Raw genomic sequence first — 57,671 nt, forward strand, 5'->3', positions numbered from 1 at the left:
ATAAAGTATGGTGGGATTATCGACTAAGATTTTTTTAATGGTTAGAGAGTCTTGCGCCCAACCAGCAAATCGATTAAGTGCATGTCCATCGTCAATCGGATGGAATGGCTCAACCAATTCTTTAACTCTAGGAATTCCAGGATGCGCGCCGGAGTGAGGCCAATCACTGCCCCATACGAGTCGGTCAGGGTTAATTTGGATTAATTTTCTAGCTAACTCAGTTACTGCCGGACCATTTGGATCATTTGAAATACGCTGGGGAGCTGATAATTTCATCCAGACCTTACCACTTTCGAGTAACTCAAAAATATCCTTTAAACCTTCTTGATCTAACCCTAAATCCGCCGGTATTCTAGCGAAATGATCTAGAACAACGTGAATATCACCCTTCAAGATCACTTCTTTCAATTGGACGATGAGCGCAATATTAGAATAAATTTGAATATGCCAACCCATAGCATCAATCAACTTGGCCGTCTTTAGAAACTTTTCTTTTGCGGCCGTTGGTTCATGCATTCCAGCTGTCTCTAAATTTAAACGCGCACCTCTAAAACCAGATTGATGCAGTCGCTCAATGTCAGGCAAGGATATCTGATCCTCATCAATAACGGCTACGCCCCGCGCATTTTGATTAAAAAAAGCGATGCCATCTTGAGAGCGCAGATTATCAACGCCGTAAGGGCTTGGGTGAACAATCACCAAACGTTCAATACCAATTTGCTGATGCAAACGTCCTAAATCTTCTTCGCTTGCATCGCTGGGGGTATAGGCTCTATCTTCAGAATATGGGTATTTATTCTCTGGGCCAAATACATGCACATGACAATCACAAGCTCCTTTTGGAACTGTAAATTGAATCTTTTCTTGGTCTACTTTTGGCAGCATATCTCTCCATATTTTTTGAATGATTAATTTATCGTAGTAATATTAAACCTAAAGCATTTTATTAAAAAATTACCAATGAGACCCATGAACTACTCAACAAATTTCCCCTCTCTCAAAGACCAAGTCAGTCCTGAAGAATGGCAGACAAGAGTTGAACTTGCCGCTTGCTATCGGTTAATTGATTTATACGGCATGTCAGATTTAATTTACAACCATATCACTTCGAAAATTCCTGGTACGGAGCATCTTTTAATTAATCTTTATGGCTTACTCTATAAAGAGATTACCGCCTCTAGTCTAGTGAAAATCGATATCAACGGCAATATCTTGTCAAGCCCTGAAACTGATTATGGTATTAACAAATCCGGTTATGTCATTCATGGTTGTATCCACGAAGCCAGAAAAGATGTGAACGCTGTGATTCACACCCACACTAGGGCTGGTATGGCAGTTTCCGTCATGGCCTGTGGTTTATTACCGATTACCCAAACATCGATTCGATTTGTTGGACACCATGGATATCATGAGTTTGAAGGACCAGCAATTGACCTCGAAGAACGTAAACGACTCATCGTTGACTTGGGCAATCATGACACGATGATTCTAAAAAATCATGGTTTATTGACCTGTGGTGCGACGATTCAACAAGCCTTCAATACCATGTATCAATTAGAGCTTTCTTGCCGCGCACAAGTCGATGCAATGGCTAGTGGACAAGCGCTAAATCTTCCGAGTAAAGAAGTATTAGAAAAGACTGCTCATCTTTACCAACCCGGAACAAGAAGACCCTATGGGGTTTTAGAGTGGCATGCCATGATCAGGTATCTTGAGGCTGAGTCGAAAAGCTCTGGCTACCCTCACTATGATGCTTGATGTAAATCTACGCCCCTAACTACAACCCGGAGTATTTTTCGAAAGCTTTCAAATGAAGAAAACGCTATTTACGATCCTACCAATTATCTGTTCAGTGTTCAGTTTGAACCAACCTTTGCATGCACAAACCAATGAGTACCCGAATAAACCGATTAGGATTATTGTGCCTGTTGCAGCGGGGGGAAATGTCGATATTATTGCCAGAACTCTAGGCGTTGAAATTGGCAAAATTCTGAATCAGTCTGTGATTGTTGAAAACAGACCCAGTGCGGGTTCAATTGTAGGGGCTCAAGCTGTAGCGAAGGCAGCTCCTGATGGTTATACCTTACTAGCTAATTCCAGTACATTTTTTTCATCACCCTTAATTTCTGTCAATGCAGGATACGACCCAGTAAAAGACTTTGCGCCTATTTCGCTGACAGGCAAAGTGCCGATGTTCATTTTAGTTAACCCGAATGTGAAGGCCAAGACGATTCAAGAGTTTATACAGTTAGCAAAAAATAATCCAGATATGGCCTCTGGTAGTAGCGGTAATGGATCAACGGGACATATTGCGACAGAGGTTTTTGCTCAAAAAACTGGTACGAAATATACCAATATTTTTTACAAAGGAAACACCCAATCAATGATCGATGTAATGAGTGGCGAAGTGCCAATGATGTTCGACCAAATTAGTACCGCGTTACCTAATATGAGAGCTGGCAAAGTTCGTGCTTTAGCAATTACCAGCGCTGAAAGATCACCCTTAGCTCCTGAAATTCCGACCATCGCTGAATCAGGCTTTCCAGGCTATGAAGATGTTACTTTAACCATTTTGCTCGCTCCAGCTGGGACACCAAAAGAAATCACTAATAAACTAAACCTTGCAGTTCAAAAAGCCTGGAGCCAGCCAGAACTTAAAACAAAATTTGCCGAAAGAGGAATTGAACTAGTGGCTAGTCCATCTACTGAACAATTCGGCAACTTGATTAAATCAGAAGTCAGTCGCTTATCTAAAGTCATCAAAGACGCAGGGATTAAAGCAGAATAAACCTTGAGTAATTTCCTGACATTAGCATGCAATGTCAGGAAAACACTAGAGTAATTCTTGAATCAAACTGCTGGAGGGCGAACAATCCAATCAGCGGGATCCAAAGGAATCCCCTTCTCAAAATTCGCAATATTATTCATACCGTGTTCTATCACGCTAATGACAGCTTCAATGACGCTAGCTCCCGCATGAGGTGTAGCGACTACACCGTCCAATTTCAATAATGGATTATCAGGATTCGGCGGTTCATTCGCAAACACATCTAAGCCAGCTCCGCGAAGATTTTTAGTTTGAATAGCCTTCACCAATGCATCTTCATCAATCAACTCCCCTCTCGCTGTATTGATAATAATTGCATCTTTTTTCATGAGCGCTAAATTTTCAGCATTGATGATATTTTTAGTTGCGTCAGTTAATGGCGCATGAAGACTTAAAATGTCGCTTTGTTGAAGTAGGGTTTTAAAATCCACATATTGAATATTTAATCGAGCTTCCTCGGCGGTACTTAACCTAGTTCGTGTGTAATAAATTACAGGCGTATCAAAACCACGTAACTGTTTAATCACATGTTTAGCAATGTTTCCCAAACCAAAAATACCAACCGTTTTACCTACTAATTGAGAACAGGAAACTCTTAATTCTGAATTAATCCACTGACCATCGATTAATGATTGGCGAGCATAGGGTAACTTACGGAGAGTCGCCAACATGAGCAGAATGGCATGCTCAGCAACTTGTGAAGCATTCGCACCATTAGTAATGGCAACTGGCACGCCCCTATCCTTGGCAGCAATTAAATCAATCTTATCAACCCCAATGCCCCATTTTTGGATTAACTTCAATTTAGGAGCACTTTGAATTAAATCAGCATCGAGGTGCGTACCACCAAGAAATGCATAATGTGCCTCTTTTAGCAACTCTCGATGCTCTTCTCGATCATTTTGATTGGCAATTTTCAGTTCAAAACCATTAGGTAGTAAACGATAAAGTTCATCGGCAGTCTTTTTCGCAACCGGTGTTAAAAATGCAATTTGTGGTGTATTCATCATTAAATTTTAACTGACACATGGTGTTAAGATGAGATTAAATCCACTCGAAAATGCGATAAAAACTCCCCTTGAATTCAAAAAATGCTAATTTTTAGCATAAATTATGGAAATTTTCAAAAAAAAGTGATTATTTTATCTATTTAACCAAAAAAATCAATAATATTCGTTGACTTATCACTAAACAAATAACAAAATGTTTATTCAATTCGTTATTTTTAGTAAGTTACTGGTAAATAGCGAATCGTGGTGAGATTGATTACATATTCATTCTCAGATTTATCAGTTTAATTTTTTTATTTGAAAGTTCTTTTTTATGGCAACAGGTATTGTAAAGTGGTTTAATGATGCAAAAGGTTTCGGTTTCGTAACTCCTGATGAAGGTGGTGAAGATTTATTCGCTCACTTCTCAGCGATTAATATGAATGGTTTTAAAACCCTTAAAGAAGGTCAAAAAGTTTCTTTTGAAGTGACTCAAGGACCTAAGGGCAAACAAGCTAGCAATATTCAAGCTGCCTAATTACCTTTCAAATTTTCTACCGTTCAACTCTATTACGTCAAAGTAACTCTTGTTCGGTAGAAATTATTTTGTTCTTTCTCCTATCTACATATCCCCTAAATTTTTTTTTACTCATTGATCCTTTTTTAAAGGAATAATCAATGGGGCTAACTAGAATCTATTTTTGGTGATATCAAATAGGAATTGATGTTTTTTTATTTAATTTGATTCATTTAACGAAAGTATTTATGGCAACAGGTATTGTAAAGTGGTTTAACGACGCTAAAGGTTTTGGTTTTGTAACTCCTGATGAAGGTGGCGAAGATTTATTTGCTCACTTCTCAGCAATTAACTCCAATGGTTTTAAATCCCTCAAAGAAGGTCAGAAAGTTTCTTTTGAAGTAACTACTGGTCCTAAGGGCAAGCAAGCTAGTAACATTCAGCCTATGTAATGAATTGACGAATACCATCATTTCAATTGAGATGTTTGGTACAAGTTAGTTACTTCACGTTGGTAAAATCTGTACTTGAAATTCATTGAATTTCATTACAGATTTTTTTTTGGTTGTGATTGCAATATTATTGCAAAATCTCTTCAATGACCCTTGCAGCTTCAACGCTGGCAACAATCACTGCCTTCAGCCTAGCGCGAGTTAAGGCCACGAATAATTTTCTTTTTATCTGAGGATTGAACTCATTAAAATCAACTTCTGTGATGATGACGGCATCTGCTGAGAGTCCCTTAAAACGATAAATCGTGTCAAATAATATCTCCCCACTCGACCATTGGGCTTGATTGTCAGATGTATATCCAAGTAATTTCTTAATCCCTTTGCCAGCTATTTGTGTCTGTTTAGAGTGAAGTAGTTTGCTACGATTGACCCCACCAAAAGTGATTACCGCAATACTTTCACAGCTATAACCTAGGCTCAACAGATTTTGCACTTCGATTTGTGTGGCTTTAAATAAGCTACTTTCGTCATTTTTTTGATAGGCTCTCAATCCAGTAACTTCACCAACGAATGGATTACCACTAATGATTTCTCTTTGGGTCAACTCAAGTTCATTGATCAACTCAATAATTAATTGAGGAGACCGATAATTAACTGGTGATTTAAATTGAACCCAACTTGACCAGTCACTCGTCGTTCTGTCTGGATAAATCGTTTGAGATGGATCCTCCATCCAAATAATCCTCCCATTTGGTTTTACCATGTTACAAATTAACTCCCTCCATTCGGGCTTAAAGTCTTGTCCCTCATCAACGATGAGGAAGTCGAATTGATTTGCTAGTTTTTCCGCTTGAGTAAAAAATATTTTTTCTAATTGAATAGATGCTTGGTCGGATGTTATGTCAACTGGGAAACTTAAAAGCTCAGCAATATTTTTAGCCAGTTCATGAAAAGTAGAACAAATTTGTGGATTAGGGGCAAGGCTTTTAATTGCATCTGCCAAAGGCCGATTAAAGCATAGATAAAGTCCATATAAATGGTTTTTATGTGCTTTTGTTAATTCGCTTAAAGCAAGTTGAGTCTTGCCAGAACCAGCCGTTCCTTGAATATATAAACGAAACGGGCTAAAGTCTAAGCGTTCCACCCAATCGGTTAGGCCACGTGATAAGTTAAAACTGACTTCTTTGGCCTGTTTACTGAGAATACCAATATTTGGTACAAGATTGAGGTGCCCCATTAAAAAGCGGTGAATCGAGGTAACATCAGCTAAATTCGTCGGTAAAGTAGTGCTGTAATCCTCTAAGATGCTTTGGACAATTTCTGGCAATGGTAGTTCAGAGGCACAGTCCACAATACGCCCAACATTGATGGGTACCTCATCAAGATACCTTGATGTTGGCAAATACAAAATATGATCAATTTGCAATGCTAAATGGGGGTGAATTTGTGAAAACTTTTTACGAAGGTTGGCAATGTTTCTGGTAATTTGCGAACTAACGTCTTTTACTTCTTCATTGACACCATAAGAGGTAATTAATTTACCTTGCTGAAATTCAAGCTCAATATTTTTTTGTTCGATTGCTAACAATCGTCCATTCGGATGTAAGACTAAAAAATCGATTTCCCCATAAATGGCTCTACCTGTAAGATTCGTCCAATGAACACCATGAAATATCTCAAATTGATCGGATAAGCCATCTCGAAGTTGTTCTAAGGTCTGATACTCACTACTAAATATTTGATTTGAGTAGTTATCAAGATCATCATTCGGATAAATTCGGGCCATGAATTAGATACGTATGCAAAGAAAAAATAGAAACATGATTTGTATAGGGTGCTCGAACAACCAGATTTTTAACTGATTGTTTTTATATAATTTATAACATTGAATGAATGAAGATTCAAACTTAATAGGCTAAACAATTTAAGGTGTTCAGCACATTCAGATTGCTATGAACTGTGAGATGTTCTTCCTAAAACAGAGTCAAACACTCAAAGACAGTCCAACGATTTAGCTGACAGAACTCATGAGTAATATAATTGAGTCAATTAAAATCCTACAATCAGGATTTCAAATACTGATGAAGAAGAATAAAATGAGACCTTACCTAGTTCAGCTTTGCTTTTTTTTGAGTTTATTGTGTTGTATCAAGGCCCCCTACTGCGCTGATTATCCAAACAAACCTATTAAATTAGTGGTCCCCTTTTCACCTGGAGGTGGAAATGATTCAGTTGCCCGTGTAGTTGCTGCAAAATTAACCGAAAAACTGGGTCAACAGGTTTTTATTGATAACAAACCTGGCGCTGGAGGCACTCTTGGCGCCGATTTTTCTGCTAAATCACCAGCTGATGGCTACACGATTTTTTTAGGCGGCATCGGCAGTTTAGCAATCAATCCCGTATTCAACAAAAGTCTCCCCTATCACCCGACTAAAGATTTTGAACCGATTATCTTACTAGCCGAGGCACCACTCATAGTGGTTGCAACACCTAAACTACCTGTGAACTCTATCCAACAGTTAACTGAGTATATGAAGACTCATCCAACGCAAATTAATTATGCTTCCAACGGCAATGGTAGTTCCGCACAACTTGCTGCCATGATGTATGAGTCCATGGCAAATGTAAAAATGGTCCATGTGCCTTACAAAGGACTAGCACCAGCTCTATCGGATCTGCTTTCTGGACAAGTGCAAATCATGTTTAGCAGTATGGTAGCAATTGCGCCCATCGTTACTAGCAATCGTCTAAAAGCGCTTGCTGTAACGAGTAAAAAGCGCAGCTCTGCGTTCCCACAGATTCCAACGATGGTGGAAGCTGGATTTCCAGAATACTCAACGGGATCATGGTACGGACTGTTAGCGCCAGCGGGCACCCCTTTAGATATCATCCTAAAAATAAATCGCGCTGCGAATAGCTGTTTACAAGATCCCTCGGTTAAAGAGCAACTGCTGAAAGAAGGTGCTGAACCGATTGGCGGCACCTCTCAACAATTCAAGAAATATATTCAGTCTGAACTAGACAAAACACTTTATTTGTTTAATCAACAAAAATTGGACGTAAGCAACTGATTGCAATGACAGAAGAGTTGGGATTCAAGTCAAATTATGTACTAAGTCTTGGAGAAGAAATTTCACATAAGCTGCTATCAATTCATCAAAAAATCACAAACGATTTAAATCAGATAATACCTGTGGTAACTGAGAAGACCATGTTGAAAAGATGAAGTCAACATATAAAAACCAATACCGAGAGTCTTCAAACTAGATTTTTCAAGAAAACCAATGGGAATTAGTCAAAGTATTTCATTCAAAGAAAATACTGGGGTGGCTGATGGGGCTCGAACCCACGACAACAGGAATCACAATCCTGGACTCTACCAACTGAGCTACAGCCACCGTAGAAAAGAATATTATTTTAACCTAAGAATGCTAGTAACTGAAGAGTTTCTTAAAAAAAGATTCAATCTTTTGAACATCAGCTCAGTAAAGTATTAATCGATAATCTTACAAACCCACTCACGCTTACCGAACTCACCAATAGACTCGTCGAAAATTAACCAAACTAAGAATGATTTAAAACCAGATGTCATGTATTTCATGTTTATTTCCTCAATTAATCACGTATGAAGAAATATTACTGTATAAATAAACAGTAGTAAATGATTTTTTGCGCTTATTTATAAAAAATGTTGCTTTTCATCTGTAAATAAGCACAGTGATGTATTAATGTACCTTATTTTTGTCTTTTTGGGGACTCCACAAGGTGATTGGCGACATATTCTTTGGATAAAAACCTAATTTTCCTTGATAAATGTCTCGAATTTTGGCAAAGTCAGCTTCTTCATTGCCTGTCATGGTCAGAAAATCTGCCAAACCAATCGTTTTATTTTGGTAATCAAGGTAAACAAATCCCACAGGGTAGTTGGTTTCTAAAGCTAAATGATAAAAACCACTTCGCCATCCGGGTGTTTTTTTTCTAGTTCCTTCTGGAGTAATTGCTAACCAAAAGAATTTAGCCTTGGCCATTTCTTGCGCTAAATCTTTAACATACCCCTGTGGACTATTGCGGATAACTGGACGCCCACCCAAATATCTCAACCACCATCCCACTACTGGAATCTTAAATAGGCTATCTTTTGCCAAGAAATTTACGGGAATACCACAAGCAGATTTCGCAATCATGCCTATAAAAAAATCTAAGTTGGAAGTATGGGGGTAAGCCACGATGATGCCACGAGGCCCTGGTAATCCAGGAATAATTAACTTCCAACCTAAAATTTTTAGTAAATTTTTAGCCCATTGACTACCGTTGGTGGTAATCACAACTGGCAATAACTCGTTCAAATTAATCTCTTTTTAAAAGGCACATCTATGTTTCATGAAAGTTATTTACATCATCCTCTTCAAACTCGTAGCCAATTGCATTCTAAACTCATCCCTTTTATGCAAATGAATAAACTTACCAATCTCGATAACCTCTCCCTTGTATTCGATACCAATAAGCTTTTTTACGGTAAGCTCGTTGGCTAATTTTACCCATAACAAGTTAGCACTGAATGTATTTACGCTATTTGCATCCGATCTGATAATCACTAACGTCTGGTTACTCAGCACAACTTCCTCATAATCCGTTGCATGTCTTGCATACATCAGTAAAGCAACGCCCAAGACAACTAATTCTAAAATAGTAAAGGGTAGGATTAACCAAATACCTTGGGTTAAAAAAAAACTGGCGACAATCAACGAAAATATTGACTGTGCAAGATAAAATAGACCTACTTGTTTAGGGGTAAATGAGCAATTTTTCTTAAATATCCACCGAACTAGATTGCCATTAGTATTCATATGAAAATTATTCACCAAATTCGTTTACTTTGCTTATTGAGTCTTATTTTAGTGATTACTGCGTGCGAACGTCAGGTCTACACCACCTGGGAATGTAATGGCGTATTTCCTGATAAGCAAAAATTTTCATTTATTCTTGATGGCTCCAACATGAAATTTCAAGAAAATCGTCAGTTAAAGTTTTGTGGAAGCCTGGGAAACTCTAGTTTTTTTGATGAAGTTTGCCCTGTACAAATCGAAACATCGAAAGTTGTTTTCATTCCCAAAAAAGGTGACTTCATCGAAGACTCGCATGCATTTCGCTGTTTCGCTCTCTAATAAAAAGGAAAATAGATGCTAAGTACCATGCTCATTCTTAGGATTTTTTTAGGTGTTTTATTCACCTATTGGTTACTAGCATCAATCCAATTTACGGTGATACCGCACCTCTTTCGCCCATTAAAAAAAGCGGAGTTTTACCTTGCCATTGCATTTGGGACCGTTATTTATATTTATATCCCACCGCTCTGGTTCATTCTGGTGCTCGGACTGTATCTTTATCACTTCAAAATCCGATCAAAAAAATAATTCCACCATCCAAATCTAAATACTATTGGTAAGATGGATACATGGATCAAATTATTTCAAAAATTCTGAGCAGTACAAAAAATATCGCCGTGGTAGGTCTTTCCGCTAATCCTGAAAAACCATCGCATGACGTTGCTCGCTTTATGCAAAATCGCGGATTTCGTATTATTCCGGTCAATCCAAATGAACAGATGATTTTAGGAGAGACATCCTACCCGACTCTATCAGCGATTCCTTTTGAAGTTGATTTAGTCAATATCTTCCGAAAACCTGAAGATTGTGGTGAATTAGTAGCTGAGGCAACCCAGTTAAAAGTGAAACATATTTGGTTACAGTTAGGCATTGTTAACGAGCAGGCACAAGCAATCGCTGAACAAGCAAAGATTGATTTTGTTATGAACCACTGTTTAAAAATTGAATATCTGCGACTGCACAATGCGTAAAGTATTCATACGTTATTGCATCATCCTATTGATATTTTCTATCAGTTGGGATCGACCTTTATTAGCCAACCCAATTGAGCCTACACACATTACAGAGTTACACTTACCGAATTTTTCTCATTCAGGGCATGGCACTTTTACGAAATTTGGGTTTGAGATTTATCAGGCTCACTTCTATGTTGATGAAGTGAAAGCAGTTAAAAAATATGCCATCATCCTCAACTACTCTCGGAAAATTGAAAAAGAAGCGCTACTGAAGGCCACTATAGAGCAACTGGAGAGACTAGGATATTCCAGCAAGAAAACGGATGAGTGGAAAAATCAGTTAGAGAAAATTTATCCTAATATTAATAAAGGGGACCATTTAACGGCAATCTTCAATCCCGCCAATGGTACGACCTTCGTCTATGGCGACAAAATAATTGGTAATATAAATAATCCAGAATTTGCAGAAGCTTTTTTTGGTATTTGGTTATCCCCGAAAACCTCAGCCCCCGAACTTCGCTCGAAGCTGTTAGTAAATAATTGCCCCCCATTAATTTTTCAAACACAAGCATGTCAATAACGGAAACCGTATGCAACCCTTAATAACGAATACTCAACGTGATCATTTATCCGTCGACTGCCCTGATTGGAAATTAATGTCTTCGAGAGATGCATTACAAAAGACATTTGTTTTTAAAAACTTTCAAGAAGCCTTTAGTTGCATGTCCGAAATTGCTGTTATTGCCGAAGAGTTAAATCATCATCCTGAATGGTTTAATGTTTGGAATCGCCTAGACATTACTCTGTCAACCCATGATAGCGATGGTTTAACATTAAAAGATATTCAACTAGCCAAGGCGATTGATCGCATTTGTCTAAAGAAACTACTTGAGGCCTAAGCTAGGTGAAATAAATAGAACTTGTAGTATTCGAAAGTAAGCTCTGATTTTCAAGACTCAAGCCAAGTTGGATATTTCACCATGGATAAATTAAACATTTCAGAAGTTTGAAAGAAAGTCATCCATCGATCGATTGACTCCAACTTTAAGTCCATAAATCCTTGCTCATCAGCTCTCATAAACTGCCTGACAAAAGGAAATAAAGCAATATCAACCAAACTCAATTGATTCCCCATTAGAAAGGGATTCTTTGATAACTCTTTTTCAATTGGCATCAAGTAAATGTCAAGAGCCTGTTTTAGACTATCTTCTTTTGATTGAGTTGGATATCTTTCAGGATATTTATATGCATCCAAAATCTTTTTAAAGACATCGTCGTTCAGTCTTATCCATGCGAGCATTGAAGCATCAATGCCATCAAAACGATCTCCCCAAATAACGCGATGAGGAACCGGCTGAGTTCGATAGGCCCAAAGCATAATATCCAAACTTTGCTCTAAAACTGAACCATCAGGCCGTAGTAAAACTGGCACTGTTCCCTTGGGGGAAAGTTTGATCATACTTGCCGGTTTATTTCTCAAACTAATTTCTCTTACTTCGAACGTAATGCCAGCATCAATCAAAGCCATTCTGGCGCGCATTGCATAGGGACAACGACGATAGGAGTATAAAATGGATATCAAAATGGTCTCTTAGTTAACCTACGAACTCTTCATAGTTAGTAGGTTTTTCTAATTTTAAAATACGGTCTTTATCCATCGTTTTCAAAAACTTTTTAATGATTTTGTAGATATCCAAATCAAATTCAGGTTTACCAGTACTCAATAATTCAAAAACCTCATCTTCGTTAATCGCAGTTCCTAAATAACACCAGTGATCAGTGACGTGTAATTCATTTCCCTCTTTGATACCAATAGCTGTTTTAAATGGCCAAACACCCACCTTAAACTTCTTTAACGCGGTCATCAATCGTAAATGATAAGCATTGATTGCCTCTACCCCAACGCATGCGCCACGACATTGTTTCACTTGAAAGCCGAAGCAAGGCTTCCCAGGGAGTAATTTTTCTAGTCCGAGTAGTCCTTCACACAATTCATTTTTTTTAGCAATCGATTGCAAGGTTTTATTCGCTTCATGACGACTATAAAAAAGCCCGTATAGGTTATCTTGAATACCTGGTTGTAAATCATCATGCCTGACTAATTGTGGTGTCAGAATTTGATTCTCGTTTAGCAAGAACTGCCAAGCACACAAATCCTTTGAGCGCCGCAGTTTGATATTCAGGCTAGGGAGCTTCTCTTTAATTAACTTTGACTCTAAAAGCAAAGCGCCAATTTCTCCGGCAGTTTCAATCCAATCAATATCGGCAACTTGCATGGATAGTTTCATTTCTTTGCGAACACTCAGCGCACTAGAAAAATGCCCCATTACACGCGTCCTTAAGGAATTACTTTTACCGATATAAATAGGTGTCCGATTTTCAGCATAGAAAAGATAAACGCCTGGAGAATCTGGAATTGCATCTATCACTTTTTGATCAATTTTCGGCGGTAAACTTGGGTTAGCAATTAACTGTTTCATTGCCTCCTGAAGTCTAGCCACGCCAAACTGACGAACACAAACATTCCAAAATTGTTCTAAGACTTCAGCATCTCCCATAGCTCGATGTCTTGCACTCACTTGTAAACCGTGGGAGGCAATCACTGTATCTAGGTTATGCCTAGCCTGTTCGGGGAATAATAATCTAGATAATTTAACCGTACAAAGTACCTTCGCCCGAAAATCCAATTCACATCGTTTAAACGATGCTTTCAAAAACCCATAATCAAACCTTGCGTTGTGCGCAATAAAAACTTTACCTTCGAGTTGTTCGTATATTTCCTTGGCAATGTCATGAAAAAAAGGTTCATTTTCAACCAGCGAAGGGTCAATACCCGTCAGAATCTGAATATTTCTTGGGATAAAAACACCAGGATTGATTAATCGACTCCATTTAAAAAGCTGTCCATCCTGCAGAGTAATGACGGCCACCTCAGTGATACGATCTCGGTCAGAGTTTCCTCCGGTCGTTTCAATATCCACAAAAGCTAAAGGAGGGAAATTGGGAGTTAATACATTCATAAAAAAGAATAATTTGATAATTGCAGAGGAAATGATGAAATTTTTCCTATGAAAGGATTATGCTTGAAATATAAAATATTTATTTAATCTTCCTCTAGGAAGTTTTTTGGAAGCTTTTGAACCTTATGCAGAATTCGCGAAGAAAATTCTTAGAACAGTCACTCCTCAGCGGCTATTTAGGCACAATTGGTGGCAACTTACTAGCAAACCCAAGTTCTCAAAGCTCATCAGCAGCTTTGAAAAAAGCTAAAGTGATTGTTGTTGGCGGAGGTTTTGGTGGAGCAACCACTGCCAAATATTTAAAAATCTATTCCGGAGGAAAAATTGATGTCACCCTGATTGATCCAGCTCAAAACTTTATCTCTTGCCCACTCTCAAACCTCGTGATTAATGGGCAAATGGAGATTAGCGATTTAACAAAAAGCAGACTGGAATTAGAGCGAAAATATGGCATCAATATAGTGAATGACACGGTTGAACAAATCATGCCAGAGGCTCGAAAAATCTTACTGAAGCAAGGTGGGACGATGTCATACGATAAATTGGTGTTATCACCTGGCATAGATATGATGTGGGAAAGTATCCCCACCATGAAGGATCCAGCAATTCAAAACCGATTTGTGCACGCCATGAAAGCTGGGACGCAAACTCTGATTTTAAAAAAACAATTAGAGTCGATGGAAGATGGTGGTGTTTTCGCTATTTCAATTCCTTTAGCCCCCTATCGATGCCCTCCTTCCCCATATGAGCGTGCAAGTCAAGTCGCTCATTACTTAAAGAAATTCAAGCCAAAATCAAAAGTGCTAGTTTTAGATGCAAATGCCGAGATTACCTCTAAAGCTAGTCTTTTTAAAAGAGCTTGGTCAACTTACTATCCCAATATGATTGAATATCGAAACAATCATACCTTGGTGGATGTTGACCCCGCAGCCAGTGCTTTACTCTTTGAAGTGCAAGATGATGTAAAAGCCTCCGTATTAAATGTGATTCCTCCCATGCGAGCTGGCGATATTGCTCACCGGACCAAACTAGCCAATATTAATCAGCGTTGGTGTGAAGTTGATTTTTTAACCTATGAGTCAAAGATCATGCCCAATATTCATGTTCTTGGCGATGCGATCCAAAGCTCAACACAAACGCCAAAATCTGCTCAGGTTGCGAATGGGCAGGCAAAAATCTGCGCCTCTGCCATTTATCACTTGCTTGCTGACTTACCCATAGATAAAAACCCTAACTTTTCTAGCATTTGCTACAGCATCTTGGGAGATAAAACTGGAGCTCACATCTCTACCTTGCATCACTTTGATAAGAATACCCAAAGTATGGCGGTAATAGCCGGCTCAAATAGTATTTCTACAACCGACAACCCCAAAGAATATCTTTCCGCAATAAAATGGGCGAACGATATTTGGGCGGATACATTTATTTAAAATTTTGTGTAATTTTTTTACAAATTTTATTTTTTAATCAAATTTTCAATATAAACTTAGGTAGTTGTTTAATTAAATTCCTAAAACTAAAGGAGATCACAGATGCAGTTAAATATTAACGGCAAAATGCATAATATCGATGTAGAACCTAATATGCCTCTATTGTGGGCTATTCGTGAAATTATTGGTTTAACTGGCACAAAATATGGTTGCGGCATTGCACAATGTGGTGCTTGTACGGTTTACTTGAATGGCGAACCAGCTAGATCATGCTCTATTCCTGTCTCATCCGTTGGAAGTATGAAAATTACTACGGTTGAAGCTTTATCACCTGATAACTCCCACCCAGTACAAAAAGCTTGGATTGCACTAGACGTTCCACAATGTGGCTATTGCCAGTCTGGACAAGTCATGGCAGCCGCTGCACTATTAAAAAGAATTCCTAAGCCAACGGATGCTGATATTGACAATGCCATGTCCAATATTTGCCGTTGCGGTACTTATCAAAAAATTCGTGATGGTATTCATGTTGCATCTGGCCAGAAAAAATTGGCAGATGTACTAGCTACCTATGATGCGACACCTCAATCACGCGGATAAGAGAGACAAAAATGACTAAAATTATTGATACTCAAATGGACCAAAATGCTTTAGAAAGCCAATCACGCCGTCGCTTTATCGTCGACACTTCCTTTTTAGGTGGTGGTTTAATGCTAGGCATTGGTAGTTTTGCAAGTTCCACGGCCATTGCTGGTCCGATGTACAACCCAAATACCACTCTCGATGCATCCTCGCCTGAAGTGAATGCATGGGTAAATATTAAACCGGACGATACTGTCGTAGTTCGTATTGTGCGTTCAGAAATGGGTCAAGGTACTAGAACTGGTTTAGCACAATTAGTCACAGAAGAGTTAGAGTGTGACTGGAAAAAAGTAATTACTGAATCACCGACTCCCGGTCAAAGCGTTACAAGAAAAAGGGTTTGGGGAGAATTCAGTACAGGTGGTAGCCGTGGTATTAGAACTTCTGAGGACTATGTCCGTAGAGGTGCTGCAGCCGCAAGAATCATGCTCTTACAAGCAGCAGCAAATGAATGGAATGTCCCAGTATCCGAATTAACTGTTAATAAAGGTGTTATTTCCCATAAGTCTGGAAAGAAAACAACTTACGGCAAAGTTGCTAGTGCTGCTGCAAAGTTAACACCTCCCGATCCAAAATCAATTACGCTCAAAAAACCTAGCGAATGGAAAGTTGCTGGTAAACCTTTGGCTAGACTCGACACAGCCGATAAGGTCAATGGTACGAAGGTATTTGGTGTTGATTTACAACTCCCAGGGATGTTGTGTGCGGCTATTAAAGCATCTCCTGTTTTTGGTGGCAAAGTAAAAGCCTTTGACGAAAACAAAGTTAAAAACCTTCGTGGTGTTAAGGGTGTTGTGAAGGTTGGAGATAATGCTGTTGCGGTAGTTGCTGATACTTTTTGGCGTGCTAAAGTTGCTTTAGAAGCACTCCCAATTGAATGGGATGAAGCGGGTAATGGCAATGTTAACCAAGCTGATATCGAAAAACGCTTAAGAGAAGGTTTAGACGAAGAAGGTGATTTTTGGCAACGCAAAGAAGGTGATGCAGTGACTGCCATTAAGTCTTCAAGTAAGGTTGTTGAGGCTATTTATTACACGCCATATCGTTCACATGCCAACATGGAACCGATGAACTGTACCGTAAAATTCACTCCAGAAAGAGTGGAAGCATGGGTACCAACGCAAAATGGTGAAGCCTCTCATGCAGCCCTTGCTGAGGCAGCGGGCCTACCACTCACTCAATGTGAGGTCTATAAATTAGATCCTGGAACTGGTTTAGGTCGTCGTGGTGGTACTCAAGAGTATGTTACTCAAGCAGTAAGAATTGCTAAAAACTTCCCTGGAGTTCCCGTAAAAATGATGTGGTCACGTGAAGAAGATATGACACATGATTACTATCACCCGATTGCTATGGCTAAGATGAGAGCCGGTATTGATGCGAACGGTAATATGACTGGTTTACACGTTAAAGTTTCTGGTCAATCCATTAACTCAACTGTCGCACCAATGGCGATTAAAAACAATAAGGATGTGAGACAGTTGCAGGGTTTTTATGAAGAAGTTGGCGATGCTCAGCTTGGTTATAAGTTCCCAACCCTATTAACTGAGTATGTGATGAAAAATACTCACGTTCCAGTTGGCCCATGGCGCGGTGTAAATACCAACCAAAATGGTATGTTCATGGAAATTTTCATGGACGAATGTGCGAAAGCTGCAGGAAAAGATCCTTTAGCCTTCCGTCAAGCAATCATGCAGAATCACCCTAAACATTTAGCTGTTCTCAATGCAGCAGCGAAGCGGAGTAACTGGGGCAAACCATTGCCGAAGGGTGTTCACCGTGGTATCGCTCAGTTTATGGGCTACGGTAGTTACTCAGCATGCGTTGCTGAAGTTTCTGTCACAGATAATATTGTGAAGATTCACAAGATGGTGTTTGCTTTAGATTGTGGTCACGTAGTCAACCCCTATGTTGTCCGTGAACAAGTTGAAGGCTCTGTGGTAATGGCACTTTCTGCAGTTTTCAATCCAGAGATTACGGTAGAAAATGGCAGAATCAAACAAACCAACTTTGACTCTTATCCGTTACTGAGATTAGCTCAAAATCCAAAGGTTGATACTGTATTAGTACCATCAATGGATTTCTGGGGTGGTGTTGGCGAACCGACCATTTGCGTAGTAGGACCAGCGGTAATTAACGCAATCTCAGCAGCACTCGGTAAGCCTTTACGTAACTTCCCATTAATCAGAGAAGGTCTGTCAATCGCTTAAGTAGTTCTTGTATGAGATTAAAATCCCATTAAATTTTTAATGGGATTTTTTTTATCCCGAAGTTACCTACGAATCGATGGGCCTTCCCAAAGAAGCCCCTCAGATCGATTTTTTAGAAACAATTCTAGTGCGCGAAGATCTCTATGGCCTGTGGGTGGAATCGCTGCTTGAACACCCGAATAACAGGCTCTCAGTCTCCGATCCATGGAGCCCATGGTCTGCCAACTCTGCCGGTAGATAGGAAAACCCGTTAAGAACGCAGGACTGATAACATCTGATCTTAAGTTCTTTCCAATATTCAAATCATGACACTGGGTACAAGAAAGATTGACTCTACCTTGACGTTGAATATAAATTTGCGCCCCGTGATTCAGTTCCTCTTGCCACAACTTCCTCTCAGCAACTTCTGAGGGTGGCTGAAGCTTTATCTTTAAGCCTTTAGCGCTATCAGATAAAAAGGTAGAAAGAGCAATTACATCTTGATTTTCAGTATTTAGACCAACCATCTGTTTTTTTGCAAAACATTGAATAATCTGATCTTCTAAATTGATTAATTGATGATTTTTCCAACGCGGAAACTCCACTATCGATTGCCGAACTTGCGTTAAATCCTGATGACATCCCTGACAGTCCTTTTGCCATATTTGGGATCCTTGGTCCAACCATAAGGCAATTGGATTCATCGTGAGATCCTTGGATAAATTCAATAGCTCGGCAGATAAAAAATGATTACCACTCAATCGAGTTTCAGCTGGAGCACTCTGATGGAAAATCAATAAAGATAATGAGAGTAAAGTGAAAGTTAAGCGACGAAGTAGTAAATGAAAAACTTTCAACTGGTGGCATTCCTCAAGATTTAAAACTGATGAGTTCTTTTTCAGTTTGGCCTGTATTACCAAGATCATCCACCCAGTTGACACTAATAACGCCCCCTTTTTCAGGAACCTCAATCAGAAAACTAATTAATGGATTGGCGGCAATCCCTGTGCCTACGTCAGCTTCAAAGATGACTTCTTGATTCAGTTTAACGAACACCTTTTCAATGATATTTTTAGGGATTTGATCAATCCCGTTATCGGCCATTCGAAAGCCTGTTTCCATCGGATGGCCGATTAAAATTCGAACCTCCACCGAAGCACCTGGTTTGGGGTTACCAATGAAACTGACTCTAATCGGAAATTTATTATTAGTTGCCATAACAGCCCTTCATGATGAAGATTTTAGGTTGCATCAAAACAAGCATTTAAAGTCACCACTGACGGCACTGAATTAGCAATTTTTTGACCATTATCCAAAGTAACAATCACCCACACATCTTGGCTCAAAGCTAGACGAATGCGTGTCGAAAATTGGTAACTTTTGCTAGCTTTGGGTATTTTCCCCCTTAAAACCATTGGAAAAGGATTTTCAGGAGCGATGATTTCAAAAGACTGTATCAATCGATCAGCAGGAGCTATTAGTTTGATAGTAAAAGGTATGGAGTTACCAGTATCCGCCAAAGGAGGTATATCTAATTCAATTGCTTTGGCATCAATTGCTAGCTTTTTTAAAGCAACCGGTTGATATTCTAAATACTGGCTTTGCATGGTTTGTACAGCCTGCATTTTTTGAGCTAAAGCATTTGTCGATTTGCTCAAAAAAAATAAGCTAGTTAGACCGAATAGAAAGTCTCGCTTCGAGCAGGATATATTACCCCTTATTGTTTTTATCGACGGCATATGCACTTTACGCATCCAGTCATCCCCTAGAAATATTCAAATCGTTTTTATAAATTGATTGTAATTGTTTTTTTAACAAACTACTTCAGTTGCACGAGTAAATCAACGACCTCATTAATTTGTTCTGGAGTTAATGGGGTTTTAGGAAGATTAGGATTGATGATGCCAATTTGACTACCGTAAGGTGGCATTAATGTGTCGGGATTCATCAACCGAGCATCTGTAACCCATTGCCTTAGTTGCTCTGGCGTATACTTCGATCCCACTTTCGTTAAAGCAGGCGCAAAATTCCCTTGCTTTTCTCTCGAATTATTTTCTGACAGTTGGATGGTATGGCAAGTAATGCAATTACCCAAACGCCCATCTTGGATAATTTTCCACCCAGGCATTTTAATCAAAGCATCTACCGATGGCCTCACCTCAGAGAAGGCAAAGCATGATGCGAAAAGGCAACATAAAACACTGAGGGAAGTTAATTTAACTTTTGTAGTCATCGATGAAATAATACCCCAGCGCCATTCACAAAGGTATACAAGTTATCAGAAAAAATTAAATATTCAAATTCGAAAACCACCTATCAATATTTATTTTTGCCAAGGTGCCTTAATTTCGTTTAATCCAGCAATCACTTTAGGCATCATTGAGAGATACCCACTTTGACGACCAATAATCCAAGCTGCAGCAATATCTACTTGAGGAAGATTACGTTTTGCTAAGAGAATTTCAGCTGTCGCTAAATCGTTCATCTTACCCAGTAACTCTTGTGCTCGAGAGAGTGTTTTGGTGTAACGATTCATTTTCTTTTTAGGGAATAACTCAATAAAGAATTCAAATGAATACCTTAATTTTTTCAGATATAAACGAAGTTGATGACTTTCTTCTAAAGTTCGATTCTTAACAGCTATCTCCCTTTGAAAACGACGATGACGGCGTTTTAGAAGGCGGATAGCAAACTGCTCAGTATTTTCAGGCCGAATGGGCTCAGCCGTTGATTGACTCTCGAGAATCATTTTTTGGCGATTTTTAATTTCCGGATGGGTCTTTAAACTCATAATTGCCTCAGCAAATGAAATAACTTTCACTGAGTAATTCCTACTGCCAAAAGAAGCAATCGCACTGTCATGACCGGAAGATCTGTGTGAAATCGCAAATTTTTCTAACGCAAGAATGTCGGGGTGGTTTCCAAAAGTTTCTTTCAAAAGTGGCAACAATTCTTCATTAAAAACATCCCAATTTCTTGCATCACCTAAGGCATTGGCTAAATCCCTCCAGACAACATTCCAATTAGCGACGAAAGTCATTGGCAAGACGGGGGAGAAAAGTTTGATGGCTGAGCGAATTCTTCGCATAGCAACTCGAGCTTGATGAATATACTCTTCATCATTATCTAATAAGATGCCAGCATCATTCATTTGCAAGTGATGAAGGCACTCAAAGCAGATGTGCTGAAAAGTATCCAATGGATCTGCTTTGGGATCTATGAACAAATCAGCTGGCTTAGTAGGTGAGATAGCAATATTTTGATATAGTCGATACCCTACTTCAGCTTTGGAGCGATTAGAAGGATGTAGCCGAACGCGGCGGCTTAAAACCCTGGCTAGACCAAACAGGTTGACTGGATTACCCTCCACAAGCTCTAACTCTACCTCACTAATTTCTTGCTCATACAATAAACCATCAAGTCGTTTCGTCACTATTTTGCCAAGATCAATGGCCACTTCAATCTTCGAACCCCGAAACTCAACTATCCAACTACGCCTAACAAAATCAGTGGTAAAGATTGGAACCAGTTGAGGGGCCAACATGGTCATTTTTTCTGCCAACTCTGGATCATCGATCAATGTTTGAAAATCAAATTGACCAGGGGTTGTGGGTGCTTCCCACTCTAAACGTTGATGCAATCCCCCCATGGAATGAGATGCTAATTTCACTGTCAGTAAAGTCTTGCGTAAAATTTTACGCTCTCGTACTGCTGTACCACCTTTCATTAGTAATAACTCAGGAGTGTCGTAGTAAACATTAAAAAGCTTCTGCCGTTTACCAGGTTGGCTAATGAGGGTATGTTCTAAGAGGATGGGTAAATCCTTTGCCGAAAAACTTAGTTTTAATTCAGTTTCTGTCGCCACGGTAGTTTAGTTACCCTTCGAGATCAATGAAAGTTTACATAGGGTCTTTGATTTTAATGATATTGAAACAATAATACTATCTATAAAAAATTATAAATCCGTGTCAATTTAGTGAATTGACACGGATTTCGATAACAAAATAAGATAAAGTTAAATTACTTTTTACTACCTAAACCAAGGGCCTGTACCATCCCTTTAAAGACTTCCGTGTTATCAATAAAGCCTCTGTAAAAATCTGACCCAGGACCCATCGCAGTAAGAACTCCGTCATCGGCAGTGTGCACACCCGCCTCGTTTGTAGATGGTGTATTTCCTTCAACCTTTACCGCTTCTGGATGTTGTTCTTTATAGATTGGATTCGCTACAAATTTTTTAGTTTCTTTATCGATGACAGCGGGCACAAATGTGCCAGTTAACTTAGGCTTTAAAGTTTCGTAATGATCCGGGAAATTGCCATAGTTAAACACAATTCGTTTGCTTACATCGATTGACTCTGGATAACCCTGCTGATTAGCCTTGGGGTAGTTAGGGAACCCAGCATCTGCATATACTCCGACTTTCTCACGTAATGCCCCTTTCTTCTCATCAGAAACAACCCCACTAATGGATCCACCATGCGTATGGTCAGGGGTAACAATAATCAATGTATCTTTGTTTTTTGCTGCAAAGTCTTTGGCGACTTGCACCGCATTACTCAACATAATCGTATCAAAGGCAGCTCTTTCCCAATCCAATGGGTGATTAAACTTGTCAATCAAAGCAGCTTCTACGACGAGAAAGAAGCCATTTTTATTCTTAGACAACACATGAATTGCAGCCTGAGTCATTTCCGTTAAATCCGGTTGATCTGGATAATCTTTAACGGTATTTTGTTTCAAAAAGAAACGATCTAAAGAACCATCCATGTTGTCATGGTGGAATGTTCCAAAAAGTTTTGTAGTTGTGGTTTTATTTGCAGCTTGCATCAACTCTGTTTTTGTTTTTACTAACTCATAGCCATCTAACTTAAACAATCTGATTAGATCATTGTTATCTTTTCTCTTTGAGAGTTTTTCAGTTTGTGGCATAAAGTATGCAGCGCCTCCTCCTAAAATCACATCAATTTGCTTTAAAAATAATTCATCAGCAATATATTGTTTATCGGCACGTCTTCTAGTATGTGCAACCATGGCTGCTGGCGTCGCATCTTCGATTTCAGCATCTGACACAATCCCAATCGACATTTTTGTTTTTCTTTTAATCAACTCTGCAATTGTTTCCACTTTGGGATGCGCCAAGTTGTCCGTGGCACGTGAAGCGTAAACACCCAATGCATTGACAGATGACTTATGACCTGTGGTGTAGGCGCTCATTGAATTAGCTGAGTCAGTTAACAATGAGTCTGCCCCTGAAGTCCCCACTAAGGCCATTTGCGGCATATCATCAAAAGATAATTTACCTTGATATTTACCTTGAGAGATCCCTTTTGACATCACTCTCGCTGCAGTTCTATTGGCAATGCTCATACCATCACCAATAAATAAGATGACATTCTTTGCTTTGCGCTCACCAGTAGCATAAACATTCCATTGAACACTCAAAAACTGATTTTTGTCATCGGCAGTTCGAGCAGTTAAATTCACAGACCCAACATTACTCAAGGAGACATTTCTCCAAACAAAAGAGGAGCCTTTGCCATCCTCATTGCGAATATGCTCTGGAGGAGCTTTAATCACAGTAGTGATATCTTTATCATTCATCGTAATAAATACTTCACTCGGCTCAAGAACCTTATCAAATTCGACTTTAAGATCAAATTTACTCCCCACCAGGATTTCAGCTTGATGAATTGGATAGATAGCAACAGCTCCCAATTGAAGGGACATGCCTAAAAAGGTAGAAATGGTAAATAGTTTGATAAAAGTACCAAACTGAAAAAGATTTTTCATGAATAATTCTCCAAGGTTAGGATTTTCATAATAATTCATGAAAATGACTGTTTATTGAAATTCACGCAAATTTAGACTGATTCCTGAATTTTTGTTTCACAACAAATAGGTTAAGAAATGATTCGTACACTCTCGAGCTTTAAACACGCGTTCGGCTTTACTATTATTGGCTTAGTTTTAACGTTCTCTGCTTGCACTGCTCAACGACAAGATGTACCAACTACTCCAAGTGAGGTTAAACCTTTGGTAGTTTTAATTTCTATCGACGGCTTCAAGCCAGAGTATTTAAAACGTAACTACTCCCCAAATTTGCAAGAGCTTGCAGAAAACGGTGCGCTGGCTAAAGGACTTATTTCCTCATTCCCCTCTGTCACTTTCCCCAACCATTACAGTATTGTCACCGGCTTATATCCCGACCATCATGGTATCGTCAATAACACCATGTATGACACTCACATTCAGGAAGTATTTAAGTTATCCTCTAGGGATGCTGTTACCAACCCAGCTTGGTGGTCGGATGCAAAACCCATTTGGGTTAGTGTCATTGAACAAAATAAAAGAGCCTCCACGCTTTTTTGGCCCGGCACAGAAACCAAAATTCAACAAATTCAACCAAATGATTGGTTAAATTACGACCATCATATGAGCTCAACAGCTCGAGTTGAGCAGTTATTAACTTGGTTATCGAAACCGAATTCAATGAGAGCGGACTTTGCGACTTTATATTTTTCTGAGGTAGATTCTGCTGGACATGCCTTTGGACCGAATAGTTCTCAAGTGAATCAATCCATCGCTCATGTCGATCAAGCAATTGCTCAATTAAGAGTAGGACTTAAGAAACTTGGCCTTGATCAGAAAACCACTTTTATTATCGTTTCAGACCATGGCATGTCAGTAGTTCCTAGCGATCACTGGATTGAAGTTTCTCAGGTTTTAAAGGATATTCCGGAAATCAAATATGAGTGGACTGGACCTGTAGCTGGGATCAATCTAGGGGAACAAGACGTCTCAACTGCACTCAATCAGTTAAAAACAATTCCTCACTTAGCATGTTGGAAAAAATCTGAAATTCCCACTAAATATCACTTTGGGACACATCGTCGCATACCAAAGATTGTTTGTTTAGCCGAAAATCACTATGTCATTACCGATAAAAAACCATTGATTACTTACCCAGGTCATCACGGTTTTGCCCCTCAAGAACAGGATATGCATGGTTTATTTATTGCATCGGGATATCAAATTCGTAAAGTTGATTTAGATTATTTTGAGAACGTGGATGTTTATTCGCTAATGACAAAACTTTTAAATATTCCAGCTGAAAAAAATGATGGCTCAGATCATCTTATTAAGAAACTGATTAAGTAAAAATCTCCCCATCAAACGAAGTGTCGAAAAACCGTCACTTCGTTTGATGAAAACAGGTGTAATTTAGTAAATCTTACTTTTTTCTAAGCTCCAACCACCACCTAAGGCTTGATATAAGGACGTAGTATCACCCAAATAAGTAGCCGAGGCCTGTAGTCGATTAATCTTTGCTTGCAGGTAAGTTTGTTCTGTTTGTAGCTTCGCTGGCTCAGAAATATAACCGACTTTGAATTGTTTGCTGGCTTGATCAAAAATCACTTTACTAGCGTTTTCATTTTGAATGGCAGCATTCAAGTAGCTTTTATCAGACTGCAGAGCATATAAAGTATCTGCGACATTTTGGTAAGCAAAAAGAATCGCCGACTTATATTGAGCCACAGCCGCATCAGTAGCTGCATCAGCAGCTTGTTTTCTAGAAAATAAAGTACCACCGGCGAATAAGCTCTGACTGACGCCACCACTAATACTCCAAATTTTACTCACCTGATCGGCAATATCTGCCACGACCGCCGTAGCGTTGCCAGCGGAAGCTAATACATTGAATTGCGGCAACATATTTGCCAAAGCTACACCAATTTGCGCATTTGCAGAGCGAACATACTCCTCAGCAATTTGAATATCTGGACGCTGACTCAACAAATCTGCAGGTAAGGAGCTAGGCAATTTGGCAGGAAGTTTAATTTGCTCCAAATTCGGCAATAAAAGCTTTTCACTTGGCATCTGTCCGCATAAAACATTTAATAAATTCAGTGTTTGTTCGCGGCTTTTTTCAATCACTGGAGTTTGGGCAATCGCCTGCGCATATAAACTTTCTTGTAGGGCAAGATCTACACTACTGGCATATCCTGAGTCCCTTAATCTTCTTGCATGATCTAATTGTGCTTTCGCTGAAGCCGCTAATTGCTTGACAGCAACAAGCTGCTCTCGCAAAGAAGCTTCTTGAATAGCCGCCGCTAAAACATTGTTCGCAACAGTAATGCGCAGTGCCTCTAATTGATAACTACTGGCATTACCCAGTGCTTTTAATGCCTCAACTTGGCGACGATTACCACCCCAAATATCGGGTACAAACCCTACTGAAATACCTGAAGTTTTGAGCGTGTAAATGGAGTTATTCTGATCAGGTCCATACACAGCTGGTTGAATAGCTGTCCCTGTATTTTGTCGCAAAGCATTGTAACCTAGGCCTACCGTTGGAAAAAAATACCCTTGTTGCGCACGCACATTCGCTTGCGCAACCTTTAAATTTGCTGACGCAGCCTCAATATCAAAATTATTCTTTAACGCCAACTCAACTAAGCCATTGAGTTCTACAGACCCATACTCTGTCCACCAATCATTGCGAATTTTTTGAGCCAGTTCCTGATTCGATGAATTCGTCCCTGTATTTTGTCGCGTAAAGCTTTTGGGTACATCTAACTTCGGCTTTACAAAATCAGGTCCGAGGGAACACGCAGTGTAAGTCCATGAAATGCCTAGTAGTAAACCAATCGTTGTAATTGTTCGCAGAGGCAAGGTTGTTTTTCTCATATTACCCACCCAAGCCTTTACGACGCTTTTTCGGCTTAACTCGTTTTAAAACTTCCGTATAGATCGCTGGAACGACTAACAATAAAAATATTGGTCCAATAATCATCCCACCCACTACAACAGTTGCAAGGGGCTTTTGTACTTGACTACCGATACCATTGGAAATAGCTGCAGGGAATAAGCCAATCGCAGCGGATAATGCGGTCATTAAAAGAGGTCTCATCCTGTGTTCGTGGGCCTCAAGAATAGCCTGTTTAACCGTTCTTCCAGAGTGAATTAATTCACGATAGTAAGTTTGAACAAGAATACCGTTCATTACAGACACCCCTAAAAGAGAAATAAAACCAATAATGGCTGAGATACTGGCTGTTTGCCCAGAAAAATACAATGCCACAACCCCACCAAACATCGCAAACGGCACACCTGAAACGGTCAATAAGCAATCTAAAAGGTTATTAAACAACGCATAAAGCAATGCAAAAATGAGTAGCAGTGCTAACGGCACAATCACTGCAAGTCGCTCTTGGGCAGCCTGTAACTCTTCGAACTCTCCCGCATAAGAAATTCTGTAGCCCTCAGGTAAATTGATTTGAGAGCCAATTTTTTCTTGGATCTCTAATACAGTTGATCCTAAATCACGTCCTCTAGTACTAAACTTCACAGGGATATATCTTTCATTTTTCTCGTGATAAATATAGCTAGCACCGGTATCTAATGAAATATTTGAAATATCTTCAAGAGGTATGTAAGCAACACCACCATTGGACGTTGTATAACCAATTCGTAGCCGACGGACGTCATCGATACTATCACGACCTTCTTTCTTTAAACGAACCGTTAAATCGAATTTCTTATCACCTTCTAAAACCGTTGTCGCTACAGTACCAGCAAAAGCAGCTTGAATAGCAGTGTTCACATCGCCAGTATTTAAACCATATCGAGCGGCCTTGTCACGATCGATAATAATATTTAAATTAGGTTGCCCAAGTATGTAGAAAATACCCAAATCACTAACCCCTGGGATGCCTTCCATGATATGTTTTACTTGGTTAGCAAGTTCTTCAAGTTTTTCAAGATCTGGGCCAATAATCTTAACCGAATTAGCCCCCTTCACTCCTGACAAGCCCTCTTGGACGTTATCTTGAATATATTGAGAAAAGTTGGTAGTGACTCCAGGGAACTCGTTTTCGAAATCTTTTTGCAAGCCGGAAACTAACTTTTCTTTAGTCATTCCGTCTTTCCATTCATCAAATGGTTTCAAAGGAGCAAAAAGCTCAACGTTATTAAAACCAGCTGCATCACTACCATCATCTGGTCTACCATGTTGTGACACAACGGTCATGACTTCAGGATGACTTTTAATAATCTCTCGCATCCGGTTCACTTGAGCTGACCCAGCTTCAAGAGTTATAGTAGGTGGCAAAGAAGCACGAATCCACAAATTGCCCTCTTCAAGAGCAGGTAAAAACTCACTACCTAGGCGTGTAAGCATCAAGAAACCAACCAACAGGCAGACAATTGAACTTAAGATAACTGTTTTCGTGTTTTGTAATGCCCAAGTTAGTTTTGGCGTATAAAACTTTCTAATCGCCTCCACAATGAATGTTTCAGACTCTTTTACCCTTCTAGGCAACAACAGAGATGCGAGAACTGGAGTAATCGTAAAGGTCGCAATCAAAGCACCTGCTAAAGCGTATCCGTAAGTACGTGCCATGGGGCCAAAAATTTGCCCCTCAACGCCCTGCATCGTAAATAAAGGCAAGAATGCAGCAATCGTAATCGCAGTTGAAAACAAAACAGAAGTATCCACTTGTGTAGAACTTAGGAAAATCAACCTTAATCTTGCTGTCCAACCTTTTGACGGATCTGTTAGCAAACCATCCGGTCCGAATGCCATTTTCCGAAGTGTTCTTGCTCGATCCTCAGGAGATTGTTGGAAATTTCTAAAGATATTTTCTACTAAAATCACTGCCGAATCGACAATAATCCCGAAATCAACTGCCCCTAAAGATAATAGGTTAGCTGATTCCCCTGTAATTGTTAATATGATGATGCTAAAAAATAAGGCAAACGGGATATTCATACTAACGATGACGGCACTTCTCAAGTCACCCAAAAACACCCACTGGATAAAAAAGACCAATAAACAACCAAAGATGAGATTATGAATCACGGTATGCGTAGTCACACCAATCAAAGTTGATCGATCATAGTATGGTTCTACTTTAACGCCGTGGGGTAAAGAACCATCCGAATTAATCTTCTTAATTGCCTCTTCTGCTCGTTCAATGACCTGTTTTGTTTGGAGCGTGCGATTCATAATGATGACGCCAGTTACTACATCATTTTGATCATCTCGACCAGCTTCACCAAGTCTTGGAACAAAGCCCTCCGTGACCTCAGCAACATCTTTCACTCTAATAGCTAAACCATTTTGCTGAGTGAGAACGATCTTTTCGATATCTTCAATACTCTGAACTAAACCTACACCACGAATGTTGATGGACTGATCACCTACACTAACCGTTCGTCCCCCCACGTTAGAGTTGGAATTGCCGATAGTTGATAACAACTGCTGAAGGGTAATACCATAACCCTCAAGCTTTTTTGGATAAACTTCAACGTGATACTCTTTAGTAGTACCGCCCCAAGTTACCACTTGCACAATTCCTGGTGTTGTCAAAAGACGTTTAATAACCACCCAATTTTGAATCGTTCTGAGATCAGTTAAGCTATAAGTCGAGGGTCCTTTTAATTGATATCTAAAAATTTCACCAACTAAACTTGATGCTTGAATTTGCGGTTGTACCCCATTGGGTAAATTAACATTTTGAGATAAACCATTCGCCACTTGAGTGAGTGCGAAAAAGTAATCAACCCCGTAATTAAAGGTTACGCGGACAAAAGACAAACCCGCAAAGGAAGTCGATCGAATAATGTCTACACCTGGGGTCGTGGCGAGTCCAATTTCAATGGGCCTTGTGTAATACCGCTCCATTTCTTCGGATGATGACCCGGGGGATTGTGCGGTAATTTCAATAATGACTGGCGCTGGATTAGGATAAGCTTCCACATTGAGTTTCATGAAAGCAATGAAACCTGCCACGATGAATGCCATTAAGCATAAAAGAACAATTGGACGTCTTGTCAGAACAAAATAAAGTATTGGCTTAAACATATCGTGATTTCTTGGTAAATTTAATGAGTCACGCTATAGAGATTGCTCAAAAATAATGCTTTATTTAGTGCAATGGTCTCACCAGGCTCTAAACCGTCTAATATTTGAACTAAATCTGCTTGAAGAATCCCAATTCGAACCAACCTTCTCCTAAAATCAGTACCATTAGTCGTTGTCCAAACGGAACGCAGACCATTGTTTTCGCGAACCAAGGCTTGCAAGGGGACAGCTGGCCAAGTTTCTGGCTTGGATAACTCAATGGTGAATCCAGCTAGCATTTGGGGTTTTAACTCATGATCCTTATCATCCAATGCAGCATAAATGGTGAGTCTTCTGGTGACTGGGTCTACCGAATCAGCTACATAAACAATTTTCCCTGGGAATAACCGATCTTTGTAGGCTTGTACATTCACAATGACGTTTTGACCAATGCGATAAAACGGCACTTCAGATTCTGGCACATTTGCAACCATCCAAAGTTTATTAATATCGGATATTACAAATGGTGCTGGAGCGATACCAGGCTGAACTAATTGACCAGGTGCGGCATTTTTAGTAATAACTCGGCCATTAATTGGGCTACGAACATTCAGTTCAACATCAACTTTTCTGGTTTTAACAATTTCTTCTATTTCGGCGTCATTAAAACCAAATAGATACATAGTTTTTTTCGCAGCGGTGAAGTTTGCCTCGGCAGTTTGTTGATCAGAGATATTTTGCTCTAATTCTTTAAGAGAAATACTCTTAAATTCGTACAGTTCTTTTGCTCTTTTAAGAGTTTCATTGGACGTTTTTAAAATCCCTACCGTTGACAGAAGATTTGCAGATGCTTGCGCAGCATCCGGTGATACTACCGTGTATAAAATTTGACCTTTTTTAACATCTTCGCTGGCGTTTGCTAAAACACGATTAATTCTGCCTTGATAGGGAGAGTAAATATCTGCAGTTTTATTTCTATCAAAATCAATAATCCCAACCGCTTCTCTACGCTCTTGAAAATCATAGGTTTTTACTGACCCCCACTTAATTTGTTTGGCTTGTTCTGCAGTAATAATGACCGTATTTTCGGGGGATGGGGCTGGAGTTTCTACAGAATCTTTTTTAGTAAAGTTACTAAAAGTAAACACCAAGATCAAGATTAACACTCCAGCAGCAAACATCACTTTTTTGTTTGCTTTTAATTTGGAGAACAATTCAGCTCGATTGAATTGCTTTGGATCCGGTATTTTATTCTTTAATTCAGTCATTTCAGTACCAATTAATCTTGTGTGTTTGTTTTGTTATGTGAATTGAGAAATTATCGCAGAACCCATAAATAGTTATTTACAGATAACAGATGATATCTTAATTTGATGATAACTTTAATAAATTGTACTTCGTTCAATTATCAAGAAAAATGGACTTGAAGTTATACAATGACTAAATGAATGTTAAGAAATACTTTATTGTTCTTTTTGGTAGCTTCATAACCATTAGCATGGTGTTCTATCTCGTCAATTTGACCGATAATCACATATGGTTAGCTTCATTGGCTAGTTCAACCGCTTTACTCTTTACAGCCTCAAATCATTCGGTTGCGCAACCAAGGGCTCTTATTTTGGGGCACTTAATCTGTGCCTTGATTGGAATCCTCTTATATGATTTTTTTGGTGATCATTGGTGGGTTTTATCAATGTCATTATCACTTGGAATCTTCCTGATGCTCTTAAGCCGAACCTTTCATCCACCTGCTGCGGCAAATACCGTAATAATGATTCATGTTCATGCGAGTTTTATGATTCTCATTTCGACCATTTTGCTGGGTACGGTCAGCTTAGTGATACTGACTGCCATTATTACCAGAGTCATGAAAAGTAAAACCCCCTATCCAACTTACTGGTTTGCACCCTCTCCAAAAGCTCGCGATTGCGGAATTAAACATTAAGAACCTATAAAATAATAGTTACTCGTTACTTAAATACATGGATACACAAGGAGACCAGGTTGCAAGATTCATTTTATTTTTATGAACCACAAAAAGGTCATGGTTTGCCACATGATCCATTTAAAGCAATTGTTGGTCCTAGGCCCATCGGTTGGATCGGTAGTAAAAGCATAGATGGCATTAATAATTTGGCTCCCTATAGCTTTTTCAATGCAGTAAATTCCGACCCACCAATGATTGGTTTTACCAGTACTGGATATAAAGATTCCGTTAGGAATATTGAACAAACGGGTGAATTCACCTGGAATCTCGTCACAAAGCCACTCGTAGAAGCCATGAATATGAGTTGTGCTAGTGTACCTCCAAGTGTCGATGAATTCGAATTAGCCCAATTAACCCCGGCCCCATCAAAACTCATTCATTCCCCCAGAGTTCTAGCAAGCCCAGTGTCCTTTGAGTGTAAATTATCTGAAATCATTCAGTTAAAAGACCCTCATCAAAGCCCTTTAGAGTCATGGTTTGTGATTGGGCATGTTGTTGCAGTCCACATTCTACAAAGTGCACTAAAAGATGGTATCTATGACACAGCTAGTATGCAGCATGTAATGCGTGGTGGCGGACCTGCTGATTATTTTACTGTCGGCCCTGAACAGCTATTCAAACTTTATCGACCTAAGTAGAACAGTCAAATCAAAGAGATAAAAAAGGACTATTTATAAAAATAGTCCTTTTTCAAAAAACATTTTTCGTCAGTTATTAATGGATTTGTTGAATCCCACATAATAACCAACCAGTATTACCTTCCGCTGGTTTAACCCAATTCCAAACCTCTTCAAACTCAGTAACTGGTCCATCTTTTTCCTCACGGAGGGAACCAGAGAACCTAGTACTTGCCAAAAATTCCTTACCATCTTCTTCAAGGGCAACTAAATCGGCAGCAAGTGTTAAAACTTGAGTAAAACTAAGTGCACTACTTCTATTCAACATGTCTTGTCTCAACAAATTAAACATATCTGGGGTTGTGTACTCCCTTAATTTATCAAGATTTTGCTGATCTGAAGCTTCTTGTAACTGAATAAATAATGATTTAGCATTTTGTAAAAAAGAATCCTTTTCAGAAAGATGCGTTGGAGCTGCGTCTAACTGGCTAGAGTTCCCATTGACAAGATAAGGTTGGCTTGCAGTGTTATTTAGTATTGGTTCTTGATTAACTCTTTGATTTGGAGAGTTCCAATTACTACTAAAGTTTGGTTCAACATTGGCACGATTAAAGGAGCCGGCAGGTGCGGAAGCAAACATCGAGTTTGATTTTGGACCGAATTTACGAATCAAAAACATAATTAATATGCCAACTAAAGCAAGCATTAATATGCCGGAGAACATTGAAGCTAAACCTTCTCCCATCCCACCCATGCCCATGTGCGAGAAAAGATAACTCAAACCAATACCAGCAGCTACACCACCTAAAATACCACCAAGACCTCCGAAACGACTAGGTTGTCTAACTGGAGCAGTGGGAGCAGCAGGAGCACTCGTTGGATTTACAGTAGAAGTTGGCTTCTCTCCCACAGGAGCTGCCGTAGGCTTTGGAGGTAAGCTATTCTGATTTTTAGTCACAGAACTCGACTGCCTACCCATGCTAGCTCCACCACCTAATCTTTTTGCATAAGCAAAATTACAGGTTAGCAAGGCTACAGCTAAAAAACTAATAACTAGTTTATTGATCAACTTAAAATTCAACATTCATTTGTACCCATTGTGTATAAGATAAATACTATTAAATACTAATTTAGGGGTTTTGTCATTGGCTCTGAAAATACCCCTATTAATCAAATACAATTTACTTATTCACCAGTGTAAATTGGTTTAGGCATCGTATAAAAGCTATCCAAAATATGGTAGGGAATCATGACATTTTTCTCTTGGAAACTGGCATGGGCGATTCCGTGCATTACACTAAAGTGCTTGTCAGGATGAGGCAGTTGGGCAAAGAAATCAATCAAATCACCAAAACTTGCAATACCATCATACTGCCCGCGCATCATTAAGACCGGTAAATTTAGTTTTAATGGATCTATCAGGGGTAAATTAGCTGACATATCCAAATAGGTACCTGTAGGCATCGTATCATCTAAATCAGTAACGGCTTTAGCGAAAGCATCCACCACCGCTTGATCTGCCGTACCTGCGTGATCTCTGGTAAACACACTTCTGATCATCGCTTGATCAACAGGTCGGCGATTTGCATTTTGCCATTGACCAATACGCTTCTTTCTCTCTGTAAGAGTTGGACTGTCTTTACCCGTCCAAACGAAAGCATCCAATGCAATTCGAGAAATCTTACCAGGATTATTTTGGGCAAACATGGCTAACTTCAGTGAGCCTGAGCTAATACCGTATCCAAATATTTGTTTGGATTTTGTTTCCTGCAAAATAGCATCCACAACGACCTGAAGATCATCAGCACCATTTTTGACATTAAAGTTAATATTTCTAGATTTATCGGACCTTCCATACCCTTCATTATCAATACACCAAGTGTCGTAACCCAAACCAGCAAAGTAGTCCATTGCAGAATATTCGGGTTTTCCTGGGATATATAAATCAAAAGTTGGCGTACCCGCCATTGAAGAACCATGAACAAATAAGATGATGCCACGTGTGACTTTATTTGGTTTCTTTCTCCAGAGGTGTAATTTTATATTAACGCCATCAACTGATTTATTGACCCAGTAGGACTTACCTACCACAAGCCCTTTGTTACCACTAGCATTGGTTTGGGCTTGAAGAGTTTGACCAGTAACTAAAGCTCCACCTATAACGGCGGATGATGCTAGCAATAATTGACGACGAGTTGACTCCATAAAACTGCTCTCCTAAATTATAAAAATATTGAAATTTGATAATAAACTGAAATGTTTCTAAAACAGATACTACACAATAAATTTTCGAACATCTTAATGGTTAAAATATTAACAGTTACTTTAATCTAAATTGGACATAACAATGCAACTATTCCGTAGGCTCTTTCTAAAAATCTTAAAGATTTGTTTTTTCGTGATTCCTATTTACTCAGCCCAAGCACAAAGTCCCTACCCAAACAAAACTGTAACCATTGTTGTTACCTATGCGCCGGGTGGATTAGGAGACATGTTAGCGAGAAAAATTGCTGAGCAATTAACTGTTAAAACCAAACAATCCTTTGTTGTTGAGAACAAACCAGGGGCAACTGGCGCTTTAGGGACTCGTTATGTTACTAAAGCTAAGCCAGATGGGTACACCCTCATTTTAGGCCAAACCGGTGAAATGGTGATTAATACCTTTGTTTCAAAGGAATTGGGTTACGACACCATGCGTGATCTGAAACCCGTTGCATTGATTGGTGAGGTTCCCCTTACATTAGTTGTACCGGCGAGCGCATCTACCAACTCAATCAATGACTTAATCAAAAAAGCAAAATCCAATCCGAATAAATTAGTATATGCCTCCTCAGGTACTGCTACACCGGGCCATCTGGCGGCAGCTGCGTTTACACAAGCTTCTGGCATTGAAATGATTCATGCTCCTTATAAGGGAGCAGGTCCGGCGATGGCAGACGTTTTGGGTGGGCATGTCGACATGTTCTTCTCTAGCACTCCATCCGTCTTGCAATTGGTAGAAAGTAAAAAATTAAAAGCACTCGCTGTTTCATCCCCCAAAAGAACCAGCGCACTTCCCGAAGTCCATACTGTGTCTGAAGAGGGCATCAAGGATTTTAGCTTTACTTTGTGGGGTGGAGTCTTTGCTCCCAATGGCACTCCTGAGGAAATCTTGACTTTCCTCAACAAAGAAATTAATACCATCTTAGAAGATCCTAATTTTTATAAAGAGTTAGAAAAGGATAGTGTTTTAGTTAAAGCAAACTCAAGAAAAGAATTTACTGAATTTTTAAAAACTGAATTCACTAAGTATGCAAAAACTGTAAAATCAATCGACCTTAAATCTGAGTAATCCTCAAGAAAGAAAATATGAAATTAGTTGTAATTCCAGGTGATGGCATCGGACCAGAAACAATGTCAGTAACGGTTGATGTATTGAAAGCACTTGATCAGCGCTTTGGTTTAGGTTTACAAATGGAGCATGCTATTGCTGGCAAAGAAAGTCTTGCTAAACATGGCACAACCATTGCTCCAGGTTTGCTAGATCTCGTCAAAAACTCTGACGGTCTTATGTTAGGTCCCATGTCGACCTATGAGTTCAAGGATGAATCTAAGGGTGAAATTAATCCCTCTAAATTTTTCAGGATCAATTTAGATTTATACGCAAATATTCGTCCGGCAAAAACTTTCCCAAATGTACCCACTCGGATGGATCCATTTGACCTCGTCGTCGTTCGAGAAAATACTGAAGGTTTTTATGCTGATCGCAACGTAGAATCAGGTAATAGTGAAATTCTTGTCACTAAAGACGTCGTCATTTCACTCCGAAGAATCACTAGACTATGTTGTGAGCGGATTGCTAAATCTGCTTTTGAACTTGCCATGACTAGAAAAAAACATGTGACGATTGTGCATAAAGCGAACGTGCTACAAATTGCAGATGGCATGTTTATTGATATCTGTCATGAGGTTGGCAAGTCTTACCCGGAAGTAACAATCGATGACTTTATCGTGGATGCCATGATGGCTTTAGTGGCGAGAGATCCAGGCAAGTTCGATACGATCGTCACCACCAATATGTTTGGTGATATTTTGTCAGATTTAACCGCCGAACTATCCGGTAGTTTAGGTCTGGGCGGCTCATTAAATGCTGGGGATAACTTTGCGATGGGGCAAGCAGCTCATGGCTCTGCGCCTGACATTGCGGACCAAGACATTGCCAATCCATTTTCTCTCATGACTTCTGCCGCAATGCTTCTCAACTGGTATGGTGGTCGCAAACAATTGCCTCATTATGTGCAGGCTTCTCAAGCTCTTGAGAAGGCGATTGAGGAAGCAATTGATGCTAGAGAAACCACTAAGGATATTGGTGGCACTCTGGGTACGAAGGCGACGGGCCAAGCGATTGTCAGAAAAATACAACTAGCTGCTTAACTATTAGCAACCTAATTCAGCCAGTCGTATTGCACAGAGAGTCTGAACTAAGCAGGCACTTTAGTTAAATCGAAAACATCGGAATGTTCGATGTTTTCGGTAAACCAAGCGTAAATTCCAGCAGTACGAGTACCGACATGAACTGGATGTTGGTTTTCATCTAAAACCATCGTGACATCATGACCAGGAATCAAAAGACTACCTGGTTTTTCAAGCCATTTTTCCCAAATAAGTTCAATGGAAGCGGCACTCTCCATTGGGTCTTCCGTATCGATTACTTTTCTACAAATTAATTCAGCTTTGTTTTTAGCAGAATCGCCCGTAAATAAAATATTGGTTTCACCGTTATCCAACACAAATAGTAAATGTCCAGGCGTGTGACCTGGTACTTCAAATGCTGTAATTCCAGGGATAAACTCCTCTTGATGCTTGACCTTCTGCACTCTAGATGAAGTAGACAACTCTTTTACATATAATTCCGGAAGTGGGTTAAATCCAGGCTCTTGTGCTGCCGCCCAATCAATTTCAACTTCACCAATCCAAACTGTTGCATTTGGGAACAACACAAAGTTCACGGCATGATCATAATGCGCATGGGTCAATATCACATCTGTAATATCAAGTGCAGTCAGTCCATGATTTTTTAAACTCTTTTCAAGGGGTTTACGCATACCAAAGGCACCAACATCTAACAAAATCGTCCGGCCATGACCACGAATTAAACTCACAGAACTCCAACCTAAACCTCCGTGGCAAACTGAGCGACCTGGGAAGCCTTGAATCAATACATCAACTTGATAAGAACTCATAAAAATTTCCTTAAGATTTATTCAGCCTGAATATGTGCAGCCTGGATTAATTTACTATACATTTTTAACTCTGACTGGATTTGATTTGCAAACTCAGTTGGCGTGCTTGCCACGATTTCATTTCCGCCATCATCCACCAAACGTTTGACCGTAGTAGGCACCTTCAAAGCCTTCACGACCTCCTCGTGTAATCTTTTAATAATCAGAGGATCAGTACCAGCAGGTGCTAACAAGCCCTGAAATTGAGAAATATTGAACCCTTTGTAGCCCAATTCGCTCATCGTTGGTACATTAGGTAAAGCTTTACTCTTATTAGCAGAAGATACGGCAAAGGCCCTTAATTTTCCAGCTTTAATGAGAGGGACAGCGGTAACTAAAGGTTCAAACGTAAAAGTAAGATGACCGCCCAACAGATCAGCAAGCATGGGAGCTGCACCTTTATATGGCACATGCGTCATTTCTACACCAGTAGTTAAAGCCAACAACTCCCCAGCAAGATGTCCGCCACCACCAATGCCAGTCGAACCATAACTCACTTCTTTTGGTTTTTGTTTAGCCAAACTCACAATTTCTCCCACACTTTGCAAGGGGGAGTTGGTAATCACCACGACAGCATATTGGTAAGTAATTGCCGCACTAATCGGTGCAAAGTCCTTAATAGGGTCATAGTTTAACTTTTTTGGCATCACTGGGTTGACTACTAACGGACCACTTGCGGTAAACAGGAGGTTGTAGCCATCTGCAGGCATCTTGGCAACCTGTTCAGTTCCAATCACCCCATTGGCTCCCGGACGATTTTCTACGATCACCGATTGCCCCATGCTTTCCGACATGCTTTGGGCGATGAGTCTTGCAGTAATATCCGCAGCTCCACCAGCTACATAAGGCACCACCATTTTGATTGGCTTTTCTGGGTAGCCTTTTTGGGCAAAGCCGGATTCCATCATTGCTAAGCCGATTAAGCACAAAGAGAGATATTTAGAAGTTGGTCTAGATAAGAGTTTCATTTTTAATCTTTAATCAATTAATCAGTATTACTTGTTAGCATGAGATTCAAGTAATGCGATGGTCTCGTTGCTAATTTCAATCCCATTCGCTTGTTGGCGTGCCATTTTATTCAATTCGATTGTACCTGGCACAATCACCGGCTGAGCTGGATTCGACGCTGGGCTAGCCGTTAAAATTTGTGCAAAATCATTCATACGCTCAACTAACCACTCCGTAGATCCAAGGCGTTTCGTATCTAATAAAATAAAGAAATGGCCAAGATTTTGTGGTTCATCTGGCGCATCCTGCCATGATTTAACGTGGGTCAAATAAGCTGCATTGGATAACAGTCCAGCAAATAAATCCACCATTAACGCTAAGCCATAACCTTTATGACCACCGATTGGCAATAAGAAGCCATCTAAGGCTGCTTTGGGATCACTGGTTGGCACACCATTTGCATCGGTTCCCCAAGTTTCAGGGATGGATTGTCCGGCTTTAAAGGCGTTTCGAATTTTTGCTCTGGCAACGACACTCATTGCCATATCGAGAAGGAATGGATTACCCCCCGGATTCGGCACACCAAAACCGAGTGGACTATTACCTAAACGTGCGTCTGAACCACCCCAAGGAGCAATGGTCGTCGTTGCGTTACTACCAATCATGCTGGCAAAACCCTTTTGTGCTGCCAAATAAGAATATGGGGAAATTGGTCCGAAATGATTACTGCCTCTTGCCAAGGCAATACCAATACCACACTCAGAGGCAACTTCCATCGCGGCTTCTAAAGCATGCATACCAACCAAAGGGCCTACGCCGTTATCTCCATCGATTTTTACCATCGCAGGAGCAACTCTCTCCTTAGTAACTTTCGCTTTCGGATTAATTCCATTCACGATTAGACGTTCTCCATAAGACTCAATTCGGCTGAGTCCATGGGTAGATAAGCCAAATAAATCTGCCATGACTAGAACTTTAACTATTTGAGTTGCATCCTCGACGGATAAGCCAAGATTAGAAAAAGCTTTAATGCCTAATTCGGTAAGTTTTGCTTCGGAAATGATTTGAGTATTGCTGGACATGAGAGTTTTCTTTTATTTAGTCTGTGAATGAATAATTTTTTTGATGAAAAGGGATCAAAATATTTTGTATCAATTTTATCAATGTAGTATCGTTAGATATTCTAACAAACAAAAAATAGGACACGGGTATGACCTGAGACGTTCATAAAGAGTGTCATCAAAAAGCATAACGGTCAAACTAATGGGCAAAACTTAAGGAGAGACAATGGGGCTAAAATTCATGGAACACATTTTGATATTGACACACGATCCAGAAGCTACTCGAGACTGGTTCTGTGACAATCTGGGATTTGAGAGTGGCGACCACCCCGAATTTGGCTTTCCTGTTTATTGGTTATATATCGGCAATCAGGATGTGGTTCACATTGGTAAAGCACAACATTCAGAACATCAAAACACTTACCTAAGTACACCTAGTGACACAGCATCCAGCGTAAGTTCAACCGCTAATCACTTAGGATCAGGCAGAATAGACCATGTCTGCTTTAACTGCGAAGGAATGATGGAATTCATCGATCGCCTCACTAAAAACAAGGTGGAGTTCAGCGAACGCAAAGCCCATAATTCAAACCTGTATCAGCTTTTTATGCGAGAGCCTATTAATGGCATTAAAGTCGAACTCAATTTTTCTGCAGAAGAAGCATTAAATGCCAAGCGACTCCCTAGCTGGACCAGTACGGGAGAAAATACGACCAACTAATCTTTAGTCAATACCAGCATCTTTATAAAAATGACGGTTACTAGCTTGAGTAATATAGCTGAATAAATCACTAGCAATTTTTTCATTACTCGTGGCTTTCATCACCGCAGCAGCATAAGAGGTGTAGTTTTGAATCTCAGCGGGGAGAGGTCCAACAAGACGTAACCCTTTCGTTTCATACATCTTAATTTCAGGAATTGCACCAAACCCAATCTCTTTACCTTTGCCATTAATAATATGGGTAAGAACCATGTCTCCATTAGCAAATTTTTGAGTTTTCGGCTTTAACTGTTCAGAGATGCCCATCTTTTCAAACAGTTTATCCAAATACACTCCCGTTGATGCCGTGTTATAAACAATGGATTCGGATTGCAGTAATGTCTGCTTAAACTCCTCCACCGATGCTACTGCTGGACTAGTTAATGCATTACGAACCGTGATCCCGGCACCAACTTTACCAATCACGGGAGGATTAGTTTGTATCACTCTTCCAGCACTGATTTGATCTTGCATCACGCTGACAGGAGCAACTAAAACATCAGCTACCACATTACTTGATAGTTTTTGGGATAACTGAGGGGATGTACCAAATTGAATAGACACTTTGTGACCTGTCTTTTTTTCAAAGTCTTCCACAACCTTTACTAAACCAGGCTCTACCGCGCCAGCACTTAAAATCGTTAAGCTTTCGGCCTTAGACACCAAAGAGAACATACACAGCAACATGAATACAAACGAAAAAAAGACTTTCTTAAATGCAACCATTATTGAATCCCCTTTTAATTTTTATGTTTAACTCACCAGCTCCTGAAATGCACGTTTAATTTTAACTGGATTATCGATATTTCTAAAGGTTTCTCTGGTTCCTCCTGAACCGATAATCGTGAAGGAACCACAACCGAGTAATCGACCAAAAACACCCTGATTTACCGTTACCGATTCAATCTTACTAAGATTAATCTCCACAATCCTTCGAGAAATAATTCCCTCTTTCACCACAATACGTTTATTCGTGATGACATATTCATTAGAGCTTAAGCAATAAGCTAACCAATCTTTTGAGAAAAAATTTAGCCAATGATTTTTGGCTGTCAGGACAATCTCCTCACCACTAATTAAGTTTTTACTAATATAGGTTGCCATGAATGACTAAAGCCTTTGCGAGTCGTCATGTTTCGGACGCCAAACCATTAATTTAGTTTCCACAAAGCCAACCAAAGCATCTAAGGCTAAAGCACAAAATGTTAATAGAACAATACCAGCAAAAACTGTATTAATATCGAAAGTGCCTTCTGCCTGAAGGATTAGATAACCAACCCCCCTAGCTGATCCCAAATACTCACCCACGACAGCTCCCACAAAGGCCAACCCCACCGAGGTATGTAAGCTAGAAAATACCCAACTAGTGGCCGATGGCAAATAGACCGTTCGCAATAACTGAGAGCGATTTGCGCCTAACATTCTGGCATTTGAAAGAATTGCTGGACTTACTTCTTTGACACCTTGATACACATTAAAAAAGACCACAAAGAAAACTAAAGTAACTGCTAAAGCGACTTTTGACCAGATGCCCAAACCAAACCAAACCGCAAAAATAGGGGCAAGAATGACTCTGGGCATGGAGTTAAAGGCTTTTAAAAATGGATCAAAAACAATGCTAGTTTTTGGTGATAGGCCTAAAAATAAACCACAGGCAGTGCCGCCAATAGTCCCAATTAAAAAGGCTAAACCTGTTTCCAACAATGTGATCGCTAAATGTAAATAGATATCTCGATTGACAAATAACCAATCGATCAATCGATCCAAAACAATTAAAGGCTCACCAATAAAAAAAGCCACGTTCAAAGATCTACTTGCAAGGTGCCAAGTGATTAAAACGAAACCCAATATAAACAATTGCCAACCCTTGATTTGCAAATTAGCTTTAGAGAGCATCATCTTAGATGACCTCCATCTTTAGCTTTTGTTTTGCATAACTTCGCAATACCTCATCACGAAGCACTTGCCAAATTTCGTTATAAATCTCATAAAACCTTGGATTAGTTTTAATCTCAGCGACATCCCTTGGCTTGGGCAAATCGATTGTGAAATTACCGATTGGCCGTGAACCTGGACCGGCAGACATCACAATCACTCGATCACTCATCGCAATCGCTTCATCTAAATCGTGGGTGATGAAAAGTACGGCTTTGCCAGCATCTGTTGAGGTTGCTTGGCACAAATTTAATACTTCGTTTTCCATCAGTTGTCTAGTTTGTAGATCTAGTGCAGAGAAAGGTTCATCCATCAGAATAATTTTTGGTTCCAATGCTAAGGTTTGCGCTAAGGCAACACGCTTTTGCATACCACCAGAGAGTTGATGGGGATAACGGTCTTCAAAGCCACCAAGCCCAACTCTTTTCAACCAGTCCCGTGCAATCGACTGAGTTTCCAACTTGGATCGTCCTTGGTACTCTAGACCAAGGCAAACATTTTGCAAAGCATTGCGCCATGGCATCAAGGTATTTGATTGAAACATATAACCGGCATCACTATTTAATGAGTTCAGTTTTTTACCGAATACTTCAACAGAACCGCAACTTGGACGAATGAGGCCTGCAGCCACATTCAGAATCGTCGATTTACCACATCCAGTTGGCCCTACAATCGAAACAAATTCATTCGCTTGTAAATCTAAATTAACCTGTTCAATGGCTGTGTAAAACGATCCACTATCATCTGTAGCAGGAAATTTACAAGCCACATCCCTAATTTGTAGTGCAGGTAGCGTCATGTTTATTTGGCTTATTTATATTTTTGGTTTGCCTTTAGCGCAAACGAATTAGTATAAGTTTTCGATAAATCAATGCTTTTACCGGCTAAATCTTTTTCAAATCCAGACAACATTTTATAAGCTGTATTAGGGCCATCTTTGGGCATCAAACCATCCGGAGAGATTGCTTCCTTCACACCACCCCATGCTTCAAGATACAGAGCCCGATCACCTAACAAATAATTTTCTGGGACAGTTTTTACAATATCTGAAGGACCAGCATTTTGTAGCCACTTTAAAGAGCGAACAATTGCATTCGCAAGCGCTTGCGTTGTATTTGGATTTTTTTCAATAAATGCGATTGGTGCGTATAAAACTGCAGCAGGCATATTGCCACCATAAACTGTTTTTGTATCTTTTAAGGTTCTGGTGTCTGAAATCACTTTTAACTCACCTTTTTGAGTCAACATCGTAATGACAGGATCTAAGTTTGCCATCGCATCCAGTTGACCTGAACGCATTGCCGCTACAGCACCGGCACCAGCACCAACCCCAATGACAGAAACATCTGAAGGCTTCAAGCCGCCTTGCGCCAAAATAAAATTCAACATCATATTACTAGATGAGCCAGGAGCGGTTACGCCGATACGCTTCCCTTTTAAATCTGCAATTGATTGGTAATTCGGCATATTCTTTGTGGAATAACCTAAAACAATCTGAGGGGCTCTACCTTGTAAAACAAAGGCTTGAATAGGCTGGCCTTTAGCTTGCATATTGATCGTATGTTCATATGCGCCAGAAACAACATCTGTGCTACCACCGACCAATGCCTGCAGAGCTTTTGCCCCACCAGGAAAGTCTGAGATTTCGACGTCTAATCCCTCATCCTTAAAGTAGCCTAACCGCTCAGCGATTGTTAGTGGTAAATAATAAAAAAGGTTTTTTCCACCAACGGCAATACTCACCTTTGTCTTCTCTAAATTTGCGACAGGCTGCATTGGGGGTTTAGATTGAGCAAAAGCCCCTGAACAAATTAAACTTAAAGCAATGATCAATGTACGTAATTCTTTTTTGCAGAAAATATTCATTTTTATCCCCCAATTAATTTTTAACTAACTTAAAAGTTTTTAGCAATTTCCGCATCAAAAGTGCCATCAATTAAGACGAATAACATTTTGCAAGGCTTTCCTGAACGATTAGCCCAAGCATGGCTTGTGCCCCTTTCAACCAAAAAATCTCCTTGCTGCATGAGACGTTCTTCTTTATCGAGCACTAAGTGAATTTCACCTTCTAAAACGAGTGCATAATCGACTGATTCTGTCCGGTGCATCAGTGGATGACCACCTTCTTTGTAAGTAGAGGCTTTATTCGTGCCGAGTGCACCAAAAGCTTCCTTGGCTCCCGCGTTATCTAATTGCTTTGTCCACTCGCCTTCAGGCCCAAACTCAATAATTCTGACAACTGAACCATTTTTTGGTGGCTCCAACTGAAGTGGGGACAAAGTTGGATCGGCACCATTATCAACTTTGACAGGCATCTCATGAGTTAACCACAAATTCGTGAGGTAATAACCGACCCTTTTCGGATTGGTGTGAACTGATGGTGCAGGACCATCTTCCGTGACAATTGAATTTCCTTGCTCATCGTGTCCAGTCACAATTCTTCTTACATATCCTTTTGGCTGTTCCATACTGTCTCCATCGTTGCGTTAATTGATATCTTGTAGATTATAGATTCTTTAAGAAGCCTGACATAAAACTAACGGAAAGTATTGCAAAATAGTAAGTCGAAAAAAATTCTAAGAAAAATAGAGGATTGCTCTTGAAATTGATGATTTCATCCTTATATCCAACTTGTTAGCATTTAGTTTATTAATTATTTTTTCTTATTCAGGATAAAAAATGACCGTAGCAAATAAAGAAACCCTTGATTTTCAAGCAGAAATCAAACAATTGCTGAAATTAATGATTCACTCTCTGTATTCAAACAAAGAGATTTTTCTAAGAGAACTCATTTCAAATGCCTCAGATGCATCTGACAAACTTCGTTTTGAAGCCATTAATCAACCTAGCCTGTATGAATCAGATAGCGAATTAGCGATTCAAGTTGCCTTTGATCCAACCGCTAAAACAATTTCAATTACTGATAATGGCATCGGCATGAGCCGAGACGAGGTAATTGCTAATTTAGGTACGATTGCAAAATCTGGAACAAAAGAGTTTTTTTCCAAGTTATCTGGCGATCAACAAAAAGATGCCACTTTAATTGGTCAATTTGGGGTTGGCTTTTACTCAGGCTTCATCGTCGCTGATCGGGTCACTGTTGAATCTCGCAAAGCTGGACTAACTGCCGAAGAAGGTGTTCGCTGGGAGTCTGCAGGAGATGGCGAATTTACAATTGAGGCGATCACTCGTGCTAAAAGAGGAACCACCATTATTCTTCATTTAAAGCCGGAGGAAGAAGAGCTACTTTCCAGTTGGAAGCTTAAATCGATCATCCGTAAATACTCTGATCATATTTCAATTCCTATTCAAATGTTTAAAGAGGAATGGGATGAGAAAGAAAGTAAACAAGTCGTTACGAGTGAGCTCGAAAATGTCAACGAGGCTAGTGCTCTTTGGACAAGGAATAAAAATGATATCACTGAAGAGCAATATCAGGAGTTCTATAAGAGTATTTCGCATGATTTTGAAGCACCTCTTTGTTACTCCCATAACCGGGTAGAGGGTAGAAGCGAATTTACGCAATTATTATTCGTACCTAAAAAGGCACCCTTCGATTTATGGGATAGAAGTAAGCGTAGCGGTTTGAAGTTGTATGTAAAACGCGTATTCATTATGGATGACTCAGAGCAATTGATGCCGTCCTACCTTCGTTTTGTGGCAGGTGTGATTGATTCAGCCGATTTACCACTCAATGTATCTCGTGAAATTTTGCAAGAGTCTAGAGATGTGAAGTTTATTCGCGAGAGCTCATCTAAGCGAGTTCTGAACATGTTGGATGATTTGGCCAATAATGAGGACGAAGCTAAACGCGCTCAATATCAAGATTTTTGGAATGAGTTTGGTCAAGTGCTAAAAGAGGGTACGGGGGAAGATGCTCCTAACTTAGAAAAGATTGCGGGTTTATTACGATTTGCCAGCACTCAAAATGACTCTGAGGCACAAACTACTTCCTTAAAAGAGTATGTTGAGCGGATGAAAGAAGGTCAAGAGAAGATTTATTATGTAACGGCCGAATCTTACCTTGCAGCAAAAAATAGCCCCCATTTAGAGATTTTCAAGAAAAAAGGGATTGAAGTACTTCTCCTCACGGACCGAGTTGACGAGTGGATGCTTTCTTACTTAACTGAATTTAATGGTAAAGCACTAGCATCTGTTGCCAAAGGTGGTTTAGATCTGGGTGATTTAGCGGATGAGAAAGAAAAAGAAGAACAAATAGAAGCAGAAAAGCAATATACCTTCTTATTGCAAAAAATGAAAAAGACTCTAGAGAATAAGGCCAAAGATGTCCGTATTACGCTGCGTCTCACGGACTCTCCAGCTTGTCTCATCGCTGATGAAAATGAATTATCAGGCAATCTACTCAGAATGTTAAAAGCAGCTGGTCAACAAGCGCCAGATACAAAACCGATTCTAGAAATCAACCCTGATCATCCTTTGGTCAAGAAAATTGAAAGTACTACGGATCATTTTGATGATTGGACACATATTTTGTTTGATCAAGCGCTACTTGCTGAAGGTGGTCATATTGAAGACCCTGGAAGCTTTGTGAAACGTATTAATCAAATGTTACTGATGTAACTTTTCTAAAGAGAAAAACAATAGGCCTGAAAAGGCCTATTGTTTTTTGGGTGAAAAATAACGGTTAATCAACTCGAATCTGAGCGGCTTTGACGACCGAACGGTACTTAGCAAGATCGGCTTTAATTTGTTCTTCAAAATGCTCTGGCGTATCCGGAGTCGCAACAATCCCCATTTCTTCCAAACGATCTCGACCTTCTTTCGAGCTCAAAATCTCATTCAGAGCAAGGTTGAGTCTTTGAATAATTGGTTTAGGAGTTCCTGCTGGCGCTAACAAGCCAACCCAAGAACTGACCTCAAAGTTGGGGATACCACTCTCAATAAAAGTGGGAACATTCGGTAATGAAGGGGCTCTGTTTTTACTTGAAACAGCAATGGCTGTTAAACGGTTCGTATTCACATATTGAGCGGCTCCCGCCACTGCTGTGTAGACTAAGGGAATACTGCCACCCAAGACATCAATCAGTGCCTGTCCACCACCTTTGTAAGGCACATGAACTAAATTAGCGCCCGTCTTTTGTTTCAATAATTCTCCAGCAATATGAGGAGTACCCCCTGTTCCAGAGGTTCCGTAAGATAAGCCATTAGGATCTTTTTTAGAAAGTTGAATAACATCATTGACCGTTTTACCTGGGAAATTATTATTGGCCACCAAAATCAATACTGCATCACCAATTTTGCCAACGGGAGAAAAATCTTTCACAGAATCAAATGGCACTTTAGAGAACACATTCGGATTAATTACCAAGGTGCCATCAAAACCGAGTACTAAAGTGTAGCCATCTGGTTCCGCTTGCGCGACTAAGCTAGTACCAATATTTCCAGATGCTCCAGTACGATTTTCGACAATCACAGACTGACCTAATTTCTTAGTTAATTGATCAGCAATGTACCGACCACTTGTATCCGTAACACCTGCTGGTGCAAACGGAATAATTAACCGAATGGCCTTATTGGGGTAAGGATTTTTCAAGGCTTGCGCAAGCGATGTATTTGAAAAGGTAATTACGGTACTAAAGCTAGCGAATGCAAAAAAAATCCATTGATATATTTTTGATGTATTTTTCAAATTATTCTCCCCATCATTGTTTGACCATTAATCAGCATATTTTTTTTCAAAGTCCCAAACTTCCTGGAAACCCATTAATTTAGATAACTCGTTAAATTCATACAATTGATCAGCCATTTGTACTGAGGAACCATGTTCTTTAAATCCAGCATATACAGCATGTAAGGCTTTGACGCTGGCTAACAAGGCTGTCACAGGGAAAATCGCTAATTGATACCCAATTGCCTGTAGCTCATCTCGGGATAAAACTGGTGTCTTGCCGGTATCGACCATATTTGCTAAGACGGGCAAATCAAACTGCCTCCCAATCATTTGCATTTCCTCAAGTGACTCTGGAGATTCGATAAACAAAATATCAGCGCCAGCTTTCGCATACGCCTCACCTCTTCGAAGCGCCTCGTCAATGCCAAGTGAAGTTCTCGCATCGGTCCTGGCAATGATCAGAAAATTTTTATCAGTACGACTATCGCTTGCCACCTGAATTTTCTTCACCATATCTTGCATTGGAATGACTCGACGACTCGGTGTATGACCACATTTTTTAGGGAACTCTTGATCCTCTAACTGAATCGCCACCACACCGGCATGTTCATAACCACGGATGGTATGTTGAATATTCAGTAATCCACCATAACCAGTATCACCATCAGCAATGAGCGGTGTATTGGCCATCGCCGCCATCATCTGGACTTTTTCTAACATTTGGGTATAGGAAGCCAGCCCCGCATCTGGTAAGCCGAGCGAGGACGCAACAGTGCCATACCCTGTCATATATAAGGCCTCAAAACCAAACGAGTCGGCCATGCGTAGGGAAACCATGTCATGAACTCCAGGAGCAATAATCATTCCAGGCTGGCTTAATCTTTTTTTAAAATTTTCTCGTAACTGCTCCGGCTTTAATTTCATCATCATTTTTCTCTGGTTTTTACTGTTAATCTAGTTTTAACTTACTTTTATTCACACTGGGAACCCATAAGTTAATTTGTGAAAGCAAAAACTTGTCTTGTTCATTTTGGGCAATATTCAGAACCCGTCCACCATCTTTTTCTACCTGCGCAATAAACTCAGGATCCTTGTTAATTTGCGCCATCGCATCGCGTAATTTCGCAATGACCGGTGCAGGAGTGCCAGCCGGTGCAAAAATCCCAAACCAGCTCTCCCCATTAAATTTCGTTAGATTGGATTCATTAATCGTCGGAATTTCAGGCAAAAAAACGGAACGATTCTCACCTGAGGTAGCAAGTCCTTTTAATTTGCCGGCTTGAACATACGCTTTACAGGCTGAAATATTATCAAAAATCATATCCAAACGCCCTGCCATCATTTCTTGGTAGGCCGGAGGAGCCCCCTTAAATGGCACGTGCACAAGGTCTAAACCCAAGTTATTCGTCAGCACATGGGCCCAAACATGTTGTAAGGTACCAATCCCAGCCGAACCATAAGAAAGTTGACCTGGTCTCTCCTTTACATATTTTACAAACTCTGGAAAATCCTTGACTGGTAAATCAGGCCTTACCGATAAAACAAATGGATAAGAAGACACATATCCCACAGGGATGAAATCTTTCGCTGGATCATAGGAAAGATTTTTCATGAGGGCTTTATTCATGACCATATTAAATAAACCACCGACAAGCAAGGTATATCCATCAGGAGTCGATTTTGCGACAAAATCTGTACCAATTAAGGAACCAGCTCCAGCCTTGTTCTCGACAAAAGCAGATTGATGAAAAATCTCACCTAACTTTTGTGCGACTTTGCGACCAATAATATCAGTGCCACCACCTGGGGCAATAGGCACGATGATTTTAACGGCTCTGCTTGGGTAATCAGCACTTTGAGCATGCGCATAACTAGCGCCAAGTCCAACCATTAAAAACATTGCTAGAGTATTGAGAATAAGATTTTTCTTCGGATTTCTTTTCAAGTTGCCTCCATTGATAACTCGATTGATTAATATTTATTATGTTCTCTAAATTTAGCATATCTACCAAGAGAACTCGCATTATATGGTTTCAAGTATGTTATCTTTTATGGAATAAATAAGGGGAGATCCTATGTTGACGCGTCGTCAATTTGTTCAAATTTCTGCTTTCAGTTTTGGTACTCACTGCATTTCTGCAAAAGGACAACTAACCAGACTAGAAAATGCCAAAATTATTGTCGGATTTGCACCGGGTGGAACTGCCGATATTGTGGCAAGAAGAACATCGGAGAAATTGAGTGGGCACTATGCTAGTAATGTTGTTTGTGAAAACAAAACTGGGGCTGGGGGACAAATAGCGGTTCAATTTGTAAAAACTTCGCCAAGCGATGGTTCTACGATTCTTCTCACCCCCATGTCGATGTTGGGCATCTACCCTCACACCTACAAGAAACTTCCCTATGATCCAATTTTAGATCTTCAACCCGTTGCTGGTGCCGCCAAATTTGACTATGGTTTAGCCGTGGGACCAATGGTGCCTGAGCATGTTAAAAATGTCGCTGACTTTTTAATGTGGTGCAAAACCAATCCCAAGCTGGCGAACTTTGGCTCTCCAGCATCTGGCTCTTCTCCGCATTTTATTGGTACGCTGATTGGCAAAACAAGTGGTATTGAATTGCGTCATATCGCCTATCGAGGTACTCAACCTGCAATTTTAGAGATGATCGGTGGACAAATTGCAGCAGTGGTTGGTCCAACGGGTGAGTTTACCCAACACACCAAATCTGGTAAATGCCGCCTACTCGCCACGAGTGATCTGCATCGCAATATTTATACGCCGAATGTCCCAACCCTCAAAGAGCAAGGTTTTAAGGAACTAAGTTTTTCAGAATGGTATGGATTTTTCCTACCAGCGAGTAGTTCAAAAGATCTTGTTCAGAAGTTAAACTTACACATACAAGCCGTATTAAGTGATAAGGACTTTTTAGGTGGACTAGCTACTTCCTATTTAATGCCCTATCCCACGACACCCAATGAATTAGCCCAACAATTAAGACTTGATTCTGCAAGGTGGCAACGCATTGTGGCTGAAATCGGATTTACGCCAGAGGACTAAATTCCAGAGAAATCTATTCAGCCGGCAGATTATCAGCTTGGGTACGGCCAAATGTTATGATGGAATGATAAGAAAACATGAGTGATATAAACCTTATCGATCAAGAGACAATTTATGGTAAAAACTGCAGATTCAAGTGCCCTGAAGCACTTAAAAATTATTGACTTAACTAGGGTTCGAGCTGGCCCTACTTGTGTACGTTTCTTTGCTGATTTCGGTGCTGAAGTATTAAAGGTCGAATCACCTGATGGCGTCGAGGCAAATGAGGGTGTAATTGGCCCAAGGGATAACTACGACAATTTGAACTTGCATCGCAACAAACGCTCCTTAACGCTTAACTTTAAAGAGCCTGAGGGTCTGAAAATTTTATATCAATTAGTCAAAGATGCTGATGTCGTCATCGAGAACTTTAGACCCGATGTAAAAAATCGTTTAAAAATTGATTATGAAACCCTTAGTAAAATAAATCCTAGAATTATTATGGGTAGTATTTCAGGGTTTGGCCAAGATGGCCCCTACGCAAATCGTCCAGGATTTGATCAAATTGCTCAGGGAATGGGTGGTTTAATGTCGATCACTGGTATTCCAGGTCAAGGTCCAGTCCGGGCTGGTATTGCTGTATCGGATTCAACAGCTGGTAACTACGCTGCGATTGGCATTCTAGTGGCCTTATTAGAGCGTGAACAGTCTGGCAAAGGTCAGTGGGTACAATCCAACCTGCTTCAATCGATGATTGGTTTATGTGATTTCCAAGCGGCCAGATATTTGGTCGATCACGACATTCCTCCTCAGGCTGGCAACGATCATCCCTTCTCTACCCCCATGGGTGTTTATCAATCAGCCGATGGCTACTTTAACTTAGGTGCCTCTGGAAATGGGCAGTACTACGCCTTGTGTGATGTTTTGAATCGCCCTGATCTCAGAGATGATCCAGACCTACAAACATTAAAAGGACGGACAGCTAGGCGAGAGTTCGTCAACCAAGAGCTGAATAAAGAGTTTGCTACGCAAACAAGTAGTTATTGGATTGATCAACTCAACGCGAAAAGTATCCCTTGCGGCCCCATCTATAATATGGCGGAAGTCTTCAGCGATCCTCAAGTTGAGCACTTAGGTGTTGCAGTAAAAGTAACGGACCCCAATAGAGGTCCTATTGAGTTAGTAGCAACCCCGATTAAATTATCAAGAACACCAGCGGCTGTTAGTTTTACCCTGCATGCCAAAGGCTCAGATAATTTAGAATTACTTCAGTCACTTGGCTATAGTCAAGATGATATTAAAAAACTACAAGAGAAAAAGGTTATTTAAACATGTCAAATGAACAAATAAATGTTGGTGTTTTAGATCATTACATCGAAAACAGAGTGGGTTATATCGTTTTTAATAACCAATCAAAATTTAATGCCGTCAATTACGATATGTGGTGTGCCCTACCGAAGATTATCGATCAATTTGTGCGCGATGACCAAGTGCGCCTGATTGTGATTACTGGAGCGGGAGAAAAAGCCTTTATTTCAGGGGCTGATATTTCTCAGTTTGCCTCTAAACGCACAGGTGATGCTGCAGCAGAATATAACAAAGCGACCGATGCTGGGTATCTAGCAGTAGTTAATTGCCCAAAACCTACGATTGCTAAAATCAAAGGTGTCTGCATGGGCGGTGGCTTAGGACTTGCACTCAATTGCGATATCAGGATTTGCGCAGATAATGCTAAATTCAGAATGCCCGCAGCAAGACTCGGTTTAGGGTATTCGATGGATGGTCTCAAGCGCTTTGTGGAAATTGTTGGCACAGCCAATACAGCAGACTTGTTTTTTAGTGCTCGCATTTTTGATGGGCAAGAAGCGCAGCGCATTGGTTTAGTCAAACAAGTAATCGGCATTGATACTTTTGAAGAAGTTTTTAACCAATACATCGAGCTCGTTGCAATTAATGCACCAATTACAATTGCCGCCGCAAAACAAACCCTCATTGAACTTCGCAAGTCAGCTTCAGAACAAAATGCAGAACTCATTAAATCAATGGTTAATGCTTGTTTTGCCAGCGAAGACTATCAAGAAGGACGTAAAGCATTCATGGAAAAACGGATTCCTAATTTCCAAGGTAAATAATTCTCCCAGTTTCTTCGGTCGAAAAAAAAGCTCTTCACACGAAGAGCTTTTTTGTTGAGCGTACCAATTAACTCATAATACCAATTTGCCAAGGTACAAATTCATAGTCACCAAGGCCTAATTCTTCACTCTTTGATTGTTCACCAGAAGCAATCCGCAAGAACAATTCAAAAATTCTTTGACCCATTTCTTGCAAAGTCACTGTGCCATCTAAAATCTCACCACAGTTAATGTCCATGTCATCTGTTAAGCGCTGATACATCGGAGTATTCGTCGCTAATTTGATGCATGGCGCTGGTTTGGAACCAAACATAGAACCACGACCAGTAGTAAAGGCAACTAAATTAGCACCGCCGGCAATTTGACCGGTTGCAGAAACCGGATCAAAACCCGGGGTATCCATAAATACAAAGCCCTTGGTGGTGACAGGTTCAGCGTATTTATAAACGGCCATCAATGGTCCAGTACCACCTTTCATGGAAGAACCAAGGGACTTTTCAAAAATATTGGCTAAACCACCAACTTGATTACCAGGACTTACCTGACCATTAATTTGTACATCGCGACCGACTGAATACTCGTCTTTCCACCAACGGATTCTTTCAATCAATTTTTCACCGATCTCACGACTAGCCGCTCTGCGCGTTAAAGTATGTTCTACCCCATAAATTTCTGGGGTTTCAGACAAAATGCCAGTACCACCATGGCGAGCTAAAATATCAATCGCCGCACCCAGCGCAGGATTGGCAGTAATCGATGAAAATCCATCTGAACCACCGCATTGCAGACCTACGCTTAAATGCGCGGCACTGACCGTTTCACGTTTCACGCTATTTGCTTTTGGCAACATGGCCATTACTGCTTCAATACCTGCTTGAATGGTTTTAGTGGTACCACCAGATTCTTGCATGATAAAAGTGTGCAGATTGGAATCTTCAGAAAGATTTTCTTGTTCCATTAATCCTTTTAATTGATTCCGCTCACAACCAAGACCAATGATCAAGGCGCCAGCTAAGTTTGGATGGGTAGCATAACCAGCCATCGTCCGACGCAACAATTGCATCGGCTCACCAGTCATTTCCATCCCACAACCAATTGAATGACTGAAGGCAACCACACCATCGACATTGGGATAGTCTTTTAGACGTTCTGGAGTAAACCAAGCGGCGATCTTATTCACCACGGTTGCGGAGCAATTGACGGTTGATAAGATACCAACAAAGTTTCTAGTACCCACTCGACCATTGGCACGCACATAGCCTTGAAAGGTCGCTCTTTCATTTTCTGGGATCATGTCGACAGGCTTAAACTCGCTAGCATGGGCATAATCACGATCGAATTCTCGAAAATCGGTATTATGGCTATGAACCATATAACCAGGTTCAATATCCGTATTGGCAAAACCTACTGTAACGGCATATTTAAGGATTGGCTCGCCCTTCAAAATTTTTCTAGCGGCAATCTTATAGCCAGCAGGAACTTGACTCTTGCAGGTCATATTTTCACTAGGTACCTCAGTACCAATCGTCATATCAATCCTAGCAACGACAATATTGTCGTTTGGATGCAAGCGAATGATTGGACCACTAAGTTTTTTTTGGGATGTTTCAATCATAATTTCTTATCTCTTTAATCTGTATTTTCTATATTGTGTATTACTGCATTCCTAACCATCTATTTTAACCACTTCAACAATCTGCCTTGAATTGTCTGGGTTTGATCGTCAGCCCAGGCCTTTATTTTCAATGGACTGGGCGCGCCTCAAAACCAGGAATTTGGGTTTCATCGATGAGGTCAATCTGTTCAGGCTTTAAAAATTTCCTTGCATATGCTTCATAGACTTTTTCCCACACAAAGATATTGAAAATATCAGGGTCTAGATGTTGATCCAATTTCATTTTCCCTAAAATCATCAATGCTTCACTTAATGTTTTACCTTTTTTGTAAGGTCGATCTGAAGCAGTTAAGGCTTCAAAGACATCGGCAATCGCCATACACCTTGCTTGGACTGACATTTCTTCCCTGCGTAGACCTTTAGGGTATCCTCGACCATCCATTCTTTCATGATGCCCACCAGCATATTCAGGGACTCGTTGTAAATGTTTTGGCCATGTCAAGTTCGCCAACATATCAATAGTTACTTCGATATGGTGATTAATAATTTTTCGATCCAAAACATTTAAGGTGCCAGACCGAATAGATAAATTCTCAACCTCTTCTGCCGTAATAAAATCATGGGAATTCTTGAGATAATCTTCCCAATGATGGGATTTAGCTATTTGCTGAATACGACGAATAGACGCATCACTCATCCACTCCCCACCAATATTACTTTCTTTTAAAAATTTCAAATCATCAATTAAATGAAGCTCTGTCTTCTGCCAATCCTCTTGGCTTAAAGAGCCCTTTAAAAAAGCAATTTCTAAATCACGACGAATGATTTCTAAACGTAATTCTAATACGCCAATACGATCATAAATTTTTTCGAGTTTAGTTGCTTTATCAACAATATGAACTGGCGTTGAGACTTTTCCACAGTCATGAATTAAACCCGCAATATGTAATTCGTAACGATCAGCATCAGTCATCTTAAAATCTTTAAGCGGACCTTTTTCATTATTATTTACGGCATCTGCAATCATGCTCGTTAACTCTGGTACACGACGACAGTGGGCTCCGGTGTAAGGAGACTTATCGTCAATTGCGCCATTAATTAAATCAATAAACTCTCTAAACAAATTTTCCAACCGAAAAATCAAAAGGCGATTACTAAAAGCAATCGCAGCCTGTGAAGCCAAGGCTTCTAAGACCTCTTCATCATCGGCACTAAAAGAAATAATTTGGTTTGTTTCTGCATCTGTTGCATTGATTAATTGCAATACTCCAATAATTTCACCTTCATGATCTTGCATCGGCGTTGTCAAGAATGAAATTGATTTATAGCCTTTTAATTCATCAGCTTGTGTAGGAGAAACCATATCAAAATGGAGTTCCTTGTAGGCATTAGGAACATTAATTGTTCTGTTTTCATGAACAGCCTGAGTTGCCTCTATGAAAAAATTAGGGGAGCCATCGGTGTGATAAAGAGGTTTATTAGGAATTTCAATGGTTTTACCTGTAGTACCCCCCTCTTGAATATTGAGACTTTTAATAATTAAAATCTCACATTGCAGCTCATTTTCCGGAGACATCAAATACAGAGTTCCACCATCAGAATTCGTGATATCAATGGCAGAAATCAAAATTTCCTCCAATAAACTTTCAAGGTTTTTTTGACTCGAAAGAGCAATTCCCACATGAACTAATTTATGAAAGTTGGTGACAAAATTATTGCTTGAGCTCATGCATCGATCCTATTGAACATTTATCATGCAATCATTAGTTATGTCTGAATGCACAGAAATTGAGGGAAGAGGTAATTAGGGTTTCATAAAACGAATTACTAAGCCTATTATATGAAATCTATTCTTAACATAATGAATAGATTCACAATTAACTATTAGAATAGTATATTTCTAAACGCCTTTTTTCGTATGATTTCAGCTCACGTTTTAGACCACCTCCTAAAACGCAACGTCTTTCAGCTCACCATGCACTTGGTATCCTATACCTTCTTGTTCAGCTATGGGAGTTTGAGCTTTGCCCAAGCTTCTGGTTTAATCGATTCCTACATCAAAACAAGAGCGAATGCCTTTTTAACAGTGTCAGGCATGTCATTAACGCCCGACGTCACCACGGGTTCAATTTCGATTTCTGATACTAAAACTCAAAACCCTAATTTACAAATGACCTCTCTAGGCGGAGGTGGCACTCTATCCCCCGATTTCCCTTTGTATGTTGAAGGTACTTTGGCATTAAATCGATATGATCCATCATTTGTTAATAGCGGGGGCGGAGTCATACAACAGATTCCAGTCAGATGGAATAGTGTATCGGGAACAGGTGGGATTGGCTGGGATTTCCCCATCACCGATCAATTAAAAGTTCGGCCAATGGCAAATCTCTCCTTAGGCCACGTTGAAAGTGATCTATCGATCCTAGGAAGATTAATTCAATATAAGTTTGGTAAAGATATTGAGTTTCTTGATGGCGGTCGTCTCAACTCATATGGCTTGGGTGGTTCACTGATGCTTGACTATGAAGACTATCGCCCAGAGGAAGAAATTGACATTGAACTTAGATATACCAACATTAATTTAACGAGTTTCGATAGTAATTCTGTAGTGAGGGGTAATATGGATACTCAAAGTATCAGTTTGTGGGCGAGACGCAGAGTACCCCTTGGCTTTGAAGTATTTGGGATGCCCTTCAGATCGGTCACTGAATTTGCTCATAATGAATTTCTAGGCGATATGCGCGGGGCATTAGGCTTTAATTCCCTCACCTCTTTGGGCGCTGGCCTAGAATTAGATATCGAACAAAACGCTATTTTCTTTACCCGTGTCAGAATGATGCTTCGTTATGTGTTTGGTCAAAATGTGCAAGGCTGGTCTTTAGGATTTGCCGCTAGCTTTTAACTTGGAGTGATGCCTGCAGCTTTAACAACT

56 protein-coding genes and 1 tRNA gene (2 of these 57 cut by a window edge) are annotated in these 57,671 nt (G+C 40.0%); 23 read left to right on the forward strand and 34 right to left on the reverse strand.

Annotation, left to right across the window (positions count from 1 at the left end; all coding sequences use genetic code 11):
- Positions 1-885, reverse strand: the 5' portion of a protein-coding gene (locus B8983_RS07700; protein WP_084283567.1) for an amidohydrolase family protein. The gene continues 9 nt to the left of window position 1, outside the view; the window shows 885 of its 894 coding nt (coding positions 1-885); its start codon is at positions 883-885; its stop codon lies beyond the left edge, outside the window.
- 84 nt (positions 886-969) lie between these two features.
- On the opposite strand from B8983_RS07700, the gene B8983_RS07705 reads away from it, so the two are divergent.
- Positions 970-1,758 carry a class II aldolase/adducin family protein gene (locus tag B8983_RS07705; RefSeq protein ID WP_084283568.1) on the forward strand — a complete coding sequence of 263 codons (789 nt, stop codon included), beginning with the start codon at positions 970-972 and terminating at the stop codon, positions 1,756-1,758.
- Between the two features lie 52 nt (positions 1,759-1,810).
- On the forward strand, positions 1,811-2,788 hold the full coding sequence (locus tag B8983_RS07710; protein WP_084283569.1) for a tripartite tricarboxylate transporter substrate binding protein: 978 nt from the start codon (positions 1,811-1,813) through the stop codon (positions 2,786-2,788).
- Positions 2,789-2,850: 62 nt separating this feature from the next.
- Here B8983_RS07710 and B8983_RS07715 read toward each other — a convergent pair whose 3' ends face one another.
- Positions 2,851-3,837, reverse strand: coding sequence for a 2-hydroxyacid dehydrogenase (locus B8983_RS07715; protein ID WP_084283570.1), 987 nt, complete (start codon positions 3,835-3,837; stop codon positions 2,851-2,853).
- Positions 3,838-4,150: 313 nt separating this feature from the next.
- Between B8983_RS07715 and B8983_RS07720 the strand changes: the two genes are divergently transcribed.
- Together B8983_RS07720 and B8983_RS07725 are read left to right on the forward strand one after the other, a co-directional pair.
- Complete coding sequence (locus B8983_RS07720) at positions 4,151-4,354, forward strand: cold-shock protein (RefSeq protein WP_084283571.1); 204 nt, start codon at positions 4,151-4,153, stop codon at positions 4,352-4,354.
- 227 nt (positions 4,355-4,581) lie between these two features.
- Positions 4,582-4,785 carry a cold-shock protein gene (locus tag B8983_RS07725; protein ID WP_084283572.1) on the forward strand — a complete coding sequence of 68 codons (204 nt, stop codon included), beginning with the start codon at positions 4,582-4,584 and terminating at the stop codon, positions 4,783-4,785.
- Positions 4,786-4,912: 127 nt separating this feature from the next.
- Here B8983_RS07725 and B8983_RS07730 read toward each other — a convergent pair whose 3' ends face one another.
- Positions 4,913-6,571, reverse strand: a complete 1,659-nt coding sequence (locus B8983_RS07730) for a nuclease-related domain-containing DEAD/DEAH box helicase (RefSeq protein WP_084283573.1) — start codon at positions 6,569-6,571, stop codon at positions 4,913-4,915.
- Between the two features lie 310 nt (positions 6,572-6,881).
- Here B8983_RS07730 and B8983_RS07735 point away from each other — a divergent pair, with 310 nt between their 5' ends.
- Entirely contained in the window at positions 6,882-7,856 is a 975-nt protein-coding gene (locus B8983_RS07735) for a tripartite tricarboxylate transporter substrate binding protein (protein WP_159460854.1), read from the forward strand.
- Positions 7,857-8,107: 251 nt separating this feature from the next.
- On the opposite strand, the gene B8983_RS07740 is transcribed toward B8983_RS07735, so the two are convergent.
- The 3 genes from B8983_RS07740 to B8983_RS07750 form a co-directional block, all read right to left on the reverse strand.
- Positions 8,108-8,183, reverse strand: a tRNA-His gene (locus B8983_RS07740).
- Between the two features lie 327 nt (positions 8,184-8,510).
- Complete coding sequence (locus B8983_RS07745) at positions 8,511-9,131, reverse strand: 1-acyl-sn-glycerol-3-phosphate acyltransferase (protein ID WP_159460855.1); 621 nt, start codon at positions 9,129-9,131, stop codon at positions 8,511-8,513.
- Between the two features lie 45 nt (positions 9,132-9,176).
- The gene (locus B8983_RS07750; protein ID WP_084283576.1) at positions 9,177-9,632 is read right to left on the reverse strand and encodes a DUF2244 domain-containing protein; all 456 of its coding nucleotides are present in this window, start codon (positions 9,630-9,632) and stop codon (positions 9,177-9,179) included.
- On the opposite strand from B8983_RS07750, the gene B8983_RS07755 reads away from it, so the two are divergent.
- The 4 genes from B8983_RS07755 (at position 9,633) to B8983_RS07775 (ending at position 11,526) form a co-directional block, all read left to right on the forward strand.
- Positions 9,633-9,950 carry a hypothetical protein gene (locus tag B8983_RS07755; RefSeq protein ID WP_084283577.1) on the forward strand — a complete coding sequence of 106 codons (318 nt, stop codon included), beginning with the start codon at positions 9,633-9,635 and terminating at the stop codon, positions 9,948-9,950.
- A gap of 290 nt (positions 9,951-10,240) precedes the next feature.
- On the forward strand, positions 10,241-10,642 hold the full coding sequence (locus tag B8983_RS07765) for a CoA-binding protein (RefSeq protein ID WP_084283579.1): 402 nt from the start codon (positions 10,241-10,243) through the stop codon (positions 10,640-10,642).
- Entirely contained in the window at positions 10,635-11,207 is a 573-nt protein-coding gene (locus tag B8983_RS07770) for a chalcone isomerase family protein (RefSeq protein WP_084283580.1), read from the forward strand. Before B8983_RS07765 ends, B8983_RS07770 begins: the two co-directional genes overlap by 8 nt.
- A gap of 10 nt (positions 11,208-11,217) precedes the next feature.
- Positions 11,218-11,526: a 4a-hydroxytetrahydrobiopterin dehydratase gene (locus B8983_RS07775; RefSeq protein WP_084283581.1), complete on the forward strand. Its 309-nt coding sequence runs from the start codon at positions 11,218-11,220 to the stop codon at positions 11,524-11,526.
- Between the two features lie 50 nt (positions 11,527-11,576).
- On the opposite strand, the gene B8983_RS07780 is transcribed toward B8983_RS07775, so the two are convergent.
- Entirely contained in the window at positions 11,577-12,209 is a 633-nt protein-coding gene (locus B8983_RS07780; protein ID WP_143736132.1) for a glutathione S-transferase N-terminal domain-containing protein, read from the reverse strand.
- 13 nt (positions 12,210-12,222) lie between these two features.
- On the reverse strand, positions 12,223-13,647 hold the full coding sequence (locus B8983_RS07785; RefSeq protein ID WP_084283583.1) for a 3'-5' exonuclease family protein: 1,425 nt from the start codon (positions 13,645-13,647) through the stop codon (positions 12,223-12,225).
- Positions 13,648-13,772: 125 nt separating this feature from the next.
- On the opposite strand from B8983_RS07785, the gene B8983_RS07790 reads away from it, so the two are divergent.
- The 3 genes from B8983_RS07790 (at position 13,773) to B8983_RS07800 (ending at position 17,926) form a co-directional block, all read left to right on the forward strand.
- On the forward strand, positions 13,773-15,077 hold the full coding sequence (locus B8983_RS07790) for an FCSD flavin-binding domain-containing protein (protein ID WP_084283584.1): 1,305 nt from the start codon (positions 13,773-13,775) through the stop codon (positions 15,075-15,077).
- Positions 15,078-15,179: 102 nt separating this feature from the next.
- Entirely contained in the window at positions 15,180-15,677 is a 498-nt protein-coding gene (locus tag B8983_RS07795) for a (2Fe-2S)-binding protein (protein WP_084283585.1), read from the forward strand.
- Between the two features lie 11 nt (positions 15,678-15,688).
- The gene (locus B8983_RS07800; protein WP_234986944.1) at positions 15,689-17,926 is read left to right on the forward strand and encodes a xanthine dehydrogenase family protein molybdopterin-binding subunit; all 2,238 of its coding nucleotides are present in this window, start codon (positions 15,689-15,691) and stop codon (positions 17,924-17,926) included.
- 62 nt (positions 17,927-17,988) lie between these two features.
- Here B8983_RS07800 and soxA read toward each other — a convergent pair whose 3' ends face one another.
- The 6 genes from soxA to B8983_RS07830 form a co-directional block, all read right to left on the reverse strand.
- A complete protein-coding gene (soxA, locus tag B8983_RS07805; RefSeq protein WP_159460856.1) occupies positions 17,989-18,762 on the reverse strand; it encodes a sulfur oxidation c-type cytochrome SoxA in 774 nt (257 codons plus the stop codon).
- A 13-nt stretch (positions 18,763-18,775) separates the two neighbouring features.
- Positions 18,776-19,123 (reverse strand): thiosulfate oxidation carrier complex protein SoxZ, encoded by a 348-nt coding sequence (soxZ, locus tag B8983_RS07810; RefSeq protein ID WP_084283587.1) that lies wholly within the window; start codon positions 19,121-19,123, stop codon positions 18,776-18,778.
- A gap of 23 nt (positions 19,124-19,146) precedes the next feature.
- Positions 19,147-19,563, reverse strand: coding sequence for a thiosulfate oxidation carrier protein SoxY (locus B8983_RS07815; RefSeq protein WP_159460857.1), 417 nt, complete (start codon positions 19,561-19,563; stop codon positions 19,147-19,149).
- Positions 19,564-19,724: 161 nt separating this feature from the next.
- Positions 19,725-20,138, reverse strand: a complete 414-nt coding sequence (gene soxX, locus B8983_RS07820; RefSeq protein WP_084283589.1) for a sulfur oxidation c-type cytochrome SoxX — start codon at positions 20,136-20,138, stop codon at positions 19,725-19,727.
- A gap of 90 nt (positions 20,139-20,228) precedes the next feature.
- A complete protein-coding gene (locus B8983_RS07825) occupies positions 20,229-21,770 on the reverse strand; it encodes a CYTH and CHAD domain-containing protein (protein WP_084283590.1) in 1,542 nt (513 codons plus the stop codon).
- 155 nt (positions 21,771-21,925) lie between these two features.
- The gene (locus B8983_RS07830; RefSeq protein ID WP_084283591.1) at positions 21,926-23,698 is read right to left on the reverse strand and encodes an alkaline phosphatase; all 1,773 of its coding nucleotides are present in this window, start codon (positions 23,696-23,698) and stop codon (positions 21,926-21,928) included.
- A 117-nt stretch (positions 23,699-23,815) separates the two neighbouring features.
- Here B8983_RS07830 and B8983_RS07835 point away from each other — a divergent pair, with 117 nt between their 5' ends.
- A complete protein-coding gene (locus tag B8983_RS07835; protein ID WP_084283592.1) occupies positions 23,816-25,066 on the forward strand; it encodes an alkaline phosphatase family protein in 1,251 nt (416 codons plus the stop codon).
- Between the two features lie 63 nt (positions 25,067-25,129).
- On the opposite strand, the gene B8983_RS07840 is transcribed toward B8983_RS07835, so the two are convergent.
- Genes B8983_RS07840 through B8983_RS07850 form a run of 3 tightly spaced genes read right to left on the reverse strand, consistent with a single transcriptional unit; the run spans position 25,130 to position 31,021 of the window.
- Positions 25,130-26,596, reverse strand: a complete 1,467-nt coding sequence (locus B8983_RS07840; protein WP_084283593.1) for an efflux transporter outer membrane subunit — start codon at positions 26,594-26,596, stop codon at positions 25,130-25,132.
- 1 nt (position 26,597) lies between these two features.
- Positions 26,598-29,774 (reverse strand): efflux RND transporter permease subunit, encoded by a 3,177-nt coding sequence (locus B8983_RS07845; RefSeq protein WP_084283594.1) that lies wholly within the window; start codon positions 29,772-29,774, stop codon positions 26,598-26,600.
- 20 nt (positions 29,775-29,794) lie between these two features.
- The gene (locus tag B8983_RS07850) at positions 29,795-31,021 is read right to left on the reverse strand and encodes an efflux RND transporter periplasmic adaptor subunit (RefSeq protein ID WP_234986945.1); all 1,227 of its coding nucleotides are present in this window, start codon (positions 31,019-31,021) and stop codon (positions 29,795-29,797) included.
- Positions 31,022-31,197: 176 nt separating this feature from the next.
- Here B8983_RS07850 and B8983_RS07855 point away from each other — a divergent pair, with 176 nt between their 5' ends.
- Positions 31,198-31,698 carry an HPP family protein gene (locus tag B8983_RS07855; protein WP_084283595.1) on the forward strand — a complete coding sequence of 167 codons (501 nt, stop codon included), beginning with the start codon at positions 31,198-31,200 and terminating at the stop codon, positions 31,696-31,698.
- Between the two features lie 59 nt (positions 31,699-31,757).
- Complete coding sequence (locus B8983_RS07860) at positions 31,758-32,378, forward strand: flavin reductase family protein (RefSeq protein ID WP_084283596.1); 621 nt, start codon at positions 31,758-31,760, stop codon at positions 32,376-32,378.
- A 76-nt stretch (positions 32,379-32,454) separates the two neighbouring features.
- Here B8983_RS07860 and B8983_RS07865 read toward each other — a convergent pair whose 3' ends face one another.
- Both B8983_RS07865 and B8983_RS07870 read right to left on the reverse strand, forming a co-directional pair.
- The gene (locus B8983_RS07865; RefSeq protein WP_084283597.1) at positions 32,455-33,441 is read right to left on the reverse strand and encodes a Tim44 domain-containing protein; all 987 of its coding nucleotides are present in this window, start codon (positions 33,439-33,441) and stop codon (positions 32,455-32,457) included.
- Positions 33,442-33,542: 101 nt separating this feature from the next.
- Positions 33,543-34,562, reverse strand: coding sequence for an alpha/beta hydrolase (locus tag B8983_RS07870; RefSeq protein ID WP_084283598.1), 1,020 nt, complete (start codon positions 34,560-34,562; stop codon positions 33,543-33,545).
- A 142-nt stretch (positions 34,563-34,704) separates the two neighbouring features.
- Here B8983_RS07870 and B8983_RS07875 point away from each other — a divergent pair, with 142 nt between their 5' ends.
- Together B8983_RS07875 and B8983_RS07880 are read left to right on the forward strand one after the other, a co-directional pair.
- Positions 34,705-35,688, forward strand: a complete 984-nt coding sequence (locus B8983_RS07875; RefSeq protein WP_084283599.1) for a Bug family tripartite tricarboxylate transporter substrate binding protein — start codon at positions 34,705-34,707, stop codon at positions 35,686-35,688.
- Between the two features lie 17 nt (positions 35,689-35,705).
- Positions 35,706-36,770: an isocitrate/isopropylmalate dehydrogenase family protein gene (locus B8983_RS07880; protein ID WP_084283600.1), complete on the forward strand. Its 1,065-nt coding sequence runs from the start codon at positions 35,706-35,708 to the stop codon at positions 36,768-36,770.
- Positions 36,771-36,817: 47 nt separating this feature from the next.
- Here the strand turns inward: B8983_RS07880 and B8983_RS07885 are convergent, their stop codons facing one another.
- From B8983_RS07885 to B8983_RS07895, 3 genes are read right to left on the reverse strand one after another with little or no spacing between them, the layout of a single operon-like run.
- Positions 36,818-37,579 carry an MBL fold metallo-hydrolase gene (locus tag B8983_RS07885; RefSeq protein WP_084283601.1) on the reverse strand — a complete coding sequence of 254 codons (762 nt, stop codon included), beginning with the start codon at positions 37,577-37,579 and terminating at the stop codon, positions 36,818-36,820.
- Positions 37,580-37,596: 17 nt separating this feature from the next.
- Positions 37,597-38,586 carry a Bug family tripartite tricarboxylate transporter substrate binding protein gene (locus B8983_RS07890; RefSeq protein ID WP_084283602.1) on the reverse strand — a complete coding sequence of 330 codons (990 nt, stop codon included), beginning with the start codon at positions 38,584-38,586 and terminating at the stop codon, positions 37,597-37,599.
- 27 nt (positions 38,587-38,613) lie between these two features.
- A complete protein-coding gene (locus B8983_RS07895; protein WP_084283603.1) occupies positions 38,614-39,648 on the reverse strand; it encodes an Ldh family oxidoreductase in 1,035 nt (344 codons plus the stop codon).
- Between the two features lie 220 nt (positions 39,649-39,868).
- Between B8983_RS07895 and B8983_RS07900 the strand changes: the two genes are divergently transcribed.
- Positions 39,869-40,348: a VOC family protein gene (locus tag B8983_RS07900; protein ID WP_159460858.1), complete on the forward strand. Its 480-nt coding sequence runs from the start codon at positions 39,869-39,871 to the stop codon at positions 40,346-40,348.
- A 3-nt stretch (positions 40,349-40,351) separates the two neighbouring features.
- On the opposite strand, the gene B8983_RS07905 is transcribed toward B8983_RS07900, so the two are convergent.
- The 6 genes from B8983_RS07905 to B8983_RS07930 are packed head-to-tail and all read right to left on the reverse strand — an operon-like array spanning position 40,352 to position 44,790.
- Complete coding sequence (locus B8983_RS07905; RefSeq protein WP_084283605.1) at positions 40,352-41,113, reverse strand: substrate-binding domain-containing protein; 762 nt, start codon at positions 41,111-41,113, stop codon at positions 40,352-40,354.
- Between the two features lie 27 nt (positions 41,114-41,140).
- Positions 41,141-41,491, reverse strand: coding sequence for a PH domain-containing protein (locus B8983_RS07910; protein WP_084283606.1), 351 nt, complete (start codon positions 41,489-41,491; stop codon positions 41,141-41,143).
- Positions 41,492-41,497: 6 nt separating this feature from the next.
- Entirely contained in the window at positions 41,498-42,286 is a 789-nt protein-coding gene (locus B8983_RS07915; protein ID WP_439650340.1) for an ABC transporter permease, read from the reverse strand.
- 1 nt (position 42,287) lies between these two features.
- A complete protein-coding gene (locus tag B8983_RS07920; protein ID WP_084283607.1) occupies positions 42,288-43,121 on the reverse strand; it encodes an ABC transporter ATP-binding protein in 834 nt (277 codons plus the stop codon).
- Positions 43,122-43,132: 11 nt separating this feature from the next.
- Positions 43,133-44,188 carry an ABC transporter substrate-binding protein gene (locus tag B8983_RS07925; RefSeq protein WP_084283608.1) on the reverse strand — a complete coding sequence of 352 codons (1,056 nt, stop codon included), beginning with the start codon at positions 44,186-44,188 and terminating at the stop codon, positions 43,133-43,135.
- A gap of 29 nt (positions 44,189-44,217) precedes the next feature.
- Positions 44,218-44,790: a cupin domain-containing protein gene (locus B8983_RS07930; RefSeq protein ID WP_084283609.1), complete on the reverse strand. Its 573-nt coding sequence runs from the start codon at positions 44,788-44,790 to the stop codon at positions 44,218-44,220.
- A 211-nt stretch (positions 44,791-45,001) separates the two neighbouring features.
- On the opposite strand from B8983_RS07930, the gene htpG reads away from it, so the two are divergent.
- Positions 45,002-46,903: a molecular chaperone HtpG gene (gene htpG, locus B8983_RS07935; protein ID WP_084283610.1), complete on the forward strand. Its 1,902-nt coding sequence runs from the start codon at positions 45,002-45,004 to the stop codon at positions 46,901-46,903.
- A 64-nt stretch (positions 46,904-46,967) separates the two neighbouring features.
- Here htpG and B8983_RS07940 read toward each other — a convergent pair whose 3' ends face one another.
- From B8983_RS07940 to B8983_RS07950, 3 genes are read right to left on the reverse strand one after another with little or no spacing between them, the layout of a single operon-like run.
- On the reverse strand, positions 46,968-47,972 hold the full coding sequence (locus tag B8983_RS07940; protein ID WP_369405848.1) for a Bug family tripartite tricarboxylate transporter substrate binding protein: 1,005 nt from the start codon (positions 47,970-47,972) through the stop codon (positions 46,968-46,970).
- Positions 47,973-47,999: 27 nt separating this feature from the next.
- Positions 48,000-48,878, reverse strand: a complete 879-nt coding sequence (locus B8983_RS07945; RefSeq protein WP_084283656.1) for an isocitrate lyase/PEP mutase family protein — start codon at positions 48,876-48,878, stop codon at positions 48,000-48,002.
- Positions 48,879-48,903: 25 nt separating this feature from the next.
- Positions 48,904-49,899: a Bug family tripartite tricarboxylate transporter substrate binding protein gene (locus B8983_RS07950; protein ID WP_084283611.1), complete on the reverse strand. Its 996-nt coding sequence runs from the start codon at positions 49,897-49,899 to the stop codon at positions 48,904-48,906.
- 130 nt (positions 49,900-50,029) lie between these two features.
- Here B8983_RS07950 and B8983_RS07955 point away from each other — a divergent pair, with 130 nt between their 5' ends.
- The 3 genes from B8983_RS07955 (at position 50,030) to B8983_RS07965 (ending at position 53,124) form a co-directional block, all read left to right on the forward strand.
- Entirely contained in the window at positions 50,030-51,013 is a 984-nt protein-coding gene (locus B8983_RS07955; protein WP_084283612.1) for a Bug family tripartite tricarboxylate transporter substrate binding protein, read from the forward strand.
- Between the two features lie 114 nt (positions 51,014-51,127).
- Positions 51,128-52,321 (forward strand): CaiB/BaiF CoA transferase family protein, encoded by a 1,194-nt coding sequence (locus B8983_RS07960; RefSeq protein ID WP_084283613.1) that lies wholly within the window; start codon positions 51,128-51,130, stop codon positions 52,319-52,321.
- 2 nt (positions 52,322-52,323) lie between these two features.
- Positions 52,324-53,124, forward strand: coding sequence for an enoyl-CoA hydratase (locus B8983_RS07965; RefSeq protein ID WP_084283614.1), 801 nt, complete (start codon positions 52,324-52,326; stop codon positions 53,122-53,124).
- A gap of 67 nt (positions 53,125-53,191) precedes the next feature.
- Here B8983_RS07965 and B8983_RS07970 read toward each other — a convergent pair whose 3' ends face one another.
- Both B8983_RS07970 and B8983_RS07975 read right to left on the reverse strand, forming a co-directional pair.
- Complete coding sequence (locus B8983_RS07970; protein ID WP_084283615.1) at positions 53,192-54,739, reverse strand: UxaA family hydrolase; 1,548 nt, start codon at positions 54,737-54,739, stop codon at positions 53,192-53,194.
- A 127-nt stretch (positions 54,740-54,866) separates the two neighbouring features.
- Entirely contained in the window at positions 54,867-56,468 is a 1,602-nt protein-coding gene (locus tag B8983_RS07975) for a GAF and HD-GYP domain-containing protein (RefSeq protein WP_084283616.1), read from the reverse strand.
- 246 nt (positions 56,469-56,714) lie between these two features.
- Between B8983_RS07975 and B8983_RS07980 the strand changes: the two genes are divergently transcribed.
- Positions 56,715-57,641, forward strand: a complete 927-nt coding sequence (locus B8983_RS07980) for an autotransporter domain-containing protein (protein ID WP_159460859.1) — start codon at positions 56,715-56,717, stop codon at positions 57,639-57,641.
- Here B8983_RS07980 and B8983_RS07985 read toward each other — a convergent pair.
- Positions 57,638-57,671, reverse strand: the end of a protein-coding gene (locus B8983_RS07985; protein WP_084283617.1) for a Bug family tripartite tricarboxylate transporter substrate binding protein. It continues 950 nt past the right edge of the window; 34 of the gene's 984 nt are visible here — the last part of the coding sequence; its start codon lies beyond the right edge, outside the window; its stop codon occupies positions 57,638-57,640. The two genes, B8983_RS07980 and B8983_RS07985, sit on opposite strands and share 4 nt — an antisense overlap.

The sequence above is a fragment of the Polynucleobacter kasalickyi genome (assembly GCF_900176405.1).
GTDB classification, from domain to species: Bacteria; Pseudomonadota; Gammaproteobacteria; order Burkholderiales; family Burkholderiaceae; genus Polynucleobacter; species Polynucleobacter kasalickyi.

Bases quoted from the DNA above. Each gene is read 5' to 3' on its own strand.
- B8983_RS07785 (WP_084283583.1), bottom strand. From the start codon at position 13,647: ATGAATGTATTAACTCCCAATTTCCCTCCTTTAGCTTTTGTGGATATT.
- B8983_RS07970 (WP_084283615.1), bottom strand. From the start codon at position 54,739: ATGATTGAAACATCCCAAAAAAAACTTAGTGGTCCAATCATTCGCTTG.
- B8983_RS07865 (WP_084283597.1), bottom strand. From the start codon at position 33,441: ATGTTGAATTTTAAGTTGATCAATAAACTAGTTATTAGTTTTTTAGCT.
- B8983_RS07735 (WP_159460854.1), top strand. From the start codon at position 6,882: ATGAGACCTTACCTAGTTCAGCTTTGCTTTTTTTTGAGTTTATTGTGT.
- B8983_RS07960 (WP_084283613.1), top strand. From the start codon at position 51,128: ATGGTAAAAACTGCAGATTCAAGTGCCCTGAAGCACTTAAAAATTATT.
- B8983_RS07930 (WP_084283609.1), bottom strand. From the start codon at position 44,790: ATGGAACAGCCAAAAGGATATGTAAGAAGAATTGTGACTGGACACGAT.
- B8983_RS07850 (WP_234986945.1), bottom strand. From the start codon at position 31,021: ATGACTGAATTAAAGAATAAAATACCGGATCCAAAGCAATTCAATCGA.
- B8983_RS07915 (WP_439650340.1), bottom strand. From the start codon at position 42,286: ATGATGCTCTCTAAAGCTAATTTGCAAATCAAGGGTTGGCAATTGTTT.
- B8983_RS07705 (WP_084283568.1), top strand. From the start codon at position 970: ATGAACTACTCAACAAATTTCCCCTCTCTCAAAGACCAAGTCAGTCCT.
- B8983_RS07800 (WP_234986944.1), top strand. From the start codon at position 15,689: ATGACTAAAATTATTGATACTCAAATGGACCAAAATGCTTTAGAAAGC.
- soxZ (WP_084283587.1), bottom strand. From the start codon at position 19,123: ATGGCAACTAATAATAAATTTCCGATTAGAGTCAGTTTCATTGGTAAC.
- B8983_RS07885 (WP_084283601.1), bottom strand. From the start codon at position 37,579: ATGAGTTCTTATCAAGTTGATGTATTGATTCAAGGCTTCCCAGGTCGC.
- B8983_RS07730 (WP_084283573.1), bottom strand. From the start codon at position 6,571: ATGGCCCGAATTTATCCGAATGATGATCTTGATAACTACTCAAATCAA.
- B8983_RS07795 (WP_084283585.1), top strand. From the start codon at position 15,180: ATGCAGTTAAATATTAACGGCAAAATGCATAATATCGATGTAGAACCT.
- B8983_RS07880 (WP_084283600.1), top strand. From the start codon at position 35,706: ATGAAATTAGTTGTAATTCCAGGTGATGGCATCGGACCAGAAACAATG.
- B8983_RS07845 (WP_084283594.1), bottom strand. From the start codon at position 29,774: ATGTTTAAGCCAATACTTTATTTTGTTCTGACAAGACGTCCAATTGTT.
- B8983_RS07895 (WP_084283603.1), bottom strand. From the start codon at position 39,648: ATGTCCAGCAATACTCAAATCATTTCCGAAGCAAAACTTACCGAATTA.
- B8983_RS07775 (WP_084283581.1), top strand. From the start codon at position 11,218: ATGCAACCCTTAATAACGAATACTCAACGTGATCATTTATCCGTCGAC.
- soxX (WP_084283589.1), bottom strand. From the start codon at position 20,138: ATGACTACAAAAGTTAAATTAACTTCCCTCAGTGTTTTATGTTGCCTT.
- B8983_RS07720 (WP_084283571.1), top strand. From the start codon at position 4,151: ATGGCAACAGGTATTGTAAAGTGGTTTAATGATGCAAAAGGTTTCGGT.
- B8983_RS07715 (WP_084283570.1), bottom strand. From the start codon at position 3,837: ATGATGAATACACCACAAATTGCATTTTTAACACCGGTTGCGAAAAAG.
- B8983_RS07870 (WP_084283598.1), bottom strand. From the start codon at position 34,562: ATGGAGTCAACTCGTCGTCAATTATTGCTAGCATCATCCGCCGTTATA.
- B8983_RS07765 (WP_084283579.1), top strand. From the start codon at position 10,241: ATGGATCAAATTATTTCAAAAATTCTGAGCAGTACAAAAAATATCGCC.
- B8983_RS07955 (WP_084283612.1), top strand. From the start codon at position 50,030: ATGTTGACGCGTCGTCAATTTGTTCAAATTTCTGCTTTCAGTTTTGGT.
- B8983_RS07945 (WP_084283656.1), bottom strand. From the start codon at position 48,878: ATGAAATTAAAGCCGGAGCAGTTACGAGAAAATTTTAAAAAAAGATTA.
- B8983_RS07855 (WP_084283595.1), top strand. From the start codon at position 31,198: ATGAATGTTAAGAAATACTTTATTGTTCTTTTTGGTAGCTTCATAACC.
- B8983_RS07710 (WP_084283569.1), top strand. From the start codon at position 1,811: ATGAAGAAAACGCTATTTACGATCCTACCAATTATCTGTTCAGTGTTC.
- B8983_RS07725 (WP_084283572.1), top strand. From the start codon at position 4,582: ATGGCAACAGGTATTGTAAAGTGGTTTAACGACGCTAAAGGTTTTGGT.
- B8983_RS07830 (WP_084283591.1), bottom strand. From the start codon at position 23,698: ATGAAAAATCTTTTTCAGTTTGGTACTTTTATCAAACTATTTACCATT.
- B8983_RS07875 (WP_084283599.1), top strand. From the start codon at position 34,705: ATGCAACTATTCCGTAGGCTCTTTCTAAAAATCTTAAAGATTTGTTTT.
- B8983_RS07980 (WP_159460859.1), top strand. From the start codon at position 56,715: ATGCACTTGGTATCCTATACCTTCTTGTTCAGCTATGGGAGTTTGAGC.
- B8983_RS07910 (WP_084283606.1), bottom strand. From the start codon at position 41,491: ATGGCAACCTATATTAGTAAAAACTTAATTAGTGGTGAGGAGATTGTC.
- B8983_RS07925 (WP_084283608.1), bottom strand. From the start codon at position 44,188: ATGAATATTTTCTGCAAAAAAGAATTACGTACATTGATCATTGCTTTA.
- B8983_RS07755 (WP_084283577.1), top strand. From the start codon at position 9,633: ATGAAAATTATTCACCAAATTCGTTTACTTTGCTTATTGAGTCTTATT.
- B8983_RS07920 (WP_084283607.1), bottom strand. From the start codon at position 43,121: ATGACGCTACCTGCACTACAAATTAGGGATGTGGCTTGTAAATTTCCT.
- B8983_RS07975 (WP_084283616.1), bottom strand. From the start codon at position 56,468: ATGAGCTCAAGCAATAATTTTGTCACCAACTTTCATAAATTAGTTCAT.
- B8983_RS07905 (WP_084283605.1), bottom strand. From the start codon at position 41,113: ATGGTTGCATTTAAGAAAGTCTTTTTTTCGTTTGTATTCATGTTGCTG.
- B8983_RS07835 (WP_084283592.1), top strand. From the start codon at position 23,816: ATGATTCGTACACTCTCGAGCTTTAAACACGCGTTCGGCTTTACTATT.
- B8983_RS07770 (WP_084283580.1), top strand. From the start codon at position 10,635: ATGCGTAAAGTATTCATACGTTATTGCATCATCCTATTGATATTTTCT.
- B8983_RS07965 (WP_084283614.1), top strand. From the start codon at position 52,324: ATGTCAAATGAACAAATAAATGTTGGTGTTTTAGATCATTACATCGAA.
- htpG (WP_084283610.1), top strand. From the start codon at position 45,002: ATGACCGTAGCAAATAAAGAAACCCTTGATTTTCAAGCAGAAATCAAA.
- B8983_RS07790 (WP_084283584.1), top strand. From the start codon at position 13,773: ATGCAGAATTCGCGAAGAAAATTCTTAGAACAGTCACTCCTCAGCGGC.
- B8983_RS07840 (WP_084283593.1), bottom strand. From the start codon at position 26,596: ATGAGAAAAACAACCTTGCCTCTGCGAACAATTACAACGATTGGTTTA.
- B8983_RS07750 (WP_084283576.1), bottom strand. From the start codon at position 9,632: ATGAATACTAATGGCAATCTAGTTCGGTGGATATTTAAGAAAAATTGC.
- B8983_RS07900 (WP_159460858.1), top strand. From the start codon at position 39,869: ATGGAACACATTTTGATATTGACACACGATCCAGAAGCTACTCGAGAC.
- B8983_RS07890 (WP_084283602.1), bottom strand. From the start codon at position 38,586: ATGAAACTCTTATCTAGACCAACTTCTAAATATCTCTCTTTGTGCTTA.